This window comes from Frankia sp. QA3, assembly GCF_000262465.1.
Taxonomy (GTDB): domain Bacteria; phylum Actinomycetota; class Actinomycetes; order Frankiales; family Frankiaceae; genus Frankia.
This window is the reverse complement of sequence record NZ_CM001489.1, coordinates 4,815,243-4,871,630: the sequence shown is the minus strand read 5'-3', so window position 1 is coordinate 4,871,630 and position 56,388 is coordinate 4,815,243. Positions and strand designations below refer to the sequence as shown.

The window sequence follows — 56,388 nt, the reverse complement described above, 5'->3', positions numbered from 1 at the left end:
CGAGGCGGTTGGATCGGTAGGCGTCGCACGCCGGCCCAGCCCCGGCGGGCGGCGAGCGTGCTGACACTCACTCCGGCGACCGTGCCTGCGCACTGTTCGACCGCGACGAGCCTTCCACGGGACCGCGTGCAAAGCGGACAGAGCGACCGTATCGTTGCGCAGTGCACCTAGATGACGCTTTGAGCGGTTTGTCGATGCTCCGGAGGGCGTCGGCTCGGGGAGTCTCGCTGCCGCATCAGTCATTGACGCTGCTGTGGGCGGTGGAGCGCATCGGGGATGGAGTACGGCTCCGCCGCTGGTCGGAAGTCCGCGACGAGCTGGCGGCTGCGCTGGTCGGGGGTGGGGTCGAGAACCGCGGACGAGTAGCACCCGAGTACCCGGTGGTGGCGCTGAGGAACTCCCCGCTCTGGGAGATCCGCGCCGGCTCAGCAGCGCCCGCGGCGCACAGCTCGCAGCCACGCCGGTGGCTGGATCGGGAGGATCCTGAGTTTGGACTCTCCGCGCCTGCCTTTGAACTGCTACGAGACGAGCGCAACCGTGAACAGTTCGCGGCGGCGCTGCACCGGCTGCTAGGTCAGGCGGCAGGTCCTGCTGGCCCAGACGCTGTCTTCTGGGAGATCCAGCCGGGGGTTGTGGTAGTCCGTCGCGACGTCCATGCGCGTTATGGCGGTCGACGTCAGGGCGGAATTGGCCCGTCCCGCTCCACTCCCAATGTGCTGCTCTTTACGAACCCGGTACGGGGTCGGTCGCACGGCTACTTTGACGGGTGGGGCGACGACGGATGTTTCCACTACACCGGGGAAGGGCAGCTTGGTGATCAGCGGATGGTGCAGGGGAATCTCGCCATCCTGGCTCACCGGAGGGACGGCCGCACGCTTCGCCTCTTTCGCGTCGTGCCGGATGGCGTTGAGTATCTCGGGGCGTTCGAGATCGATCCTGATCGCCCGTGGTACACGAGTGAGGCGCCAGAAACTAACGGTGGGCCGCTGCGGACAGTCATCATGTTTCGGCTACGTCCGCAGGGGTCGGTGCTGTCGGTCGATGCAGACCTCCCTGAGACTCCCACGACGACCAGCAGGGTCACCTCCATCCCGGTAGAGGCGTCGAACGTCGAAAACTACGCGATATCCTCGCCGGCTGAGCCGACCACGGCCTTCCGGCGCGAGGCTGCCCTCGTCAGCGCCTACCGTGAGCACCTTCTATCCCTTGGCCATGAGGTGTGTAGAAAGCAGATTCTGCCCCCCGATGAGGTTCATCCCCTTTTTACCGATCTTTACGATGACACGACCGGTGAGCTCATCGAGGCTAAAGGTACCGTGACGCGAGATGCCATCCGTATGGCTATCGGACAGCTCATCGATTACCGCCGCTTTTTTGATCCACCGCCAAGAATGGTCCTCCTGGTTCCCCGGAAACCGCGTCCCGACCTACTCGCTTTGTGTTCCGCCGCAGAGGTCTCGGTGGTGTGGGGATCCGATGCCTCGTCGCCCCCCACCTGGTCGAGCAATTAGCCGTCGCCGCTGCTCCCGCGCCCAATGGTAAATCGGCTTCACTTGGCTGCGGCTGTGCCTGCTCTCGCACGGGCGCTTGCCCTGCACGTCCTAGAGTGGGGCGTATGACCGTCCGGGTGGTGCTGGCCGAGGACAATGCGTTGCTCCGGCAGGGTCTGGAGACCATGATCAGGCGGGTGGGCGGGGTCGAGGTGGTAGGCACCGCCACCGATCTGCCGTCCTTGGAGCAGGCGGTGCTGGACAGCGAGCCGGACGTCGTGGTCACCGACATCCGGATGCCGCCGTCGCACACCGACGAGGGGATCCGCATCGCCGGCTGGCTGCGCCGGGAGCGGCCCGGTGTCGGGGTGGTCGTCCTCAGCCAGCACGCCGAGGCGTCCTACGCGATCGCGTTGCTCGATGGGGGCGCGGCGGGGCGGGCGTACCTGCTCAAGGAGCGGGTTGCCGGGGTCGACGACCTCATCCGGGCCATCCGTGCGGTGGCGGCGGGGGAGTCCATGATCGATCCGACGGTCGTCGAGGGGCTCGTCGCCGCCGGCAGCCGGCGTCGCGACAGCGCGCTGGACCGGCTTACGCCGCGGGAACGCGAGGTGCTCGGCCACATGGCGCAAGGCTGGAGCAACGCCGCCATCGCCGCGAGCCTCGTGCTGTCCGAGCGGGCGGTGGAGAAGCACAGTAACTCGATCTTCGCGAAGCTCGGCCTCACCGACGAGCCGGACCTCAACCGCCGGGTCAAGGCCGTCCTGATGTTCCTGCACGCCGGCGGCGCCGCGCCGGCCGGCGACGAGCGTTCCGCCGATGGCGGTGGGCGCAACGGGAGGGTGGCCACACCCCGGGGGTGACGTGGTCGCACCCTGGTCCCGTCCGTGCGCGGCGGGAAGACTCGACGAGTGTCCCAGGTGCCCGATGTACGTGTGCCCGACGTCTGCGTGCTGGTCGTGGATGACCAGCGACCGTTTCGGCTCGCGATGCGTGCGGTGCTGCGCCGGGCGCCCGGCTTCGTCCTCGCGGGTGAGGCGGCCTCCGGCGAGGAGGGGGTCGCCGCGGCGCAGGTGCTCGGTCCGGATCTCGTGTTGATGGACGTCAACCTGCCGGGGCTGGACGGCGTCGCCGCCGGCACGCTCATCCGGACGTCCAGACCGGCCACCCTCGTTGTGCTCTGCTCCACCTACGACCGCGCGGACCTGCCGGCCAACGTCACCGCCAGCGGCCTGCCCTACCTCCACAAGGCCGACCTCGCGGCCGACGTTCTCCGGGAACTCTGGCGCCACTGGCGCGACCCCGCCGCCAGCGTGTAGCCGAGGGGGCACCCGAAGCCGCGAGGTCAATCGTCGCGGCGGCTGGAGGTGGCGGCGCGGGCGGCGCGGCGGGCCGGGATGACGGCGAGGAGCGTGCCGGCGGCGAGGGCGGCCGGGAGCAGCAGGGCCAGGGTCCACGCGGGAACCGCGGGGTCGGGGGCGACGCCGGTCGCGGTGGCGATCTCCCACCAGGCCAGCCGGCCGAGGCCGAACCCCGCCGGGATGCCGATCAGCACCGCCAGCGACGCCAGCACGCAGGACATCGTCAGGGTGACGGCGGCGGTCTGGGCGGCGGTGAAGCCGAGGGCCTGCAGCACGGCGAGCTCGCCGCGGCGGTGGCGGCCGGTCTCCAGGACGGCGTGCGCGACGGCGGCCAGCGCGAGCAGCGCCAGCGCGGCCTCCAGCAGCAGCGGGAGTCGGCCGATCCCGCCGAGGTTCGTCACCTCACCCGGCGGCGTGCGCAGGGCGAGCTCCAGGTCGGCGCCCAACGTGTCCGCCACGGTCCGGGGCGCGACGCCGGGGGCGGTGCGCAGCAGGGCGTTGCGCCAGGGGCTGGTCTGGGCGACGGTGGTCAGCGCCGCCGGATGCAGCAGCAGGCTGGCGCCGAGCTGTTCGTTGCCGAAGACCGGGCCGATGCCCGTGCCGACGACCGTGAACCGCTGCCGGTGGCCGTCCACGGTCGCGACGTCGAGCGCGTCACCGAGGACCAGGGCGAGTTCGCCGGCGATCCTGGGGCCGAGCACGACCTCCCGGGCGGTCCGGGGTTCATGCCCGCTGAACAACGTCCAGCCGATGCCGGTCCCGGCGCGCGGCCCGACGTCCCCGACGAAGCCGTACGCGACGATCTCGCGGCAGGCGCCGTGCCGACTCGGGTCCTGGCGGCTCGGGTCCTGCTGACCCGCGCTGTCCTGGGCGACATCTGCGCGGGTGCCGTAGCCCGGGTTGCCGTCGCCTCCGCCGGCGTCCCCCCGACCGGCTGTGTTCCGGTTGGCGTGCTCCTGGCTGGCGTCCTCCGAACTGGCGGCGTCCTGGTTGGCATGCTCCTGGCTGGTGTCGGCCCCGCCGGCGCAGTCCTGGCCGGTCAGGACGGTCGACTGGGCGAGCGTACGGACCTCGGCGATGCGCGGGTCGGCGCGCAGACTCGCCTCGACGTCGGGACGGGCGTCGACGATCTGCAGGTCGGCGCCCCGCCAACCGTAGCGGTGCGGGCTGGAGACCAGCCGGTCGATGCAGCTCGCGATCGTCGCCGCGGCGACGACCCCGGTCACCGCCACCGCCGCGGCGGCGAGGGCGGGACGCCGCGCGCCGCGGGTACCGCCCTGGCCGCGCCCCAGCGCGAAGGCCGTGCCGACCCACAGCCAGGCCGGGCCGCGCCGGGCGAGCGCGAGCAGCGGGCCCGCGACGGAGCCGGCCTTCACCCGACCCGCGTGGGCCTCGTCGGTCCGGCGGCGCCCGGCCCGGGCGGCGGTCGTCGCGGTCAGCACCAGCACGGCCACCGCCGCCCCGAGTCCGGTGATCACTGTGATGGTGACGTTCGCGGCGTAGCCGGGGTGCGGCTCCAGGGCGGCCAGCGTGCCCAGCGGCCCCAGGAACCCGGCGAGGACCGGCCCGGCCGTCCCGACCAGCCCGGCGAGCAGTGCGGCGGGGCCGGCGGCGAGCACGCGGGCGCCGACCCGACCCGCCGGCGACAGCCCGAGCACCGCCTCGATCCGCTGGGCGTGCGCCGTGGCCGCGTGATGGCGGGCGAACACCTGCGCGGTCGTGACGAGTCCCGCGAGCCCGACGACCAGCCCGAAGACCGTCAGCCCGGTGACGAGGACGCGGCGCGCGGCGGCCGCGCTGGTGTCGGGCTCCGCGGCGGGGCGGGTGACGATGAGCGGCGGGAACTCGTCGGCGTCCGGCTCCGGTGGCACCGTCGCGGCCACGGCGTCCAGCGCCCGGTTCACCGCCGCCCCCACCGCCCCGGGCGGGCCGGGCGGGCGTAGCCGGAGCAGGACGCTGAGGCCGACCGGGTCGAGGTGCGCGGCCGCCGCGGGGGACAGCGACAGCGGGGTCTGCCCGGCGGCCACCCCCGCGATCCGGGTAAGGCCCGTCACGGTGACGGTGACGAGCGCTCCGCCCGGCGTTCCGAGGCCGGTGTCGAAGTGGAGGTAGTCATGCCGGGTGAGCAGGCGCAACGTCAGCCGGTCGCCGGGCGCCACGCCGAGGGACGTCGCGGTGCGCTCGTCGAGTACGGCCTCGTCGGGCGCGGCGGGGCTGGCCGGTCGCCCGCGGACGACCACCGGGGTCGACAGCTGGGTCGCCCCACCCGGCTCCGGGGCGATCATGCCGAGATAGACCACGCCCGGCCGGTTCTCCACCCGGGCGACCATCGCCCGCAGCGTCGACGCCGCGGCGACCCCGGGGACGGCGGCGACGACGCGGCGGGCGAGCGCCGGGTCCGGAGCGAACGAAACCTGCAGGTCCGCCAGCCGGGAGGCCCGCTCCAGCCGGTCGTGCACCGTCGCGGTGCGCCGCAGCAGCCCGGCGGTGCCGCCCACCAGACCGGCGACGATCCCGGTGAGCAGACCCAGCGCGATCAGCGCGGGCAGGCGGCGGCGCAGCTCGGCGCGGGCGACCATCCCCACCGCGCCCATCCCATCGGCGCCCATTCCAGCGGCGCCCATTCCAGCGGCGCCCATCGAGGATGCCATTCAGCTCACCTCGGCGCCGAGGGGCACGATCCCGTGCACGGCCATGCCGGCGCCGGTCGAGCTCGCCCACCGCACCGAGCCGCCGATCGCGCCGATGCGGTCGCGCATGTTCGTCACGCCGTGACCCGGACGCATCGCGGCGGGCTCCATGCCGACCCCGTCGTCGGCGACCGTGAACTCCAGCGTGTCCCCGCGCTCGGCGAGGGCCACGACCACCTCGACCCCGCGGTCGGACGTGGCTCCCGGGGCGTGCTTGGCCGCGTTCTGCAACGCCTCCAGGCAGCAGAAGTAGACGGCCGCCTCGATCTCCGGCCGGTACCGGCCGACCCCGGCGGCGCGCACGGTGACGCCGAGCGGCGAGCGTTGCCCGGCGGCGCGCAGGGCCTCGACGAGGCCCACGGAGCGCAGCAGCGGCGGGTAGATGCCGTGGGCGAGGTCGCGGACCTCGCCGATGGTCTCGGTGATCTGGTCGCCCAGGGTGGCGAGCAGCTCCGTGGCGGCGGTGATGTCCTCGGTGACCAGGTCGCGGACCAGCCGGACGCCGACGGCGAGGGAGACCAGATGCTGCTGCGCCCCGTCGTGCAGGTCCCGTTCGATCCGGCGGCGCTCGGCGTCGGCGGCGGCGACCAGCCGGGCCCGGGACAGGCGTAGCTCGTCGTTGGCCCGGTGCAGGTCCTCGAGGGCGTCGCGTAGGTTCGCGTCGAGCTCGCGGTTGTGCAGGACGGTACCCAACCGGGTGCCGAGCTCGGCGAACAGGCGGTCCTCGGCCTCCGTGAACCCGCCGGCACTCGCGGGCCGTTCGGCGACGAGCAGGCCGAGCAGCGCCCCGCCGGCCCGGACCGGCACCAGCCGCAGCGGGACGTCACCGGGCTCGAGCGCACCGCCGGCAGGACCGGCCCCGCCGGCCGGCTCGCCGAGCAGCCGGGGTATCCACAGCGCCAGCCAGCCCGGCCCGGCCACCCGGGTCCGGGAGAGCGCGAGGACCTCGGCGTCGGCGAGCGTCATCGCCGTCGGCGACGGCGGGTGGACGCCGAACGCCGCGGTCAGCCGGCCGCCGGTCCCCGTCCAGATCTCCAGCCGGCGCAGTGAGAGCTGGCGCCGCAGGGCATCGGCGAGGCCGGCCAGTGCCTCGTGGAGGTCCACGCCGCGGCTCGTCTGCTCACCGAACATCCGCAGCACGTCGTCCGCCGCGTGCCGGGGGCCGCGCAGCGCGTGCCGCACCGCCGCCCGCACCGCGCGGCGCGTCGGGCCGGCACCGGCCACCGCCAACCCGGCACCGGCGAACAGCGGGCCGACCATCCGCGTCTGCTCCGAGCGCGGCAGGTGCCCGAGCAGCAGTACGGCGATTGCCAGCGCGAGGACCGCGAGCCCGGCGACGCAGGTGACGTCAGCCGCGGTCAGCAGGACCCGCTCGGCCTGCCGCCGCGTGCGCGCGGCCGCGCCCGCGGCGAGCGCGGCGAGGATCACCGCGGCCTCCCCGGCCAGCAGGGCTGGCCAGGACGGCGTGGCCTGGCCGAGCACCCGCGCGGCCACCCACACCAGGGCGATCGCCGCGCCGGTGAGCAGTCCCGCGGCGAGCAGCGGTCCCGCGTTGCCCGGTGATCCGCCGACGTGGAGTGCTCGCCCCAACGATCGGCCGCTCACGCGGGCCGGGCCGGACGGGCCGCCGCGGTGCCGGTGCCGGGGGATGCGAGCCTGTCGAGCCGGCCGTCGCCGAGGCCGGCATGCAGTGCTGAGCCAGACGGCGAGCCGGGGGCCTGCCCGTCGAGCTGGCCGTCGCGGAGCAGGACGATCCGCTGCGCGCCGGCGGCGACCTGCCGATCGTGGGTGACCAGCAGGATCGTCTGGCCACGGGCATGCAACCGGCGGAACAGCTCGAGGATCTCCGCGGCTCCGGCCGAGTCCAGCGCGCCCGTCGGCTCGTCGGCGAGCAGCACCGTCGGCTCGTTCGCGAGGGCGCGGGCGATCGCGAGGCGTTGGCGTTCGCCGCCGGAGAGCATGGCGGGCATCGCCTCGGCCCGTTCCAGCAGCCCCAGCACGTCGAGCAGGTCGTGGGCCCGCCGGGTCGCCGCCCGCCGCGGCAGTCCCGACAGCCGGGCCGCCAGCAGCACGTTCTCGGTCACGGTCATGGCGTCGAGCAGGTGGAAGAACTGGAAGACCATGCCGACGTGCCGGCGGCGCAGGCGGGCGAGCGCCGCTTCCGACAGCTCGGACAGCGACGCGCCGGCCAGCGTCACCGCGCCGTCGTCGAGCCGTTCCAGTCCGGCGATGACGTTGAGCAGGGTGGACTTGCCGCTTCCGGACGGGCCCATCACGGCGACGAACTCCCCGCGGCGCACCGCGAGGCTCGCCCCGCGCAGCGCGTGCACGGCGGCTCGCTCGGCGTCGAAGACGCGGTGCCCGGCAACGAGGCGGATCACCACGTCCTGCTGATCCGTGGCCGCCGGCAGGTCGGCGTCCGTCATAGTCGCGATTCCATTCCGATCCTCTGGTCCCGCCCACCCGGCTACCAGGCGTCCGGTCGTGGTGGTGGCCTCCCCTCGGAGGCGCAGGTTGCCACCGTCGCCGATCGGACGTCTCGGGCCGCATCGTTACCGATGCCGCCAGTCGGGGGCCATCAGCGCGACGAATGAGGACATCACCATGGAAGAGCTCACCACGTCCGGCCGGTTCGGCGAGGGGCCGGCCGCCGGTGCCTGGTATGCCGGCGGCTCCGGCCTGCGGGGCGGTGCCGGGGATCCCGCGCGCCGGGAGACCCAGTCGAGTCCGGTCGCGAGCGGTGCACGGTTCGCGGGACGCGAGCGGTTCGCGAACGGGGGTGGAGACCCGGTCGGCGAGAGGCTCGCGGTCCGTGGCGATCTCGACGCGGCCGGCCCGCAGCGTGACCGGCCTGACGGTCGGGACGGGCCTGACGGTCGGGACGGGTGGGACAGGCCTGACGGGTGGGATGGTCGGGACGGGTGGGACGGGCCTGATGGGCGGGACAGGCGTGGCCGGCGGGCCCACGGCAGCCACCGCGCCCGCTGGCCGCTGGCGGGGGTGGCGGCGGCGGTCCTCGGCGCGCTCGGCTCAGTGGTCCTGGGCTGGGACCCGAGCGAGGAGGCGACCCGGGCGGGCAGCGCTGTCCTGGTCGCTGAGGCCGGCGAGCACCGTCGGACCATCATGATCGGCGCCTCCGTCGGCTTCGTCAGTGTGCTGGCCCTGCTCGTCTTCGCGGCCGGGTTCACCCGGCTGGCCGCCCGGCGGGCCCCGGACAGCCTCGCTGTGCCGGCGATGCGGCTGTCGTTCGCGGGGGCGGTCGGCTGCCTGCTGTTCGGCTTCGGGCTCAAGCATGCCCTCGCCGGCGGTGCTCCGGGCGGCATCGACGCCGGTTTCTACACGAACACCGACGTCGAGGTCCTGGGCCTGATCGTCAGCCAGATGCAGTACGCGGCCTGGTGGGGGGTGATCGCCGCGGCCGCCTGCGCGGCCGTGCTGGTTTTCGCGCACCGGGTTCTGCCGACCTGGTTCGGCGTTGTGAGCGTGGTGCTCGCCACGGTATCGATCGGCGCGACGCTCGGCGTCGGCCTGCCGTACTCGGCCGGGCTGCTGGCCCCCGTCTGGCTGCTGGCCGCCAGCGTTGCGGTCCTCCGTGCCAGGGACAGTCAGTAACCCTCCGAGGCTGTGCGCAAGGTACGCGCGTATCCCCCGATCGTCCTAGGCCAAGCGGACCTGAGCGGCGACGCCGCCGGACGGTCGCGGCTGCCCTGGAGCGTCGGCGCGCCCCGATCGCTGGCGGGGGCCGCGTCGGCTCGGGACGACAGCGGCATCGGCGTGGACGCCGGCCGGGGATCGACGGCGTTGCCCTGACCGGTATCGACAGCGCTGCTCCGACCGATGTCGACAGGCCTGGCGCTGACGGGCTCGGCGGCGGCGGGTCCGGGCGGTGGCGGGCCTGACGGTGGCGGCGGGGCCAGGCCGCGGAGCCCGGCCGCCCTACCCCTTTCGGCGTGGTCACCGACGGCGTCGGCGGCGTCCCACGGTGACGATGCCGACGTCACACGGCTGTCACCCAGGTGACAGCGGGTACCCCTGGGGAGCACGCTGTGATCTGTCGCGAGGACGACCAGGGAACTGCACCCCAAGGGGGGGTTCACCCGCGCAAACTGGGTACGTGCTCCGCATGGCTCGACACCGTCGTCCTCAGTCCGCCCGCCACGGCGTGCGCCCTCGCGTGGCGCGTCGGGTGGTACTGCCCACAGCCACTCTGGTCACCGCGGGAGTCGTCACGGTGGGAACTGCCTTCGCCTGTACCGGGTCCACGGCCGCCACCGCGAGCACCGGCGTGGTCGTGGCGCCCGTCCGCGACGCCGCCGCCGAAACCGTCGTCCCCTCCGCGCGCGATGCCGACGCCATCGACAAGGCGGTGCGCACCAGCCCGTACACGGCGCAGGTCCCGGCGAAGGACTACGAGCTCGCCGGCACCCGTCTCGCGAGCAGCGACCCGAGCTGGGCATACACCGAGCTGCACCCGACGGTTGCGGACCTCGACCGGGCGGAGGGCGTGCTGCACCGTACCGACGGCGGCTGGAAGCTCGTCCAGCTCGGCACCTACGAGGTGGGCTGCGGCGTCGCGCCGACGGCCGTGCTCGACGACTTCGGGCTGGAGTGCCCGCCCGCGGACGCGACGGATCCCGCCGCCGCCGACCCTGCCGCCGCGGACGCTGCGCGTCCCGCCTGAGCCTTCCGGACGGCGCCGAAACGGATCCCGCCGCCGCCGACCCTGCCGGCGCGGACGCCGCGCGTCCCGCCTGAGCCTTCCGGACGGCGCCGAATCGGTCGCCTGGCGTGGCGCTACGGGCGCCCACCGCAGCCGCGGAGGCGGTCTGTACCGCCGCGGGCGCGACATGGAGGATGCTGCTTGCCGCATGGCTGCGCCCGGCACGGGGCCGGGACGGTACCAGCGGGAGGCGAACCGAGTGCCCGTCACCGAAATAGATGTACGCACGGCCGACGGTGTGATGGACGTGTACCTGCACACCCCCGACGACGGCGGCGGCACGACGCCGCCGGTCGTGATCTTCTACCCGGACGCCGGTGGCGTCCGCCCGGTCATGCACGACATGGCCGCCCAGCTCACCACGCGCGGCTACGCGGTGGCGGTGGTGAACTACTTCTACCGCTCCGGCAAGATCTCGTTCGACGTCGGCAAGGTGTGGTCCGATCCCGATCTCCGCGCCGAGCTGATGGCCGTGATGGGCAAGGCGGCCCCGGCGCTGGTCGTGCAGGACACCGCGGCGCTGCTCGACGTCCTGGCCGCGCGGTCCGACGTGCGGGCCGACAAGGTCGCCACCGTCGGCTACTGCCGGGGCGGGCTGCTGTCCTTCACCGTGGCCGGCGCGATCCCGGACCGGGTCGCGGCCGCCGCATCCATCCACGGCGGCGGCATCGCCACGGAGGAGCCGACCAGCCCGCACCTGCGGGCGGACGACATCAGCGCGGCGCTCTACTTCGGCGTCGCGGCGAACGACCAGTCCTGCACGCCGGAGCAGCAGGAGCTGCTCACCACGGCGCTGGACAAGGCCGGCACCCGCTACGAGCTGGAGCACTACACCGCCGCCCACGGCTTCGCCGTCGCCGACAACCCCAGCCACGACGCCGCCGCCGAGCAGCGGCACTGGGAGAAGGTCACGGCGCTGTTCGCCCGGGAACTGCCCACCGACTGACGCCGGACGCCCACCGTCCCGGCCCGGCCCACGCCGCCACCCGATCGCGCGGGCCGGGCCGGGGAGGAGCACCGGTCAGGGCGTGTAGATGATCTCCCAGAGGCGGGCGGTCAGGTCCGTGCTCGTCGTGGCGAGCAGCAGGCCGAACGGCGCGAAGGCGCAGCTCATCACGGTGCTGCTGTGGCCGGTGAGGGTGGCGATCGCCGCCCCGGTCGAGACGTCCCACAGCAGGGCCGTGTCGTCGGTGCTCGCCGTCGCCAGCAGCCGGCCGTCGGGGGAGAACGCGCAGCTCTGGGCCGAGCCGGGCAGGGTCGCGACGGTGCTGCCGCTGCCCGCGTCGGTCAGCCGGGTGCCCTCGTTGCCGGCGGTCGCCAACAGGCTGCCGTCGGGGGAGAACGCGCAGCCGCCGGCGAAGTTCGTGTGCCCCGGCAGGCTCATGATGGCCTCCCCGACGGAGACGTCCCACAGCAGCGTGGACTCGGCGCCCGCGGAGACCAGTAGCCGGCCGTCCGGGGAGAAGGCACAGCCGTAGACCGTGCCGCGGTGCCCGTTGAGGGTGGCGATGTTCTTGCCGGTCGACGAGCCCCACAGCCGCACGGTGCGGTCGGTGCCGGTGGTCGCCAGCAGGCTGCCGTCGGGGGAGAACGCGCAGCCGTAGACGGGTCCGCGGTGCCCGCTCAGCGTCACCGTCTGCCGGCCGGTGGCCACGTCCCAGATCCGGGCGGTCTTGTCGCTGCCGGTGGTGGCCAGCAGCTTGCCGTCGGGGGAGAACGCGCAGCCGTGCACGACCAGGCTCTTGCGCCCGCTCAGCGTCAGCGACGTGCGGCCGGTCGCCACGTCCCACAGCCGGGTGCCGTCCTTGCTGGTGGTGGCGAGCAGCGCGCCGTCGGGGGAGAAGGCGGCGGAGGTGACGTCGCGTTCGTGGCCCTTGAGCGTGGCCCGCGCGGTGACCTCCACGCGCAGCGACGGGCGGCTGCTGCGCTCGAAGCCGCGCAGGTCCGCGGCGCCCGCCGACCCCAGCGGCGCCGGTCCCGAGGGCAGGGTGGTCGCGAGCCAGTCGGCGTCGCGGACCGGCGTGCCCGGCTCGGCGTGGGTGTGGATGAGGCTGCCCGGCGCCTCGACGGCCAGGTCGAACAGGGAACCGTCGGTGAGCCGGACGCGGGCCAGCACGGCGCCCGCGTCGAAGCGTCCGCCCGGTTCGACCAGCCAGCGGACCATCGTCGCCCGCCCGCCGGGAATGTCCCAGCGAGCCGGCTGCAGCACGGGGTTCGGCCGCGCGGCGGTGGTCCGCCGGGTCGACACCGACGACGCCCAGGCCGCCGCGCCGAGCACCACGGCGAGCTCCGGGTCGACCGGGGTGAACAGCTGCTGCCCGGGCCAGTCGGTGCCGACCCCGAGCCGCCCTTCCAGGACGTCGGTGACCACCGGGATGCGCGAGCTGCCGCCGACGAGGAGCACCCCGCCGAGCTTCTCCGGCCCGTACCCGGCGGTCTCCAGTAGATGCTGGCAGCAGGCCATCGTGCGGGCCAGGGTCGGCGAGGCGAGCTGGGTGAGCCGGTCGCGCTGCATGCTGACCAGCAGGCCGGCCGGGCTGAACACGTCCTCGACGACGGCGATGTCGGTCAGCTGGTGCTTGACCGCGCGGGCGAAGTCGAGCAGCTCGTGGCGGGTGCGGCTGGCCGTCGTCTGGTAGATGTCGCCGATCCCCGGCGGGTTGAGCAGCGGCTCCAGCCCCGGACCGTAGAGGCCCAGGATCTCGTCGAACAGAATCTGGTCGAGGTCGCGCCCGCCGCAGTCGTGCAGCGCCGCGTGCGCGATCATCTCGTGCCGGCCGTTGTCGCCGACCGAGACCAGCGCCCCCTCGAACGTCCCGCCCCCGAGGTCATAGACGAGCATCAGCGACCCGGGCTCGGGCTCGGCGCCGACGAGCGGCGACCAGGCCGCGGCGACCGGCTCGGCGAGCAGGTCCACGTCGACGAAGCCGGCGGCCTCCGCCGCCGAGATCATGATCCGGCGCAGCGGGCCGGCCGGGTCGTAGCTCGCCGGCACGGTGACGACGGCCCGTGACAGCGACTGCTCGCCGAGCTGCTGCTCCGCCTCCGCCTTCAGGGCGCCCAGCACAGCGGTGACCAGCGCGTGCGCCGGGTAGCCGCGGCCATCGAGCGACACGGCGCCCTCGCGGGCCAGGTCCCGTTTGATCTCGCCGCGGTAGGCGGCGGGCCAGATCCGCTTGCGGCGTTCGGCGAGGGTGCCGACGATCAGGTTGCCCCCGTCGGCGAACACCGACGCCGGCCAGCTCACCGAGCCGCTGGCGGGTTCCCGAACCGGTTCGATGCGGCCTTCGACGGCCAAAGCCGCCCGGGCACTGCAGGTACCGTAGTCGATCGCGAGGATCGGCTCGCCCACGGCACCCCCTGTCCACGATTCCGGTGGGCAGATCGTAGCGGCGCCGACCGGGGTAGGCGTCGACACCCTCGCCAAACGGCAGGATAACGGGACCGAACGTCCGTATCTGGTAGCCGCCCGTGGTTGCGCTCCGCGGTGGGCCGTCGTGCGCACGGTGCCTCGGCCGTGGCGGTGGGGTGCCTGCGGTGGCAGGGTGCCCGTGGCGGCGCGGCGGCGCGGCGGCGTGGCGGCGTGGCGGCGGAGCAGTAGAGCGGCGGGGCGGTGCCCGGAAGGTGCGTCGGACTGCCGGTCTCCCCCGAAAGACCGGCAGTCCGCGGAACCACGCCGGTGCGCCCCCGATTCGGCACCTGGCCGTCTCGTCCCCCGGCGAACTGGCCTGACCCGTCGCACCGGCGTGGTCCCTGGACTCATCCTGTGGGATTCCGGTGGCGCAGACCATCCCCGATTCATCGGGGGAAAACAGTCGGCACAGGCCGTCGGAGGATGGTTTCCCGCGGTCCCTCACCCGCTCCTCACCCGCCTGGCCGGCGGATCCAGCGGGCGGGATGCCAACCGGGCCGGCGCAGCCCGGCGGCCGCGCCGGCCAGCTCCGCGATCCGCTGCGCGACGAGCCGGCCGAGGTTCGCGTCGAGGCCGTCGGGCAGCGCCGAATCCTCGCCGGGAACGGCCTGCAGCCGCGCTACCACCGGACCGAGCTGGATGACCTGCAGGTAGCCGGCGGTCGGGGTGCCGCGGACGACCTGCAGCCGGGCCGGACCGGGGGCTGCCCCACCGGCACTCGGCGGGATGGCCTGTGGCCCCAGCAGCTCGCGGGCGAGCCCGGCGGCCCGGCGTGGGCTGGGCAGCAGCCAGCGCGCGTCGTCCAGCCGGTACAGCTCCGCGTCGGGCGAGCCCAGCCAGACGGCATGGTCCTGGTGCACCGCGTGGCCGGCGGGCCCCCTGCCGGGCTGTGGGGCTGGCGGGTCGGGGGCGGTGATGCCGGGCGGCCTGATGCGGCACATGCCGGGGGGCAGCTCCGCCACGGTGAGAAAGGAGCCGAGGAAGGCCGCGCGCAGTCGGTCCGCCCGCGTCGGATCTCCCTCCCCGCCGACGCCCCCCATCCTGACGAGGGTGTGGGCGCAGGGGACGCCCGGCAATCCCACGAAAACACGGGGGTGCCCCGGGGAGCGCCAAGCCGCGGGGCCGGGTGCGGGGCTCAGCCGAAGCCGAGCTCACGGGCCCAGATCGCGGCGGCGGTGCTCGGCGGGATCGTCGGCGGGGCGTCGGGATGGCTCGCGATGTACTTGGCCCGCACCGTGCGCAGGTAGTCGGCGACGACGCTGGCCTTGACGTTCATCGCCCGGGCCGCCTCCTTGTGGGACAGCCCCTGGCAGCCGACGAGGACCATCACCTCGGCCTCCCGCGGCGAGGGTCGGTGCAGCCGGCGCCGGCGGCGGGCGGCGTCGAAGATCCGGGCGAGGAAGCCGTGCGCGTCGGGCGGCGCGAGCCCCCACTCGGCGCACAGCTCGTCGAGATGATCCCCTTGGGCGAGGCCGCGCAGCAGGTTGCGTTCGTCGGCGTCGATCTCGCCGCGGGACAGCGGCCGCCGCTGTGCGTCCTCCAGCAGGAATCCGGCGAGGCGGGCGGAGACGTGGTAGCTGCCGGCGGCCACGGCGGTCACCGCGGCCACGAACTGCTGCGCCGGCGCCGTCTTCTCGACGAACCCGCGGGCCTGCGCGGCGATCGCGTCGAGCACCTCGTCGGGGGTCGCCACCCCGGACGTCGTCAGGACCGGCAGGCCGCGGGCGTGCAGGTCGGCCACGGCCGCGGCGCCGGAGATCCCGGGCAGGTGCAGGTCGCAGACGACGACGCCGGGCGTGGCGCTGCGGTCGAACGCCTCCAGGCTCGGGGCCGGCGCGAGGACCGAGAACCCGGCGCCGGCGAAGCGGGCGGCCAGCGACTCGGTGGCGATCGGATGGTCGTCGATGATCGCCACCGAGACCGGCCGACGCTCGGTGCTCACCACGGGCCTTCCTGCTCGGGCAGGGGGGACGGTGCCCCGCCATCGGGCGGGGTGGGCGGCGCCGGCCAGCGCAGCGTCACCTTGACCCCGCCGCCGGGCCGGCCGGTGACGAGCGCCTGCCCGCCGTGCCGGCGCAGGGCCTGGTAGCTGCCGCTCATCCCGCCGCCCGGGCGGACCGTCGCCGGGTCGAACCCGACGCCCCGGTCGCGGACGACCACGAGCATCCCGCTCGCGTCACCCTCGACGAACAGGCTGACCTCGTCGACCCCGCCGGCGTGCCGCACGACGTTGCGCAGCGCCTCCCGGGTCGCGGCGACCAGCGCCTCGCGCACCGGCGCGGGCGGCTCGCCCTGGATCGCCACGAAGGGGACGAGCGCGAGGCCCTCGTCGGCGAACGCGTCGACGACCGCCGACATCATCGCCTCGAACCCCGTCTCGCCCGGCTCGGGCGTCCCGCCGCCGTCGCCGTCGAGGACCCGCGGGTCCAGCCCGCGCGGGTCCATGATGATCCGCCGGGCCCGTTGCGCCCCGCGCCGGGCCTCCCGGACCAGCGCGGCCGACGGCATGCCGCCGGCCGCGACGTGATCGACGATGGGCAGCAGGTAGTCGTGGATCTCCCGGTGGGTGATCTCGCGCTGGCGCAGGCTCTCGGCCTCCCGTTCCTGCTCCACGGCGAGCCGCCCGGCGACCCTGGCCGCGTCCTGGGCGGCCGCGGTCGCCGCGGACAGCGTCCGCAGCTCCCGGGCGATGAGCATCGCGACGACGTACCACAGAGCGAAGCCCAGCAGGTCCGAGCCGAGCTTGAGGGAGACGTCCGGCAGGACGGCCAGGCTCCACGCCGTCATCAGGATCGTCACCGCGGCGATGGCCAGCAGCCCGAGCCCCAGGCCGAACCCGACGCCGGCCGAGGCCACTAGGCTGAACGGCACCAGCTCGGTCATCAGCTTGTTGCGGTCGTGCGGCTGGGCCGCGCGGGAGCCGACCAGCATCAGCAGCACGCAGAACGAGACGTCGGTCAACACCAGCCGCCGGGACAGCCGGTCCGGCCCGTGCCAGGCCCGCCAGGCGAACCAGCTCGCCTCGGCGGCGGCGGCGACCACGATCAGCACGGCGAGCCAGGGATGGCGCAGCCGGTCCCACCCGAACAGCGGGATGACCACGAACGTCGCGCAGGCGGCCCGCGCGTACCCGACCATCCGGGACATGCGCTGCTCGGTGCGGTGGACGACGGCCCAGGTAGGACCCGCGGATCCGCCCAACCCGGTCATAGGTCACAACGGTAATGATCGAGCGGTGGCACGACCACCCCTCGCGTCCGATCCGGTCGTTGCGGTGTGCGCCGGGCGTCGCGTGGGCACCGCCACAAGATGGACAGCATCTGCCTCACCCCTGTTCCGGCGCCGCGCAAGTACGCGGGATTCGGGGCCGTGGCGGTCCTGCCGCCGCCCGGCCCGGGCCCGCTTCCGACGCCTCCGGACCCCGTCCCGCCGACGCCCGTCCCCGATCCGGTGCCGCCGGGCCCGGGGCCCGATCCCGTGCCGCCCGGCCCCGGCCCGGACCCCGTCCCGCCCGGCCCGGGGCCCGATCCCGTGCCGCCCGGCCCCGGCCCGGACCCCATCCCGCAGCCCGGCCCCCTGCCGGTCCCGCCCCCGCTGTGACCATGGGCCGGCTGTCGCCATGGGTGGGCTGTGACCATGGGTCGGCTGTGCCTGCGGGCCGGGAGTGACTCCGGGCTGGGCTGGGAGGCCGCGCTGGTGGGGCCGATCGCCGGCTGCGACCAGGGCCGGGATCGGCGCGAAATCTGCCGGCGGAGCGGGTAGACCCAGGTCATGACGCACCGACCCGCGGGCATCCCCGCCCCCAACCTGACCGACGACGACCTCGTCCGAGAGCTGCGGCACCTGCACCGCACCCGGCACGACGCGTTCATCGCAGGCAGCGAGGACGCGTTCGAGACCCACACCGCGCGCATGATGGAGCTCGAACGCGAGTACCTGCGCCGCTTCCCGGACGCCGCCAGCCCCGATCCGCGCCGCACCCGGGCCGGCCGACGCCGCGCCGCTGGCGTCGCGGGCTGAGCCGTCGGTGTCGCGGGCTGACCGGCCAGCGGGCCGGGCTGAGTAGCTGGCTGCGGTTTCCTTCCGTTACCGGTGGTGTGCGTAGTCGTGCCGAGGTCTGGGCACGGTTTTTCGGCTCAGAACCGTGATTAGGCCTCGGCACGATGTGGCCGCGATCTGGCCGGAATGACGAAGGGCGGCTGGTTGGCGGTGCCGGGCGGGGAGAGTGGCGGCATGAGGACGGCCCCGGACGAGCTGTCGGCCCGCCCGGCCCGGCCCGCCCGGCCCGCGTGGTCGGCGGGAAGGCTGCCGGCCTGCCCGGCGTGGTCAGTGGTAAGGCGTCGCGGGCCGGCTCGGGTCAGCCGCCGGCGCCGGTCAGCGTGTCGACGTAGATGTCGAACAGGCCGTCCGAGTCGGGGGTGAGGTAGGCGTGGCCGCCGGTGGCGCCGGCCAGGCGTTGTAGCGCGGCGAGATCCGCGCCGGGATCGCAGGCGATGACGATGAGCTGGACGGGCCGGCGCGGATCGGCGGCGGCCCGCAGCGCGGAGACCGCCTGGTCGAGCGCCGGTTCGCGGCTCGCCGCCGCCTGCCGCCCCGGCTGCTCGCCGCCGGCATGGTCGTCGCCGCCCGCGTCGTCGTCGCCGTCGGTGAACAGAACGACCCGGTTGAGCCGGTCGGGGGTGAATCTGCCGGTCAGCTCGCGCACGGCCGCGACCGCGGTCGAGTACAGGTCGGTGCTGCCGGCGGGTTTCAGGTCCGCCTGCGCCGCGGTCAGGTCGTTGAGCTGGGTGCCGGTGCGGCCCGGCGCGTCCAGCCGGGCCAGTGGGGCGAGCTCCCGGTGGCCCCCGGGCAGCTCGGCGGAGGACTGCCAGAGCCCGACCTCGCTGTCCGGCGCGAACAGCCGCAGGCCGGCCAGCGCCGCGGCCGTGGCCGCCTGGAGGCGTGTGCGACCGGCGTCGCCCGTCAACGGCAGCGCCATCGAACCGGAGGTGTCGAGCACGGCGAGGGTGGTTCCGCGCTCACGGCTGTGCCGGAAGAACCGGCGCGCGGTCCCGAGCACGCTGTCCGAGGCGTCCGTGCTGGCGAGTTTCGGCGGGGTGGAGCGCACGCCGTCGGTGGCGTTGAGACTTGCCGACAGCCCGCCCGGGTCGTCGCGGCCCTGCAGTTCCGCCGGGGTGCGGAAGCCGGCCGCGGTCAGTGCCCGCCGCCCGGCGTCGCCGTGCAGGTAGGCGGCGAAGGCGTCCGCCGCGGCGCGCTTGGGCGCCGAGCCCGACGTCCGCTTCAGGACGATGTAGGGCACCGTTGCCGTGAACACGCCGTCGGCGGGATAGGAGGCGACCAGGGTCGTCGCCGGCAGCGGTCCCGTCCGGGCCGCCAGCGCCCGGTTGTAGGCGATGACGTCGGACTCCAGGGCGGGGAACGCGGACGGCGCGCTGCCGGCGGCGCCGTTCTCCGTCCCGCTGTTGCGGACCGAGTCGAACAGCTGGTGGTCGTACTGCGGCAGCCAGTCGATCGAGCGTTCCAGGTGCAGCACCGTGGCCTGGGCCGCCCGATCCTGGTCGAAGGTACCCGGTGTCATGTCCGCGGGAGCCAGCCCGCGCACCGCGCCGACCGTGCCGATGACCGTGCGCAGCGCCGCCGCCGAGGTCTCGGGGTTGGCCATGGCGAGCCGGAACTCGCCCCAGCGGGGCTCCCCGCGGTTCGGCCAGAATGCGGCCTCGTCCGCGTTGGCCGCGAGATCGGCCCAGGTCAGGTGATGTTCGGGCCAGCCGAGCCGCTGCGCCATCAGCCGGGGCATCGCGATGACGACGGGGGAGCCGGCGATCGTCGTCGCCCGCGCCGGTAGCTGCTGCGCCGCGGTGTTCGACTCCTGCCCAAGCTCCAGCCAGTCCGCCGACTCGGGGATCCACACGTCGGGAACGGCCGAACCGGGCGCGTTCGCCCGCGACAGCGTGTCGAGCGCCCGGTCGGACGGCGAGGCGGACACCTCGAAGGTCACGCAGGGTCCGTCCCGGTCGGAGTGCGTCCGGCTGAACTCTGCTGCCAGCCGGCTGATCGGCGCGTTGAGGGTCGGCGCGGTGGTGATGGTCAGCGTGGTCCGGGTGGTGCCGTCCGCGCACTCGTCGGGCGAACCGCCGTGCCAGACGGACGCCGCCGCGAACCCGAGGCCGGTGATCGTGAGACCGCCGAGGACGAGTAGGGCGGCACTGCTGACCGCGCCGAGACCGATCCCGCGGGCCCGCCAGCCCCGGCGCCGGCCGTCCGAGCCGAACCGTCCGGGCCGCGCGAACCGTCCGGGCCGCGCGAACCGTCCGGGCCGCGCGAACCGTCCGGGCCGCGCGAGCCGCCCGCGCGGCGACCTGCCGACACGGCGGCCAGGCCCGCGCGGCCCGGCGCCGCGAGAGCCTCCACCTGGGGACCGATGACGGGCGCCGGACACACAGACGTCCTTTCACGGGAGGCGCCGCGCCTGTTCCGGACCCGTCGCCACCACGATGATGTGACTACTTCTCCCGCCGAGCCCACCGCGCAACGGTCGACCGCACTCCTCGCCGTCCCCCGCCGATCCGGGAATCGGGAGCGTTGTGCCTCGCATCGGTTTTCGTGCCGCCGATACTGCCCAGCCGCGGGCCGGTCGTCAGCTCATCTTGGAATGCCGGGGCTCGGCGTTGTTCTTCCGTTTCCTGCGTCGTCGACATGGTGGCCTACCAGGCCAGACGTTCGCTCGGCGTCAGTGGGACCGGGGCTCACGCGTCGGCGGCGACGAGATCGGAGTAGGCCGGATGGCGTTCGATGAACGCGCGGATGTAGGGGCACTGCGGGACCACGGCGAGGCCCTGCGCGCGCGCATCGTCCAACGCCCCGGCGGCGAGAGCGGAGCCCACTCCCTGACCGGAGAACTCCGGACTCACCTCGGTGTGGATGAAGATGATCCGATCTGCCCGCTTCTGGTACTGCACGAAACCGGCGACCTCGCCGGTCGGCGTGAGCGCCTCGTAGCGGATGCGTTCGGGATTGTCGGTGACAGACAGGTCCATGGGGGCATCTTCCTCGATGCCGGCGAGGTCGGCAGGGGTGTCGACGTCCGCGGGGGTGCCGAGGCCGTCGCAGGCGACCCGGCCGACCGAGCCGGGATGGGCGCGCAGCCAGGCCCGCGCGCCGACCTCCCCGCGGGCGAGGCCGGTGACGTCGGCCCAGACTGCCCGGCGCAGCAGAACGGGATGGCCCGGCCGCCCGTGGTAGGTGGCGGTCAGCGCCGGATACCGCTGGTACGCGCCGGCCGGCGCGGCGGCGTCGACCAGGCGGCGGACCGCGGCCGCGGTCAGGCCGGGCTGGTCCACCAGCGTGACGACCGCCGCGTCCGCGCCGGTGCCGGCGAGGGCTTCGAGCCCGGTCCGCAGGGAGGCACCGATCCCCTCGGCCCATCCAGCCGCCCGCACCAGGCGCACATCCACCCGCACGGGACGGTCCGCCCTGCCGGGAGGAAGACGTGCTGGGGCGGGAAGAGTGTCCGACTTGCGGTCCTCGGAGGCGAGGGCGGCCAGGGCCGCGCCGACCTCGTCCGCGGCGGCGCCGACGACGACGACGACCGGCGCGCACCCACTGGCGACGAGCATGCGGACCCCTCGCGCGGCGAGGGTCTCACCGCCGAGCTCCACCAGCGCCTTGGCGCGCCCCATCCGCCGCCCCGCCCCGGCCGCGAGCAGTAGACCGGCGACCGCGGGTGGGGCGGAGTCCGCGGGTGGAGCGAAGTCCGCGGGTGGGGCGGCGTCCGCGGGTGGGGCGGCGTCCAGCTCGGCGTCCATCGCACTCAGGCATACCCCACCGGGCGGGGCGGCGGGGTCAGCCGGCGGGGCCCAGGACGAGGCGAGGCCGGATCCGGCGTTCGAGGAAGTCGAGGATCCGCACGTCGAAGACGGCGTTGTCATCGCCGGCCACCATGTGGTGCGCCCCGGCGACGTCGCAGTACTCCGCGTGCGGGGCGAGGTCGAGGAACTGGCGGGCGTCGTCCTCGCTGAGCACGTCCGACTGGCCGCCCCGCACGAGCATGGTCGGGATCCGCAGCCTCGTCACTATGGTGGACAGCTCCTCCAGCGGCGTGCGTAGCCGCAGCCGCGGGTCGTGGCCCTCCGGCGGGAAGACGAAGGCCGGATCCCAGTGCCAGTACCAGCGTCCGTCGGTGAAGCGGAGGTTCTTGCGCAGCCCGTCCGGGTCGCGTGGGCGCTCCCGGTGCGGCAGGTAGGCGGCCACCGCGTCGGCGGCGTCCTGCACGGAGGCGAAGCCGTCCGGCGCCGCCCGCATGAATTCCATGATCCTTCCGGTGCCCCGGGGCTGCAGGAACGGCGACACGTCGACGAGGACCAGGCCACGTGCGACGTCGGGGTCGCGGCCGACGGCGGCGAGCGAGGCGATCCCGCCGAGCGACGCGCCGATGAGCACCGGCGGCCGGCCGAGGGCGCGGCACAGGGCGAGCACGTCGTCGGCGAAGGCGTCGAGGGCGTAGTCACCGTCGGGGGACCAGCCGGAGTCGCCGTGGCCGCGCAGGTCGACCGTGAGGGTGTACCAGCCGTCCGTACCGAGCCGGCGGGCGGTGCGCCGCCAGGAGTGACGGGTCTGGCCACCGCCGTGGAGTAACACCACCGCAGGATCGGTGTCGTCGCCGTAGGCGTCCGCGGCGAGGGTCAGCCCGCCGTTCGGGATGCGCAGGGACGGGCCGGAAGTCGTCGAAGCCAGCTGTTCGCTGTCGGAGTTCGTAGGCACGTAGGTCAGTATGAGCACACTCTTCGTCCGGGCGCCCCGCCGCCGTGCCGTGCTCGGCGGCGGGGACCGGGCGGCTCGCTCAGGCCTTGGCCGGCTCGCTCAGGCCTTGGCCGACGCGGCCGGCTTGCGCTCCGGTCGCCAGGCGGTCACCAGCAGCAGCGCGGCCCCGCCGACGCCGAGCAGGATCGCGATCAGGCCGCCGGCCCAGCCGTCGAGCTCGATGCCGATCGCGTGGTCCAGCGACGCCTTGCCGGGGCCGAGGATGCCGATCGCCGCGCAGACGACCGCGATCATCAGGACGTACTCGTAACCCTGCCCCGGCTTGAAGATGAAGAAGCCGTTGTTGCGGTGTGCCGTGATGCCCGCGACGACCATCGTGCCGATGATGCCACCGGCGCTGAACGGGGTGAGGAAGCCGAAGACCAGCCCGAATCCCGCGGCGAGCTCGACGAGACCGGAGGCCCAGGCGTGCACGATGCCCGGGCGCAGGCCCATGCTCTGGAACCAGCCGGCCGTCCCCTTGATCCCGCCCGGCCCCCAGACGTGGTTGTAGCCGTGGGCGACCAGAGTGAGACCCACGATGACCCGGAGCACCAGGGCCGCGGTGTCAGGCGATGTCACGTGTCTCCTCCTCGGAACGGCTACCCGGGTGTACGGCGTGGCGTCACGCCGCTGCCGCAGCGCCGACAGTATCGGGTTGACGGGGAGGACACGCTAATTGCACTAAGTTTGATCTATTTTCGGCCGTTCGCTCAGGCGGAGGGGACGCGCGGTAATCCACGGGTGGGCAGAGGTTTCGTGGGCGGCCGGGCCGACGGCCGACGCGATCTTTGGGGGTCCGTGGCCGCCGGTGGCTCATCCGGCCGGATCCGCGCCGTCCGCCTGGCTGGGCTTGGCCGGCCGGGCAGGCCCGCCAGGGCGGTCCGGGGGCGGATCGCGGGGAACCCGGTCGACCCGGACCCCGTCGGTCGAGCCGAGCGCCCCGACAGCCGCGACGGTGCGCTGCCAGGAGGCGTTCAACAGCGCCCGCCCCGGCGCGGGCGCGCCGCGGTCGTCCAGCCTGTCGGCGATCGGCCAGCCGGCGGCACCGGAAGGATCCGCCCAGGTCGGCGCGTACGTGAGTCCGGCCACCGTCCAGCCCAGGGCCGTGCGCCGGACCTGGATGGACAGCAGCACGCCGTCGCGGCCCGGCGCCGGGGACTCCCCGCCGCCCGTCGACCTGTCCGCGGTGCCGCCCGCGCGGTCGCCGGAGGCCTGAGCGCCGATCAGGGTGCCCAGGTCGTAGGCGACGTAGCGCCCGGCGACACGCTCGATCGGCAGCGGGCTCCCGCCGCCGGTGCCGAGGATCAGGTCCACGTCGGACGAGGTGAGCAGCGCGTGGGCCAGGTCGCGCTGGCGCGACGTCACGGCCGCCTGGCCGGGCCGACCCCAGGCGGGCTGTGCGACGACGAGATCGGCGCCGTCGGCGCGGGCACGGGCGGCGTCCTGGCCGATCCGCTCGGCGGTGAGGGTGGCCTCGGCAGTCATGGTGGCGGAGCCGAGGTAGGTCAGCAGGGCGATCCGCACTCCCCGGACCGTCTCGGTGCCGATCGGTGCCCGGCCGCCTCCGTCCGCCGGGACGGACGCCGCGATGCCGGCGCGGTCGAGGGCCGTGCGGGTGCGCCGTGCAGCCGCGCTGCCCGGCGGATCGCCGTCGGCGGTGTCGCACCGGTCGAAACCGGCGCCTGCAAGCGCGGCGGCGGCGGTATCTTCGCCGTCGGGCCCGCCGCCCGGGGCGTTCGGGGCATTCGACGCGTCGGTGGCGTTCGCGGCGTGGGGGGATGCGGGCAGGGACGCCGCCAGCCGGCAGAGGGCGAGATCGGCCGCGGTGCCGTAGCCGCGCAGGGCCACCAGGGCCGCCCGCGGGTCGACGGCCCGGGACAGATCGATCTCGCCCCCCGCGACGAGGGTGATGGACGTGGCCTCGGGACCGAACGAGGCGCTGGCACCATTCGGCCGGGTCTGGCCCGGCCGAAGGCCGTGCGGCTGGACCCCGCCGTGCAGGTCGCGATCGCCGTGCAGGTCGCGATCGCCAGAGCGCGCACCGCCGTCGGGCTCACCGCGGTCGGGACGGCCCGCCGGGAAGGAACTGGCGGGCCGGGCGGCCTCGCGCCCGTGGAGCGGGGACGAGGCGGTGATGCCGACGGTGCCGACCGCGAGACCGGCGAGCCCGACGACAGCGAGTCGCCGAAGTGCGGACAGGCCCAGGAGCGGGGCGCCAGAGGTTCGGGGGCGACGCCGCGCGTCGGGCCGACGGAGTCGCTGCATCGTCCTCGGTGCCGGTCGGATCGAATCGACGTCCTAGCGTTACCGAATGTAAACGATGGGTAGCGCTCGTGCTAGCGCGGGCCGCCCTGGTCGACGATCCGCGTCAGCATGGAGAGCAGTGTGCCCTGTTCCTCCCTCGACAGGGGAGCCAATAGCTTGTCGTTCATCTGTTCGATGCGGTCCGCCACCTGGCCGTGGGTCGACTCGCCTCGCTTGGTCAGCCGTAGCACGTTGCGGCGGCCGTCGCGCGGGTCGCGGACCCGGCGGATGAGTCCTCGCTGGACGAGCCTCGCCACCACATCGGCGACCGTGGACCGATCGAGCGACGCCCGTTCGCCGAGCGTGCGCTGATCGATGTCGGGATCGGCGAGGAGGCTGTTGAGGACCACGAACTGCGGTGGAGTGGTCTCGGTGGAGACGGTCGTGGTCCATAGCTGGTAGGTCACCTGCTGCAGCCGGCGGGCCAGCTGGCCTGGGTGGCTGGACATGTCCACCACACCGCTGGTGCTGGGCAGGTCGGCCGGTTGCGGGGACAGGGTGGCCGGCCCGTTGGCGCGTTGCCCGGGTAGGCGCTCGCCGGAATGTTCCAGCACGCCGGTGTCTTCACTGACACCCCTGGGCAACTGGTCGGATCGTGTGCGCGCGTTCAGGGTTCGCTTCCAATCCGGTGTCGAAGTGGGCGGCCGACGAGTTCGCCGCAAAGGTCATCATCGCTCATGCCGACGCTCGTTGTCGCCAGGGTGTGAGAATCGGGTGGCGCTCCGACGTCGAAGCCGTAACTCCTGTGGCATGTAGTGAAATTATAACTACGGATAGCCGGACATCCCGGCACTTGCGTAGTACTCTTGTCACCGCTTTGGGGTAGCCATTCGGGGATGTCGCGATCGTGACAGCGGTACCTGCGACTACTCGGCGCCGCGCGCGAGGTGCATCACAGGGCACAGGCGGGTACGGGCTGCGGTATGGAGGATGCGCCCAGAGGTCTGCGGGAGAGTCTGAAACGGGTTGCCGTGACCCTGAAGGAGGCGGACATCCCGTTCGCCCTCGGGGGTAGCTACGCGTGCTGGGCTCGTGGCGGCCCCGAACCCGTACACGACGTTGATTTCATGCTGCGGGAAGAGGATGTGCCGCGGGCGGTCGAGGTGCTGGCCGCGGCCGGGCTGCGTCCCGTGGATCCGCCGGAGGACTGGCTCACCAAGGTGTTCGACGGCGAGGTACTCGTCGATCTCATCCACCATCCGGTCGGTCGCGCGGTCACCCAGCAGACGCTGGAACGGTCCAGCGAGATGTCGGTGGACTCGGTTCGGATGCCCGTCCTGGATGCCACGGACTGGTTTGAGATGACCCTGCTGGCCCTGGAGGAGCGCTACTGCGATCTGGCCCGGGTCCTGCCGATGATCCGGGCGATGCGTGAGCAGGTCGACTGGGACCAGGTTCGCCGATCCACCGCCGCCTCGCCCTTCGCCGAGGCCGCGTTGCTGGTCGCGACCCGGCTCAATCTCATTCCGCCGGCAGACCCCGCCCCGGCCGCCGCGCGACCCGGCGGGATTGCGCTTGCCGGGGCGGAACTCGGCGACGCGGCGGAAGGCGACGCGGCGAAAGGCAGCAAGATAGAAGGTAGTGCGCCCGAAGTCCGCGTGCCGGAACGCAATGGTCCGACAGGCAGCAGGGCAGAAGGTAGCCGCGGGGAAGGCACGGGCCCGCAGGGCAGTGAGGCGCCGGGCTGGGGCGCGCAGGGCAGTGAGGCGCCGGGCTGGGGCGCGCAGGGCAGTGAGGCGCCGGGCTGGGGCGCGCAGGACAGGGGTGCGCAGGACAGGGGAACCGCGGCGGCGCAACGCCGTGGTGCGCAGGACGGGCGGAATTCGGCCGCGCCGGGCGCCCGCCCCGGGTGGCCCGACGCCGCCACCGCGGTGGCGCCGCCGCCTGGCGCCCAGGGCGAGCTGGACCTGGCCGAGGCCGACGAGTACCTGGCGGGGGAGCTCCACGAACGGCTCGCCGAGGACCCACGGGTCGCGGAGCTCGGGCTCGAGGTGGTGGTCGCCGACGGGCGCATCCTCGTCGAGGGCGAGGTCGCCACCGACGCCCGCCGCAGGGCGGTCGCGGACGTGCTGGCCGAGGCCGCCCCCGGCCGGCCGGTCCGCAACGAGGTCACCATCACCGGCCACGCCACAGCGGCCGACGAACCCGCGAACGTGGAGACCATTTCATGATGCGCATCGCCGCCGTCGGCGACATCCATCTGGGAACGGACAGCGGCGGGACCTTCGCGCCGGTCATCCGCGGTCTGGCCGGGCGCGCGGACGTGCTGCTGCTGGCCGGCGACCTCACCCAGCACGGGCTGCCGGCCGAGGCCGAGGTCGTCGCGGCGGAGGTGGCGGGGGCGCAGCTGCCCGTCGTCGCCGTGCTGGGCAACCACGACTATCACGGCAATGCCGAGCGCGAGATCGCCGGCATACTCACCGACGCCGGCGTGACGGTGCTCGAAGGCACCGGAACGGTCCTGGACATCGACGGTGCACGGCTCGGGGTCGCCGGAGTCAAGGGATTCGGGGGCGGCTTTGCCGGGGCCAGCGGAACGGACTTCGGCGAACCGCTGATGAAGGCCTTCGTCCGGCATACGAAGGAGACCGCCGCCCGGCTTCGGCACGCTCTGGAGGCGCTGGATTGCGATATTCGTGTCGCTTTGACCCATTACGCCCCGATACCTGACACTCTGATCGGTGAGCGAGCCGAGATCTATCCCTTTCTCGGCAGCTACCATCTCGCCGAGGCGATGGATGCCGGCGGCGCCAGCCTTGCCCTGCACGGGCATGCCCACGCCGGGTCGGAACGCGGGTCGACGGCGGGCGGAGTGCCGGTCCGCAATGTCGCCCGTCCGGTGATCGGAAAGCCCTGCGCGTTCTATGCCGTCGGCGCGGGGGCGGCCGTCGAGGGGGCGCGGATGGCGGCGCCATCGCCGGCGCCGGCGGTCGATCTCGCGGCCCCGACGGCGCGGTGACCGCCGTCCGAAGGCCGCGCGCGGCGGCCGTCCGAAGGCCACGCGCGGCGGCCGGTCCTCCGTCGCCCGATCATCGCTCCGCCGGCCCGCTGCAACGGTCATCGGTGTGCCGGCAGACCTGAATAGTCCGAGTGGGGGGTGCCCCCATGGCCCAGGTGGGGGATGCACTCCCGGGTTGCCTGAGCGGGTGTAGACGGGGAGCACCCGCCCGAAGGGGCCCGTCGCCACCCGCGTGGGCCGCCCGTGGGGAGGTGGTCCGTCCGGGCGCGCGACCTGCGCCGCCGAGGTCCGATCCGGGGTGTTTTCCCCTTCCCGGGTGTGCACGGCCGGGCCATCCGATCTCTGCGCAGGGGACGCCGCCCACCGTCGCGGGCCACCGGGCGTCTGATCCGGCCGGACCATTCCCCGGCCGCACGGCTGGCCCGCACGGGGTGGCCCCCGGATCATCCATACGGGGCATGCGGTCCGTTCGCCCGACGCGTCCGGATCGTCCAGTGCTCCCGCCGGGCGTCATGGGGCTCCGGCATCGGACAGCCGCACCTCGACGTCGCCGTGGGAGACCGCCACCTCCAGCCGGGGCTGCCCGGCGGTCGCCGGGCCATGCGCGACCGCCCCGTCGGCCAGCCGGAACGTGCTGCCGTGCCATGGACAGCGCACGCAGGTGGCACCGTCGTGCACCACGATCTCCCCCTCGTGCAACGGCCCCGCCAGGTGGCTGCACCGGTCCGCGAGGACATCGACATGATCCCCCTGCCGGAGCAGCAGCAGCGGCACCTGACCTAGCAGCCGGACCTCCGGGCGGCCCGAGGCGAGCTCGTCCAGCCGGGCGACCCGGTGCCAGCCGGGCGGCAGCAGATAGGCGACCTCCTCGGCGTGGTTGACCCCCGACGCCTGCCGGTAGGCCAGATGACCCCCCAGATAGGCCGACGCCCCGGCCACGGCGAACCCGGCCAGGCCCAGCCGGCGGCCCAGCCGGTCGCGCCCACCCCAGCGGGCCAGCAGCGACGCGAGGTAGCAGCCGGCCGCCAGGGTGTTGGCACCGGCATGCGCCACGCCGACACGCAGTTGGCGTTGGTGCAGCTCGGAATAGTCCGCGAGGCCGGCCGCCGCCGCTGCCCCCGCGGCGAGCAGGCCCGTGCCGATCAGCACCCGCACCGCCCGTTCGGACCGTTCATCGCGCCCGCCAAGCAGATCCACGATCCCCGCCGACAACCAGGTGCCCAGCGGGAGCTGGGCCAGCGCGGGGTGCAGCGGATGCCCGAGCGGCACCCCGTTGAGGATGTCGCGTGCCGCCCCGGGGCCCAGGGTGTGCCGGACACGGTCGCGGACCTTCGCGGCCACCGGATCGAGGGCTTCGGCCCGCTCCAGGCGCTCGGCCGGCCAGACGAGGACATCGTGCGGTGTCCGCCTCATGCCTTCGGGTGTTCCCGCTCGGGCCCGCCGGCGAACCGCGACACCCGGCCGAGGGTTTGTTTCGTGTCCCAGGGTGTACATCCCCTGCGCGACACGGATCCGGCGGGACGAATGGGTGACCTCACATCCCCATGCGCCGTCCGCCGCGCGGGTCGTCGGATTCTCGACCACCTGTCGCCGTCCGCGGGCGGCGACGGAGGGAAGGAACGAGACATGGCAGTGGATCGGGGAAGCTCCAAGCACGGCCCGTGGCGAGACGACGCCATGGCGCACGAGGTCTCCGGGTTCGTGCGCAGCGGCCGGGACACCCGGGCGGAGGAGTGGCGTTCCGTCGAACCGGCGGACGAGCTGCCCGGTGACGCGCAGTTCCCGGATCCCGCCCAGTTCCGGGCCGGGGCGTCGGCCGGCATGACGCCGACCGACGTCGAGGAGCGTTCCGAACTTGCCCGCTGGCTCGGCCGGGCGGTCTTTCCCGCGGAGCGGGAGGAAATCATGGACCATCTCCGCCATCAGCACGCTCCGGACCGGGTCGTCGAGGCAGTGGCCGCGGCGCCGCCCGGCGTCCAGTTCACCTCCGTCGGCGAGCTGTGGCGGATGCTGCGGTCCAGGAGCGACGCCGAGTTGCCGCGGCGCTGACCGACCGCGGCCGACCACAAACCGGGCTTCGGGCGATGAGCGGCGCCGGCTGCGATCCGTGTCGACGGGGCGACGGTGCGGTCGCCGACCCTGCGCCGTGCGCCGGTTGTCCGATATCCGACGTCGTCGGCGGCGGACCGCCGTCAGGTGGGAAAACCGCTGGGCGGCAGGGGAATGTGGCGGTCGTCATGAGGACGATTGCATGACGCTGGCACCACCGGGGCACAGAGCAGCCATGGGACGCACCGTGCTGGATCGACGGCCGCGCACAGCCACCACACGCGGCTCCGCATCCCGGGCGCCCGCGCCGGCCCGGGCTGCTAGGCCCGCTTCGGCCCGGGCGGTCGGTCCGGCCTCGGGCCGGGCCGTGGGACCCGTCCCGACCCGGGCGGCTCGCCCGGCGCCGGCCCGGGTGGCCGGATCCGCATCGGTCCGCCCGTCCGCCGCCCGGCGGGGACCGGCAGAGCCGATCGGCCTGGGCCGCTTGATCAGCTTGGGGCTGGGTGCGAGCGTCGCGTTCCTCGTGATTTTCGCACTCATGGGTGCCTTCGGGGCTCTGGCCTTCGGGGCCCTCGCCGGCCTGTGGGCGCTCGGGGTCGCGTGGATCATGATTTTCGGGCCGCCTGCCTTCGACCGGCGCGTCGTGCACACCTACGGCCGGGCGGCGCGGGCCTCGCTGGGCGACGCGGGTTCCGCCGCGCTGGCGTCCCTGCGCTCGTCGCGCCGCTCGCTCGGCTCGTCCATCCGCTCGCGCCGCAGGCCCACGCAGACACGGGCGGGGCGGGCCACGCGGCTGCGGTGGACGCCGGGCGCGACACCCTGGGGATTCGGCGCGGCGAGCGTGTTCCGGGCGACCCGGCGTCGGCCGTCCGCCGGCACCACGTCGGCGGCCGGCACCACGTCGGCGCGTGGCACCACTCCGGCGCGTGGCACCACTCCGGCGCGTGGCACCACTCCGGCGGGCCGTTCCAGTCCTGCGGCCGGCATCAGCCCGGCTGGACCGTCCTCTCGAGCGGGCGGTCCCACCACGGCCGATCGTCCGGAGCGGACCGCTGTTTCGGGCGGGCGGGCCGACCGGCCGGGGGCGGCGGAGTGATCCGGCGGCCCCGGGCGCGGGCCCCGGCCGGCACCGGGCCCGACCGGGCGAATTCCAGGTTCCGGGCCGGCGTGCTCGGCCCGTCGCCTCACGGGTTCCGGGCCGGCGGCGCCGCGTGACGCACCTCACCCGTGGGTAGGAGTGAATTCATGGGTACCCGTGGGCTCGGCAACCGTGACCAACAACCCGGATCGGGCGGTCTGTTGCAGACCCTCGTCTCCGGCCTGGATCAGACCGAGCGGGACGAGACGCTGCGGCTGCTGCACCGCCGCCTGGTCGAGGACCGGGCGGCGGCATCCGGCGGCCAGCGGGACCGCCAGGTGGACGTCGGTCCCCGCAGCCGGGCGGCCCGCGGGCCGGCGAAGAGCCGCGGGGCGGGCAGCCGCCAGCGGTGAGGCCGCGGCCCCGGCCCCGGCCGCAGATACAGCCCGGTCCGCAGCAACAGCGTCAGCCGCAGCAACCGCCGCCGCAGCACGCTCCGCCGCCGCCCGTCGGCGCCGCCATCGCCGGGGCGGCCGCGCCGCGGCTGACGGCCACCGCGGAGAAGACCCGAGAGGTCTCGGCGTGCCCGGAGGGGCAGGTCACCCCGTCGGTCGGGGCGGACTCGGTGATGCTTCGACGGACCTCGAAGGAGGCGTCGCACACCCGGCAGCGGTAGTCGTAAGCAGGCACATCATCAGGGTATGCGGCCCGGCCGCCCTCGGGTGGCCGTCCGGCCCCGCTCGGCTGGCGGCGCGGGCAGGGCCGGACGCGAGGAGAGACCGAGCCGGCGCCGGGAGCGGGCGTTTTCGTCGGATGTGAGGATGTGGCATGGCGCCCCACCAGGGGGACGGCCGTCGTACCCTGACAGCCATGGAGCCGCCGGAGGGTCCGCAGGTGGTCGCCGAGGTCGTCCGGGGGTTGCGCAGCGGCGCACCGTTCATCGAAAGCCTGCATCACGGCACTGTCGTCGGTCTCGGCCGCGATGGTGCGGTCGCCCTGCGGGTGGGCGCGCCCGACGTGCCGGTGTTTCCCCGCTCGGCGGTCAAGCCCTTTCAGGCGGCCGCGATGCTTCGCGCCGGTCTCGACGGGGTCTTCCTGAGCCGGAACATCCCGAGCGACCTGCTCGCCGTGGTCGCCAGCTCGCACAGTGGCGAACCGGCCCACCTGGCCCGGGTGCTGGAGATCCTCTCCGTGGCCGGGTTCTCCGCGGACGCCCTGCGATGCCCCGCCGACCTGCCACTGGGCGCCACCGCGGCCGAGGCCCACCTGCGCGCCGGCGGGCGGGCGGAGCCGGTCCTGATGAACTGCTCAGGCAAGCACGCCGGGATGATCGCCTGCTGCGTGGCCGCCGGCTGGCCGGTGGCGAACTACACCGAGCCGGACCATCCGTTGCAGCAGGCGATCAGGCGCACGGTCGAGGACCTGGCCGGTGAGGAGATCGCCGGCACGGCGGTGGACGGCTGCGGTGCGCCGCTGTTCGCGTTCTCGCTCACCGGGCTCGCCCGCGGGCTGCGGGCGATGGTGCAGGCGGCGCCGGGCAGCCCCGAGCGGCGGGTCGTCGAGGCCATGCGGGCTCACCCGGAGCTGGTCGGCGGGGTCGGGCGCCCCGACACCGACCTGATGCGGGCCGCGCCCGGCGTGCTGGCGAAGAACGGCGCCGAGGGCGTCACCCTGGTCGCGACGCTCGACGGTCACACCGTCGCGATCAAAATCGCGGACGGGAGCGGGCGGGCAGGCATCCCGGTCGCGCTGGCCGCGCTGAACCGCCTGGGCGCGCTGCCCGGGGTGGACACCCCGGGGCACCTGGATCTCGACCTGGCGCGGCTCGCCATGCTTGGGGCGCCGACGGTGCTCGGTGGCGGGCGCCCGGTCGGCTCGCTGCGGGTGCGCCTGCCCGGCTGACCCGCCGCAGGGAGCTGGTGCCGTGACCGCGAACGCTCCCGGCTGCCCGCCGTCGCGACGCGGTGTTGCTAGCCTCGCCGTCCGCGGCGGGCATGGTCCTTCGCGGCGGGCGCAGGGCGGGGACGGCTCGCGACGGTGACGGCCACCGGCGGGATGATCGCCGCGATCGCCATCATGATCAGGGCGGCCGGGACGGAGTACAGCCGGACCACCGTGCCGCCCGCGATGAACAGGGTGAGCGCGATCGACATCAGGATCAGGTAGCGCCGCCGCACGACCGGGTCGGCTCCGGGCCGCGGCGTGGGCGGGCCCTGCTGCCCGCCGGAGGGGTACGGCCCGCCGGAGGGAGATGGCCCGCCGGAGGGAGATGGCCCGGCCCGGGGATGGGGCGAGCCGGCCCGGGGATGGCTCGGTCCGGCGGTGCGTGGTTGGCCCGGGTCGGCGAGGCGCAGGTCGTAGCGGCGGCGCAGGCCGGGGTCGCGCAGGACCCGGTAGGCGACGTTGACCCGGGCGAAGGCCGGCGACGAGCCGCCGGCATCGGGATGGGTACGCCGCGCGGCGGCCCGGTAGGCGTGGCGGATCTGGTCCGCGGTGGCATCGGGCGGCACGCCCAGAACCTCATACAGCGAGAGTTTCACACCCACGGGCGCCTCCCCGGCCGCCGATGACCACCCGATCGGGCGGTACGGCGACACCGTGTCATGGCGAAAGTACGGGCACGTGACCAGAATGAGTGCCGAACCACCCGAAGGCGAGTCTGAGACCCGCCACCTCCCCGATAAAAAAAGTACATTCTGCGCACTCTGTGACTTGATTGATCGTTTTGTGCTCGCGACCGGCCTCCTGGGTGTGGGGCGGGTCATGCCCTCGGTCGACGGCCGGAGGCGCGCCGCCGGAGCCGATGTGGAGCGTGCGCACGGGTGACCATGAGACGTAGCGTGCAGGCCCCGCCCTTCAGCTTCAGGGCGGGGTTGGTGCATCGACAACAGCGCCGGCCGATCGAACAGGTGTGCTATTCTGTGGGGTGCGGGAAGCCGGGTGGCGAAGCGGGCGTACCGCTACCGGTTCTACCCGGATCCGGAGCAGTCCGCGCAGCTTGCCGCGACGTTCGGCTGTGTCCGCTACGTGTACAACCGGGCGCTCGCCGAGCGGTCCCGGGCGTGGGCGGAGGAACGGCGCCGGGTCACCCCTGCCGAGACCGACAGGATGCTTACCGGGTGGAAGCGGGACCCGGAGACGCTCTGGTGGGCCGAACCATCGAAAGGCCCGTTGCAGGCCACGCTTCGTCATCTCCAGGGCGCCTTGGTGAACTTCTGGGCGACACGGGCCGGCTATCCGTCTTTCAGGAAGAAGGGCCGGACCGTCGACGCGGCGGCCTACTTCCGGAACTGCTTCACCTACTGGAATGGTCGGATCACGCTGGCGAGGCAGGGTCGGCCGTGGGACGTCGTCTGGTCGAGGCCGTTGCCCGACGGTGTGGTGCCGTCGCAGGTGACGGTGTCCCGCAAGCAGAAGGGCTCGAAGAACCGGGCGAAGGTGCGGGTGAGGGTCGCCCGGATCCACGGCCGGATCGCCGACCGGTGCCGGGACCATCTGCACCAGCTGTCCACGAGGATCCTCCGCGCGAACCAAACGGTGGCCATCGAGGACCTGCCCGTCCGCAACCACACCCTCGCGCGGGCGATCTCCGACGCCTCCTGGCCGCAGCTGCGGCGGATGGTGGCGTACAAGGCCGGCTGGTACGGCCGGACGGTCATCGCGATCGACCGGTTCTACCCGTCGTCGAAGACGTGTTCGTCCTGCGGGACGATCGTCGCACAGCTGCCGTTGAACAGCCGGGAATGGGAATGTGCCTGCGGGGCGGCCCACGATCGGGACATGAACACGGCGAAGAACATTCTGACCGCAGGGCTTTCGGTGACTGCCTGTGGAGAGGGAGTGAGACCACCTTGCTCCTGAAACGAGGAGGCGTCCGTCGATGAAGCAGGAACCCGCACCGCGAGATGCGGGAATCACCTCCCTTCAGGGAGGTGAGGATGTCAAACGGGATGGGGACATGGCGCAGGTCGCGAAGATCGTCGATGAGGTCGCGTCACTGGTGGGGGAGCCTGGCATCGCGGACCGATTGACCATTACCGGCCCGGCCGACGTCCTGCCCAGCCTCTACCGGGTGACGACGGTCGCGACCGCCTCGGTGGCGGCCGCGGCGGTCGGAGCCGGGCGGCTGCTGGCCGCCCGGACCGGCGGCGGCTCCCCGGACATCACCCTGGACACCCGCCACGCCGGCGCCGCCTTCTGCAGCGAGCGCCATCTGCGTATCGACGGCAAGGAGCCGCCCGGGCCGTGGGACCCGATCTCGGGCTACTACCCCACGGCCGACGGCCGCTGGCTCCAGCTGCACTGCAACTTCCCGCATCACCGAAACGGGGTGCTGGACCTGCTCGGGGCGCCGAACGACCGGGCCGCCGTGGAGCGGGTGATCCGGCGGGTCGAGGCCGCGTCGCTGGAGCTGGAGCTGCAGGCCATGGGGCTGTGCGCCAGCATGGCGCGGTCGGAGCCCGAGTGGGCCGAGCACCGGCAGGCCGGTGCGCTGGCCGAGCTGCCGCTGATCGAGGTGAGCCAGCTCGGTGACGCCCCACCGGCGCGGTTCGCGTCGACGGAGACGCCAGCGGCCGGCCTGCGGGTGCTGGACCTGACCCGGGTCATCGCCGGCCCCATCGCCGGGCGCACGCTCGCCGCCTACGGCGCGGACGTGCTGCGGGTCGGCGCCGCCCACCTGCCGGAGGTGCACAGCCTGCTGGTCGACACGGGGTTCGGCAAGCGCAACGCGTTCCTCAATCTGCGGGTCGCCGCCGACGCCCGCCGGCTGCGAGAGCTGATCGCGTCGGCGGACGTGGTCCTGCAGGCCTACCGGCCGAGCGCGCTGGACCGGCTCGGGTTCGGCCCGGACGCCGTCGCCCGGATGCGACCGGGCATCGTCTACGCCAGCATCAGCGCCTACGGGCGGCAGGGGCCGTGGAGCGGGCTGCGCGGTTTCGACAGCCTGGTCCAGACCGCCTCGGGGATCGTCCTCGCCACGGCCGAGGCGGCCGGCTCGCCGCGCCCGGTGCCGCTGCCCGCGCAGGCGCTCGACCACGCCACCGGCTACCTCGCCGCGTTCGGGGTGCTCGACGCGCTCGCCCGGCGGGTGACCGAGGGCGGGAGCTGGCACGTGCGGGTCTCCCTGGCCCGGACCGGACGGTGGCTGCAGGACCTCGGCCACCACGACACCCTTGCCCGGCCCGATCCGACGGCGGATGATGTCGCCCCCTACCGCGCCTGCCTGAGCAGCGAGTTCGGCGAGCTTTCGTACATCCGGCCCGCGGCGACCGTCGCCGGGGTCGCCCCGCGTTGGCTCTCGCCGCCCGCCCCCCTCGGCACCAGCCAGGCGGTCTGGGCGGCGCCGCGCCGACCGGCGGCGTAAACAGTTTCAGTCCGGCGCTCGCGACGTTGCGGCGCGGCGGCGATCGCCGAGGATTGTTAACACTGGGCGCGCCTGGACACCACTTTTGTGTCATCGGTGTAACGACCTGATATGAGTACTTTCGGCGGATCTGCTCAGGGGACTAGGTTTCCGCCATCTCAGCGGAGAGCGCGTGGCGGTCGGCCGGTCATCCGCCGGTCCGGGCGCGTTTTCCGGGGGGCGGTCGGGGCTGGCGCCGAGGGGCGCGTCATCCTCTATGCGGTGGCGCGCCGGCCCCACGTCGGTGGCGCCGGGGGTTGCTCGTAGCAGGGTCGGTCGTGGCATCGGGCTCGCGATCGGCGGACCGGAGGAGGAAATGCATGCGTAGGCGCCCGCTCCTGGGAGCGATAGCCCTCGCCACGGCCGTGACGTTGACCGCCGCGGCCTGTGGGAGCGACAGCGATGGTGGGTCTTCCGCGGACGGAAAGAAAACGATCACCATCGGCTTCCAGGGCGTTCTGTCGGGCGACAGCCAGCAGCTCGGACTGAACGCCCTTTACGGCGTACGGACCGCGATCGCGGAGGTGAACGCGGACGCGAGCTCGCCGTTCCAGCTCAAGCTCGTCGAGTCCGACGACGGCGGCTCCGCGGACCAGGGCCCCACGGCCGCGCAGAAGCTGATCGACGATTCCAAGGTCGTCGCGGTCGTCGGCCCGATGTTCTCCGGCGCCACCAAGGCCAGCGAGCCCGCCTACACCCAGGCCGGCCTGCTGTCCGTGAGCCCGTCCGCGACGGCTCCCGCGCTGACCACCCTGGGCTTCAAGACCTTCTACCGGGTCATCGCGCCGGACACCGTGCAGGGCAAGGCCGCCGCCGACTACGTGGCCGCCGTCCTGCAGGCGAAGAAGGTCTACTCGCTGGACGACAAGACCGAGTACGGCACCGGCCTGTCCGGCGTCCTGGAGGCCGAGCTCAAGGCCAAGGGCGTCGCCGTCACCCACGACGGCATCAACCCGACCAAGGACTACACCTCCGAGGCCACGAAGATCATCGCCGCGGCGCCGGACGTCCTGTACTACTCCGGGTACTACCCCGAGCTCGCCCTGCTGTCCAAGGCGCTCAAGGACAAGGGCTTCACCGGCAAGATCGCCAGCGGGGACGGCTCGCTCGACCCGCAGTACGTCGCGCAGGCCGGCGCCGCCGCGGCCGAGGGCACCTACCTCACCTGCCCCTGCGGCGACGCGAACACCGACCCGAAGGCCGCCGCGTTCGTCGCCTCCTTCAAGAAGGTCAACAAGGGCGCGAAGCCCGGAACTTACTCCGGTGAGGCGTACGACGCCACGCTCGCGCTCGCGAACGTGTTCAAGAAGCTTGGCACCGACGTCAGCCGGGAGTCGGTCGCGAGCGCCTTCGGCGCCGTGAACTTCCAGGGCATCACGAAGACCGTCGCCTTCGAGTCCACCGGCGAGGTCAAGGGTTCCAACGTGTTCATCTACCAGGTCAAGAACGGTGCGATCACCGTTCTCGGCAACACCTCGGATCTGATCAAGTCCTGATGTAGGCGCGGGCGGTGGCCGGATGAGCGAACGTCCGGCCACCGCCTCGCCGCGTCCGGCGAACATCTGCGCCGCAACCCGTCATTCTGCTTACAGAACCAACATCCGCCACCAGAACGAGCATCCGCCACGAGAACGAGCATCTGCCACGCGGACGAACTTCTGCCAGGCGAACGAGCCACGCGACGAACGAGGCACACGTATGGGTTTCCTCGACCAGTTCTGGCAGCTGACCATCGACGGCCTGATGGTCGGCTCGCTGTACGCGGTCATAGCACTCGGGTACACGCTCGTGTACGGGGTTCTCCAGCTCATCAACTTCGCCCACAGCGAGGTGTTCATGCTGGGATCCTTCGGCGGCCTGTTCGCCGCCCGAGCCCTGCTGCCCGACGACGGGTCGGTGCCCGGGGGGCTGGCGTCCGTGGGGCTGGTGGCCGTCGGCCTCGGGGTCGGCGCGATCTGCGGGGGGCTCGCCGCGTTCACCCTCGAACGGGTGGCCTACCGGCCGCTGCGGCGCCGCTCCGCGCCCCGGCTGGCCTACCTGATCAGCGCGATCGGGGCGTCGCTGTTCGCCGTCAACCTGGCCGGCAAGGAGTTCGGCCGGCAGAACGTGGACCTGCCCGACCTGTTCCACAACGGCACGGTCTTCACGGTCTTCGGCGCGGACGTCTCCACCCAGTCGCTGGTCATCTTCGCCGTCGCCGTCGCGATGCTCATCGGCCTGGACCGCCTCGTCGCCGGCACCCGCCTCGGCCAGGGCATCCGGGCCGTCGCCCAGGACGCCGACACCGCCGTCCTCATGGGGGTCAACGTCGAGCGGATCATCATCGTCACGTTCGTCGTCGGCGGCCTGCTCGCCGGCGCCGGCGGCTTCCTCTACGCGATGACGTTCAACGCCTCGTACAGCATGGGGTTCGTCCCCGGGGTGAAGGCGTTCACCGCCGCGGTCCTCGGCGGCATCGGCAACGTGCGCGGCGCGATGCTCGGCGGCCTGCTGCTCGGCCTGGTCGAGAGTTATGGTGGCTACCTGTTCCAGGCGTCCTACAAGGACGTCATCGCCTTCCTCGTCCTGGTGGCGATCCTGATGATCCGACCCTCCGGCCTGCTCGGCGAGCGTCTGGGGCGGGCGGCATGAGCACGCCTCCCGCCGGCCCGCCCGGCACCGGCGGCGGTGCCGCCACCGTGCCGCTGCGAATCGCCGGGAGCCCTGCCGGTCCCGCCGGTTCTTCCGGTTCCGCCGGTTCTTCCGGCTCCGCCGGTTCTTCCGGTCCCGCCGGCGGCCCGGCCCGGCCCGCCTGGCACCCTTCGGTGCTGTTCGCCCCGGCCCGGCTGCGCCAGCTCGGGGCGCTCCTGCTGGTCGGCGTGCTCGCCGCGATCGTCACCGGCCCGACGGGCAACTCCGACAAGCCGCTGCAAGCGGCGAAGGACTCGATCGTCGACGTCCGGATCGTGCTCTACCTGGGGCTCGCCGTCGCGCTGTGGGTGCTGCTGGTGCTCGGCGCGCAGCTGCGCGGCGCCCTGGAGCGGGTGAGCGCCCCGGTGCGCGCGCCGGTCGGTGCGGCCTACGGTCGCCGCGGCGGCCCGATCGTGCTGAACCTGGTGCTGCTCGCCATCGCGATCGTCGCGCCCATGGTGGTCTCGACGGCCGCCCAGCAGTCGATGGTCAACGACATCGGCATCTACGCGCTGCTCGCCCTCGGCCTCAACGTCGTCGTCGGCTACGCCGGCCTGCTCGACCTCGGCTACATCGCGTTCTTCGCCATCGGCGCCTACGCGACGGCCTACTTCACCTCGCAGACCGCCATGCCGTGGCACGCGCCGTTCGTGCTCAACCCGTTCTTCGTCTTCCCGATCGCGCTTATCCTCGCCGCGCTCGCCGGGGTCATCCTCGGCGCGCCGACGCTGCGGCTGCGCGGGGACTACCTGGCGATCGTCACCCTCGGCTTCGGCGAGATCATCCACCTGGTGGCCAACAACGCCGACAACATCACCAACGGCGCCCGCGGCGCCTTCGGGGTGCCGCACCTGTCGATCGACCTGCTCGGCATCGACTACAAGTGGGGCATCGACCCACTGCCGTACTACTACCTGCTGCTCGTCATCATCGTCGTGGTGATGATCGCCTTCGGCCGGCTGGAACGGTCCCGGATCGGCCGGTCCTGGGCCGCCATCCGGGAGGACGAGATCGCCGCCGAGGCGACCGGGGTGGCGACGCTGCGGATGAAGCTGCTCGCCTTCGCGATCGGCGCGTCGGTGTCGGGCTTCGCCGGCGTGCTGTTCGCCTCCAAGCAGTTCTTCAACCCGCAGAGCTTCAGCCTGCAGGCGTCGTTCTTCGTCGTCGCGGTGGTCATCTTCGGCGGGATGGGGTCCCGGCTCGGCGTCGTGGTCGGCGCCGTCGTGCTGCAGGGACTCGCCTTCTACCTGCGGGACAAGGTGCCGCCCGCGGACCGTTACATCTACTTCGGGGCCATCATCGTGATCATGATGATCTTCCGCCCGCAGGGACTCGTGCCGTCGCGCCGCCGCCGTCGGGAGATCCAGCTCGTGGAGGAGGGCATCGGCGCCGCCGACTCCCTCGGTGTCGCGCCGACGGGAGGACAGCGGTGAGCCGGGTCGGTGCCCACCGGTCCGGGGTACCCGGCGCCCGCAACCCGCGCGCCGACGAGACCGCGCCCGGCGACCTGGTCGTCGAGGCCCGCGACCTGGCGCTGCGCTTCGGCGGGGTGACCAGCCTCGACGGCGTCTCGCTGCGCCAGCGCCGCGGGGAGATCCTCGCGGTGATCGGCCCGAACGGGGCCGGCAAGACGTCGCTGTTCAACTGCCTGACCGGGGCGTACCGGCCGCAGCAGGGCTCGGTCACCTTCTGGCCGCAGGCCGACCGCCCGACCGAGCTCGTCGGCCGCCGCCCGCACGCGATCACCCGGCTCGGGGTGGCCCGCACCTTCCAGAACATCCGGCTCTTCCCCGCCCTGTCGGCCCTGGAGAACGTGCAGATCGGCACCGAGGTGCGGCAGCGGTACGGGCCGGTCGGCGCGATCCTGGGCCTGCCGCACGCCCGGCGCGCCGAGCGCGACGGGGTGCGCCACGCGCTGAGCCTGCTCGACCTGGTCGGGCTGTCTCACCGCACGCACGAGCTGGCTGCCTCACTGCCGTACGGTGAGCAGCGCCGGCTGGAGATCGCCCGGGCCCTGGGCACCGAGCCCAGCCTGCTGCTGCTCGACGAGCCGGCAGCCGGGACCAACCCGGCGGAGAAGCAGGACCTCGCCGGTCTCATCACCCGCATCGCCGGCACCGGGGTGTCGGTGCTGCTCATCGAGCACGACATGCGGTTGGTGATGTCCGTGGCCACCGCGGTGGTGGTGCTCAACTTCGGCCGGGTGATCGCCCACGGCACGCCGGGGGAGGTCCAGCGCGATCCGGCGGTCATCGAGGCGTACCTCGGCGTGACCGATGCCGAGGACACCGGTGGCGCTGCCGGTGGCGCCGACGTCCCCGCCGGGCGCGGCGCCGCCGCGCGGAAGGACGTGCGCTGATGCTGCTGACACTGAGCGACGTCGAGGTCGCCTACGGCGCGGTGACCGCCCTGCGCGGGGTCAGCCTGGAGGTCGGCGAGGGCGAGATCGTCACCCTGCTCGGCGCCAACGGCGCCGGCAAGACGACGACCCTGCGGACCATCTCCGGCCTGCTGCGGCCTCGGTCCGGCGAGGTGCGCCTCGACGGCCGGCCGCTGTCGTCCATCCCCGCGCACGGCCTCGTCGGCGCCGGGGTCAGCCACGTGCCCGAGGGCCGGCGGGTCTTCCCCAGCATGAGTGTCCGCGAGAACCTGCTGATGGGCGCCTACCATGATCGTCGGCATGCGCGGGCGGACCTGGACCGGGTCGTCGCGTTGTTCCCGCGGCTGGCCGAGCGGATCGGCCAGCCGGGCGGCACGCTGTCGGGTGGTGAGCAGCAGATGCTCGCGATCGGCCGGGCGCTGATGAGCCGGCCGCGGCTGATCCTGCTCGACGAGCCGTCGATGGGGCTGGCCCCGATGATCGTCCAGACCATCTTCGAGGTGATCGCCGAGATCAACCAGGCGGGGGTCGCGGTGCTGCTCGTCGAGCAGAACGCGGCCTCGGCGCTGCGGATCGCCGGGCGCGGGTACGTGCTGGAGACCGGCCGGGTCGTCCTCGCGGGCACGGCCGCCGGCCTGCTCGCCGACGACCGGGTCCGCCAGGCGTACCTGGGCGAGGACGTCGCCGACGGGGCGGATGGGCCCGCGCCGGCCGGGGGCGGTGCGGCGGCGGGCCCGGCTCACGGCGCCGCGGTCCCCGCCGACTCCGCCTGAGCCGCCCACTCGGCGGTACCTGGGCCCGGCCGGCCGTCACCACCCGGGCCGGAGCCACCCCCGCGGCCGGTCCCCCCTCGCGGCCCGAAACCGCTGCCCGGCCCGAAGCCGCTGCCCGGCCCGAAGCCGCTGCCCGGCCCGAAGCTGATATCAGGGCTGATCCCGGCGTCCCGGCGGGCCCAGTCCAGCCCGTCGCGGGTGTCGGGTCCCCACAGCCAGACGGCGAGGCCCAGCAGCACGGCCCCGCCGGTCACGATCGTGTACATCATGATCCCCAGGATCAGGGCAAGCGCTCTTGCAGTCCATCTAATTTTTCTGCATGCCACAGCTAAGATTTCCTACATGATCGATGTGCGTCGCCTGCGCGTCCTGCGGGAGCTCGACAGCCGGGGAACGGTCGTGGCCACGGCCGCGGCGCTGCACCTGACGCCGTCGGCGGTCAGCCAGCAGCTCGCCGCCCTCGCGAAGGAGACCGGCGTGCGGCTGCTCGACCCGGCCGGCCGCCGGGTCCGGCTCACCCCGGCCGCCCGGGTGCTGCTGGGGCACGCCGACGTTCTGTTCGCCCAGCTGGAACGGGCCGAGGCGGATCTCGCCGCCTTCGACGAGGGCCGGGTCGGGTCGGTGGCCGTGGCGGCCTTCACCACGGCGATCTCCGGCATCGTCGTGCCGGCGCTGGCGGCGTTGCGGGAGAGCCGGCCGCGGCTGCGGATGTCGGTGTCCGACGTGGCCGAGCCCGAGTGCTTCGACCTGCTGCTGGCCGGCGACCTGGATCTCGCGGTCTGTATCACCCACCCGGGTGCCCGGCCCCTCGACGAGCGGCTACTACAGATCCCGCTGCTCGACGACCCGCTCGACGTCGCGTTGCCCGCCGACCATCCTTACGCTGCCGCCGCGGCCGTGCCGCTGGAGGTGCTCGGCGGGGAGGACTTCATCTCCAGCCGCCCCGGCACCCCCTGTCACGAGGTCACCCACGCGGCGTGCGCCGCGGCCGGGTTCGTTCCCCGGGTGCGCCACCGCTGCGACGACTACACCGCGGTCCTCGGCCTGATCGCCGCGGGCTGCGGGGTCGGCCTCATCCCGAGGCTGGCGAAGCTGTCCAGCACCCCGCAGGTCGCCCTCCGGCCGATCGCGGGCGTCCTGCCGATCCGGCCGATCTTCGCCGCCGTCCGCCGTGGCTCCCAGCAGGCCCCGCACCTGTCCGCCACCCTCGCCGCCATCGTCGCCGCCGCCCGATCCCCCGACCTCTACTGCGCGTGATCCCGCCGTACCTTCACGGCGGTCCCCGCTTGCCTTCTCCCAGGGGCGAATCGGGCGCAGAGGGCTGTGGAAGGGCAAGGGAGGTGGCGGGTCAGCCTGCGGGTGCGAGGCGGTCGGAGGCCGGCGAGGGCGGGCCGAGGACGCGGTCGAGGTGGGCGTTGGCGAACACGCCGGCCGGGTCGACGGCGCCGCGAACGGCCAGGAACTCGTCGAAGCGGGGGTACCGCTCGCGTAGCTGCGCCGCGGCCAACGTGTGCAGGGTGCCCCACTGGGGCCGCCCGCCGGCCGCCAGCATGATCTGTTCGGCGAGGCCGAAATGGTCCTCGTGCGCGCCGCGGCGGTCGGTCCGAACGGCGATGTAGGCGGTGTCGCGGCCGAAGGCGGGAGACAGCGGGATCTCGTCCGCGGCCGCGCAGCGCACCTCGACGGGGAAGGCGGTGCGCACCCTGGATCGGGCTACGGCGGCGGCGAGCTCGCCCATGGCGGCGGCCAGCTCGGCGCGGGGGACGGCGTACTCGACCTCCTTGTACCGGATCGCCGGGTGGCCCGCGGCGAACACCCGGTAGGACAGATCGCGCGACGGTCGACCGCCCGTCAGCGCAGCGCCGACGCCGCCGACGCGGCCACCGACGTGGGCGGCGAACTGGGCGGCGGGCCGGTCCGCCGCCGGCAGCCGCCGGGCGGCCACCATCAGTGCCCCGAAGACGCCGCCGGCCACCGGCCCGCCATCCAGCCGGTTGCGCTGCTGGGCCGGCGGGTCCAGTCCGTCGTCGACCGGGTGACGGTCATCCCGGCGTACCAGCACGGTCGAGGTGTGCGGGAACCAGGCGAAGCGGACGTGGTCGGCCTGCTCGACGAGCGCGTCGTAGCCGTCGAGCACCTCGGCCAACGGCAGCCGGCTCGCCCGCACGTGCAGGGCGAACAGCGGCACGGCCTGCAGCGTCACCGACGTCACGACGCCCAGGGCGCCGAGGCCGAGGCGCGCGGCCGCGAACAGCTCGGGGCGCTCCCCGCGCGAGCAGGTGACCACCTCGCCGTCGGCGAGCACCACCTCCAGCGCCCGCACCTGCGTGGACAGCCCGCCGTAGCGGGCGCCCGTGCCGTGGGTTCCCGTGGCGATCGCCCCGGCGATCGTCGCCTCCTCACCGTGCCCCTGGTTGGTCAGGGCCAGCCCGGCCTCGGCGAGCAGCCGGTTCAGTCGGCGCAGGGTCATGCCGCCGCGCACCGTCACCAGCCCGCTGCCACCGTCGAGCGCGACCAGATCGGCGCAGCGGTCCAGGGCGACCTGCACGCCGCCGTCGTCCGGCCGGCCGATCGCGTTCATCGCGTGGCCGGCGCCGACGGCCCGGACCCGCCGGCCGTCCCGCACGGCGGCGATCACCACCGCCGACGCCTCCTCGGCGGTGCGGGGGCGGGCGAGCCGGACCGCCTGGGCGGTCTCGTTGCCCGCCCAGTTCCGCCACGCCGCGGGTTCACCAAGGGGCAAGCCCATGAGCACCTCCGTCCGGGGCCGACGACTGGCGGCGCCGGTGGGCGACCCACCGGCGGAGCCGGTCCCCATCGTGGACCGCCTGGCCGGCGTCCCGCCCGGCGGGTCTGTCCGACGGACCGCGAGGGACCACGCGCCGACCCGGTGACTGGACGTGTGCGTTGCGCCGTCGGTTCCTTCATCTGTGTCCCCGGAGTGTTCCCTGAGGTGTTTCCGGGGTGCGGCGAGCGGACTGTCGATCACCCGGTGAGGTGAGATGCTGCTCATGCGCGAGCGGGCCGGAGCCGCCGGCTCGCCGACGCGCCGGCGGAAGGCGACGTGGGAGATGGTGAGCACAGCCGGCTCCCGGCCGACCGGGATCAGCCTGGGCAGGCTCGCGGAGCTCGCCGTGGAACGCACGGGCGGCACCGAGGAGCTGCTCTTCGAGGGGCGGGCCGAGTCCGGGGCGGCCCGGTTCGCCCAGGCCTGCCGGTTCAGCGCCGGCCTGCGCGGCGCGGGGCTGGTCCCCGGTGACCGGGTGGTCGTCCACATGGCCAACTGCCCGGAGGTCGGCATCGCCTACCACGGGGTGTGGCGGGCCGGCGGGGTCGTGACGCCGGTGCTGTTCCTGCTCGACGAGGCCGAGCTGCACCACGTGCTCGTCGACAGCGGCGCCCGGTTCATCGTCACGACCCCCGACTTCCTGGCCAAGGTCCGCGCGGTGGCGCGCGGCTGCCCGCAGGTGCGGGCGCTGGTCGTCACGGACGACTCGCCCGATCGGCCGGGGACCGGTCCGGCAGGTCCGGCAGGTTTGGCAGGTCTGGGCGGGTCGCAGCCGCCGGTGCTGCGCTTCGCCGACCTCGCGGCGGGCGACGGCGGTCCCCTCGAACCGACCGATCCGGACGCCATGGCCGCGCTGCTCTACACCGGCGGCACCACCGGGCGGGCGCGGGGGGTCGTGCTGTCCCACGACGCGCTGTCCGCCGGGGGCTTCGCGGCCGCGTCGGGGAACGGGGACGAGGAGCTCGTCGGCCTGCTGCCGCTGCCGTTGTCGCATGTCTACGGCCTGACGATCAGCGTGATGACGCTGCATGCGCGCAAGCCGGGCCCCGCGATCCTGATGCGCTGGTTCGATCCCCGCCAGTGGCTGGACCTGGTGGCCGAACACCGGGTGGCGGTCAGCGCGCTGGTACCGTCCATGATCGACCAGCTGCTCGCGGAGCCGTTGCACCTGGCCGACACGTCGTCGCTGCGTCGGATCACCAGCGGCGGTGCGCCGCTGCCGAGGGAGACTGCGCTCGAATGGCAGCGGCGCCTGCCCGGCATCGAGCTGGTCGAGGGTTACGGCTGTACGGAAAGCGCGGGGATCATCACCACCTCGCCGAGGGGCGGGGCGCGGCTGGGCAGCGTGGGTCGGCCCGCGCCCGGGGTCGAGGTGCGCGTCGAGCTGCCCGACGGCTCGCCGGCCAATCCCGGGCAGGACGGGGAGATCTGCGTGCGGGGCCCGATGCTGATGACGCGGTACTGGCAGGAGCCGCGAGCCACCGCCGACGTGCTGCGCGGCGGCTGGCTGCACACCGGCGATGTGGGGCGCCGCGACAGCGACGGCTACCTGTACGTCGTCGACCGGATCAAGGATCTGATCATCCGCGGTGGGGTCAACGTCTACCCGCGCGACGTCGAGGACGGCCTGCTCGGCCATCCCGACGTCGCCTCGTGCGGGGTCGTCGGACGGGCTGACCACCGCCAGGGCGAGGAGGTGATCGCCTACGTGCAGCTCGTCGCCGGCGGCACGGTCTCCCCGGAGGAACTGGTGCGCTGGGGCCGGGCCCGGCTCGGGCCCCTGCGCTACCCGCGCGAGGTGCACATCATCGAGTCGTTGCCGCTCACCAGCTCGCTGAAGACCGACCGCCGGGCCCTGCGGTCGCTGACCGCCGCCTCCTCGCGGTCCCGGCGCCCCACGCCCGGCGGTGAGGTTCAGAGCGTCGAGTGAACCCCGTGGCTCTGGATCGCGCCCCGGGCCAGGGTCAGCGCCGCCGGTGAGGCGAGGTTGGCCGCGTCCATGAAACTGAACGCGAACAGGCCGTCCTGGCTGAGCTGGCGCACCGCGTCCCCGGACAGCAGCGCGTGCATGTCCGCCTCCCAGGTGGCCTGCGACTCGGACTTGAAGTGGGCCAGCATGACCGGGCCGTACTGGCCGAGCGCCTTCGTCATGTCCCGCACGTCCGCGGCGTTCGGGTCCGTGCCCATCGCCTGGAAGCTCTCGAAGTCCGAGGCGCGCAGCACGTCCGCGAAATGGGTGATCAGCGACCGGCCGCCGCCGGCGACCGGGTCGTCCCAGCGGCTCTGCCAACCGCCCCAGCCGAGCGACACCCGCGCGTTCGGCGCGCCGGAATGGAAGATGTTCAACGCCGCCAGGTACTGGTCCTGCAGCGTGAGGTAGTAGTTGGTGGTGTCCGGTGTGGTGGCCCACGCGTTCGGGTGGCACGGGTACGTCTGGAACTCGGTGAACAGCGTGACGTAGAGCGCCGGGCCGTCGGCGGGACCGGAGAAGATCGAGGCGAGCTCGCGCGCGTCGTCGAGGAAGCCGCTCGACAGCGGGTACTCGCGGCCGCACGCCGGGCCGTGCGCCGTCTGGACGGTGCCGACCTCGCCGGTGCCGTCGAGCCAGACGATGAGGTGGATGCCGTGCCCCGAGCGGTAGACCTCGGGAATCAGATCGGCCTTCCACTTGCGCAGGAAGCTCAGATCGTTCGGCCCGTTGTACCAGGTGCTGAGGAAGTCCAGGTCGGGCGCCAGCGGGGAGGCGTGGGCACTGTCGAGCCCGGGGCCCAGCCCGAAGCGCAGTTTGCCTGCCGGGGTGGCCGGGACGGCCCGGGTCCCGGCGGCCAGCGGCCGGCGTGGCGGCTCAGCGCGCCCGGACCGCCCGATCGGACCGTCCGCCACCTCGCCATCGACTACCGGATCTGCCGCCGCGGCGACGCCGTCCCCGCCGGTGGTGGCGTCGCCCCCGCCGCGCCCGAGGAGCGGGACCGCGACGGCGGTCGCGGCTAGCAGAGCGATGAGGGGAACCGTCGCATGTCGGAACCTCCGGCTACGCATCGATACATTCCTCCTGCGGCGACCATCCGGTAGGAGCAAAACTGTAGTCGATCGAATACTTTTCGGAGTCATGTTTGCCGTGTGAGTCGGCCGGCGCGGCGGACCCGCTCGCGGGCGGAGGTCCGGCGGGCGGAGGAGTTTGTCAGCCGGTGCCGGACTGGTGGATACCGGTCTGGCGAAGGTTGTCCCCTTCGTGGTTGTTCGAGGGTGGGAGCCGCTGGTGAGTGGGTACGCCCAGCGGCACCATGAACCGCCGTGATCAGACAACGAGACTGCTGAGTGCCTGGATCCGAGGCCGGCGCCGGCCCGCGCCCGCCGTCGGGACCACCGAGGCGAGGGCGCGGACTCCGTCCGAGTCGGGTCGGCGCCGGGAGTCGGCCCCGGAGCCGGATCTTCCCCGCCAGTCGGGGGCGATCCCGCAACCGGGTATGCCGCTGGAACCGGGAAAGCCGCGGCAACCGGGAAAGCCGGGGCAACCAGGGCGACCGGGGCAACCAGGGGAGTCGGGGCAACCAGGGGAGTCAGGGGAGTCGGGGGCGGCCGGGCCGGGTGCCGGGGTCGACGACGAGCTGGGCGACCTGATCCGGCTGGTCGCCCAGGAGGGGTTCGGCTTCACGGAGCTGCGGGACGGTCAGCTTGACGCCATGCGGGCCGTCGTCGAGGGCCGGGACACGCTGTGCGTGCTGCCGACCGGCCGTGGCAAGTCGGCGGTCTACCAGATCCCGGCGCTGGTGCTGGCCGGTCCGACCGTCGTGGTCTCGCCGTTGATCGCCCTGCAGCGCGACCAGGTGCGCGGGCTGACCGAGCGGCTGTCGGGCCTGCTGGGCGACGACGCGGCGGCCGCCGCGGCGAACTCGGATGCCGGGCGGGCGGCCCGGCAGGCAGCCTTCGACGCGGTCCGGCAGGGGCGCACCGAGTTCCTCTTCCTGGCGCCGGAGCAGCTGGCGCGCGACGACGTCCGCGCGGCGCTGCGTGAGGCGCGTCCGTCCCTGTTCGTCGTGGACGAGGCCCATTGCATCGCGTCCTGGGGGCACGACTTCCGGCCCGACTACGCCCAGCTCGGGCAGGTCATCGAGGACCTGGGGCATCCGGTGGTCGTGGCGCTGACGGCCACCGCGGCCCCGCCGGTGCGCCGGGAGATCCGCGAGCGGCTGCGGCTGCGGGACCCGGTCGAGGTCGTACGGGGGTTCGACCGGCCCGAGATCTTCCTGTCCGTGGCGCCGTTCACCGACGAGGAGGCCAAGCGGGCGGGTCTGATCGAACGCATCGCCGGGGAGGCCAAACCGGCGCTGGTCTACGCGGCCACCCGGCGGGCCACGGAGGAGCTGGCCGACGAGCTCGCCGGACTGGGGCTGACGGTGCATCCGTACCATGCCGGCCTGAAGGCCGGGCGGCGACGCGAGATCGAGGCGGACTTCATGGCCGACCGGTGCGATGTGGTGGTCGCCACGACCGCGTTCGGCATGGGCATCGACAAGCCCAACGTCCGCACCGTCATCCACGCCGAGGTGGCGGACTCCCTCGACTCCTACTACCAGGAGATCGGCCGCTCGGGGCGGGACGGTGAGCCCGCGGTGGCCTGCCTGTTCTACCGGCCGGAGGACCTCGGGCTGCGGCGGTTCTTCGCCTCCGGCCGGGTCGACGAGACGGCCTTACGGCGCGTCGCGGTGCTGCTGGGTCACGCCGACGGACCGGTGACGGCGCGGGAGCTGGCCAAGGCGGCCGGGCTGCGGGACACGGCGCTGACCCGGCTGGTGGACCTGCTGGTCAGCGCGGACGTGGTGGCGGTGCACGACGACGGGCACATCGCCGCGCGCGCGGACGCCCCGGACCCGCAGGAGGCGGCGCGTCGCGCGCTCGGGGTGGCCGAGGCGCGGGTCGAGGTCGAACGTTCCCGCGTCGAGATGATGCGCGGCTACGCCGAGACGCGGGACTGCCGCCGGTCGTTCCTGCTGGCCTACTTCGGCGAGACGGCGGACGGGCCGTGTGGGCGCTGCGACAATTGCCTGGCCGGCCTGCCGGCCCAGCGGCGGGCCGAACCGGAGGACGGCGAGGCGCCGTTCCCCGCGGGTGCCGCGGTGCGCCACGTCTCGTGGGGTCGGGGGCAGGTCGTCAAGGAGGATGGCGATCGCATCACCGTGCTGTTCGACGATGTCGGCTACCGCACTCTGTCGGTGGGTGCGGTCCGGGAACGTCACCTGCTCGACCGGACGTGAAAGACCTGCGCCGCAGGGCATCCCCCACCGAAGGGCCCGCACCTACAGGTACGACTGACGTTACAGCGACTGCCCGGTCCGTCCCGAGATGTCCGATGATGTCGTTTCCTGACATCGTCGCGTGCCGTGCGCTGGACCCAAGCATGGTCACGCGCCCGGCAGAGCAGGGAGGACCATGACCGCGCAAGCGGATCTTCAGACGAGCACCGCCCTGGTCACAGGGGCGTCGTCAGGCATCGGCGCGGCGTTCGCCCAGGCGTACGCGGCGCGGGGCGCCAGGCTCGTCCTCGTGGCGCTGGCGGAGCCCAGGCTGCGGGAGGTCGCCGAGCGGCTGGGCACCCGCTACGGGGTCGAGGTGCACGCCGTGCCCATCGACCTCGCCGAGGAGAGCGGCCCCGACCAGCTCGCCAAGGCGGTCGCCGAGATCGGCCTGGAGATCGACATCCTCGTCAACAACGCCGGCTTCGGCACCCGTGGGCCGTACCACGAGCTGTCCGCGGACCGGGACCATCGCGAGGTGATGCTGAACGTCGTGGCGATGGAGCGGGTCGCGCACCTGTTCCTGCCGGCCATGGTGGCCCGGGGTTCCGGCACCGTCATCAACGTGTCGTCGACCTCGGGTTTCCAGGCCGTCCCCTACATGGCGGTCTACGGGGCCTCCAAGGCCTTCGTCCTGTCGTTGTCCATCGGCCTGTGGGCCGAGTGCCGCCCCCGCGGGGTGCACGTGCTCGCCCTGTGCCCCGGCCCGACCGACACCAACTTCTTCGAGGTGCTCGGCTCGCGGATGTCCGCCGGCGGCCGGTTGCGGACCACCGACGAGGTGGTGGCGGCGGCCTTCCGCGCCCTCGACCGGGGCCAGGCTTACGTCATCGACGGCCGGTTGAACTACCTGACGTCCAACGCCTCCCGGCTGCTGCCCCGCGGCCTGGTCGCGCGGATCACCGAGCGGGTGCTGCGGTCCGGGTCGCTGGCCGCGTTGCCGGGCGCGGCGCCCACGAACCGCCGCGCCGCCTGATCGGGCTACTCCGGCCGGCCGTTCCGTGCGGTCCGATCGGACCACCCCGGCCGCCCGCCGCCGTGAGGGTTCGCGGCGCGGCGCGGCCGTCCGGCAGCCGATCAACCCATCCCCCGACCGGGCGACCCCGCAGTCGCCCGGTCGGGGGCGGCGGGCGGTGGCCGGGCCACCGCCGCCGGGCGCGGTCAGCGCTGTCGGGCACAGTCAGCGTGGGTGGGCACAGTCAGCGTGGGTGAGCGCGGTCAGCGCGGGCGGGCCGCTCCCACCGGGGTGGCCGCCGGCGCGACCGGGCCGGCCGGTGCCAGGTCGCCGAGCTCGGCGACCAGCTCGTAGGAGCGGATCCGGTCCGCCAGCCGGTGGACGTTCGTGGTGATCATGATCTCGTCGGCGCCGGTCACGTCGAGCAGGGCGTCGAGCCCGGCGCGGACGGTCGTCGGGGAGCCGACGATGTGCGACGCCGTCGCGTTCTCGGCCGCGGCCCGCTCCTGGGGGGTCCAGGAGTGAGCGGCGGCCTCCTCGGGGGAGGGGAAGACGCCGGGTCGGCCGCCGCGTAGCCGCAACATCGCCAGCCGGACGGGCGCGGCGAGCCATTCGGCGCGCTCGTCGTCCTCGGCGCAGACCACGGCGGCGGCCACGATCGCGTACGGGCGCTCCCGGCCGGGCGAGGGGCGGAACGATCGGCGGTACAGATCGAGCGCCGGCACCGTGTTGGCCGAGCTGAAGTGGTGCGCGAAGGCGAACGGCAGGCCCAGCATCCCGGCCACCTGGGCGCTGTAGCCGCTGGACCCCAGCAGCCAGATCGGCGGCACCTGCGCCTGCGGGAACGCGTGGACGCCGTGCATCGCGTGGTCGGCGGCGAACTCGCCGCCGGCGAGGAAGGTGGTCAGCTCGGAGAGCTGCTCGGGGAAGTCGTCGACGGCGAGCAGCCCGGCGGTGCGTCGCAACGCCCGGGCGGTGGCGGGATCCGTGCCGGGGGCGCGGCCGATCCCGAGGTCGATCCGGCCGGGGAACAGGGCGCCGAGCGTGCCGAACTGCTCGGCGACGGCCAGCGGCGCGTGGTTGGGCAGCATCACGCCGCCGGAACCCACCCGGATCGTGCTGGTGGCCGCGGCGACCTGGCCGATGAGGACCGACGTCGCCGAACTGGCGATGCCGGGCATGCCGTGGTGCTCCGCCAGCCAGTATCGGGTGAAGCCGAGCCGTTCGGCGTGCCGGGCGAGTTCGAGCGACCCGCGGACCGCGTCGGTGGGGGTCGTTCCGGTGCCGACCGGCACGAGGTCCAGCACGGACAGGGGGACGCTTCGGGTCGGTTTCACGACGTGGTGCAACGACGTGGCGGGGCCGCTGTCTTCCCCGCCCGCCACGTCGGAGCCCGAGCCGGTCCCGGTCAAGCCTCAGCCACCCACGGTCTCCATGTAGTCCTCGGCGACCTCGTCGAGGGCGTCGCTGGGATGGCCGAGCGCCACGCGCACCCGGCGACGCCCGACGAGCAGAAGGTCGAGCAGGAAGTCCGGCACCGGGGCCCGCTCGCAGCGGTGGTAGCCCATCGTGAACCAGGTGTGGGCGTCGTCGAGCAGGCCGGCCGCCTCCAGGCTCTCGGCCACGGCCTCGTACACGCCCGGATCGGCCGATCTCGCCGCCTTCAGCTCCGTCCGCAGCGAGCCGGCCTCCTCGGCCTGCCCGTCGCGCAGCAGGCCGTCGTGCAGCCAGACCCGGGGGTCGACGGGGCAGGTGCTGCCGTCGGCCACGGCGGCGCGGTAGCAGCGGACCGCCTCGCTCCAGTCCTGGGCGAGCCCGTACTGGCTGCCCGCGTCGACCAGCAGGGAGGCCCGGGTGATCGTCTCGCTGTGGGTGTCGGGCCGCTCGGCCAGCGTCTCCAGGGTGGCCGCCGCGCCACGGTGATCGCCGTTGCCCGCCGCCCTGAAGACGATCTCATCCACGTCGTCGTCGGAAAGCATGCCGCTCATTCTCCCCGTCCGGGGGCGTGCCCCGGCGGACGGGGACCGGTGGCGGGGGTCGCGGGGTCGCGGGGTCGCGCCTGGGGCGGCTGGGGCGGCCGGGGCGGCCGGGGCGGCTGGCGGCGATCCGGGACGGGACGGGACGGGTCGGCCGGCCCGGATCGGGGAAGGAGGTGATCGATCGCCGCCACGGACCGCGAGCGGTCGGCGCAGGACGGGCGATCCGCACAACGGCGGGCGGTTCGGCGGATGGTGGGCGATCCGGCGGATGGCAGGCGGTCCAGCAAATGACGGGCGGATCGGCGGATGGGGTGTGGGTGGACGCGAAGTCGGCGGGTCGGGATGAGCAGCCGGGGCCCCGGCCCAGGCGGGCGGTGGACGAGCAGGCGATCGCCGGGGCGGGGGTGGCGTTCGTCCTCGGCGGGGGCGGCATCCTCGGCGCGAGCGAGGTCGGCATGCTCGCCGCCCTGTTCGACGCCGACATCCTGCCCGACCTGGTGGTCGGCACGTCCGTCGGCGCGATCAACGGCGCCGCGGTGGCGGCCGAACCCGCGCCCGCCACGATCGACCGGCTGACCGAGCTGTGGTCGCAGCTCGGCGTCTCCGACGTGTTCGCGGGGGGCCCGGCCCGGCGGCTGGCCACCGTCGTCCAGCATGGCCACCTGCACTCCAACGTCCCCCTGCGGGCGCTGCTGCGCACGCACCTGCCGGCCGAGCCGATCGAGGACCTGCCGGTGCGGTTCCAGTGCGTCGCGGCGAGCATCGAACGGGCCGCCGCGCACTGGTTCGACCGCGGGCCGCTCGTCGAGGCGGTGCTGGCCTCCTGCGCGGTCCCGGCGCTGCTGCCCCCGGTGCGCATCGGCGGGGAGCACTTCATCGACGGCGGGATCGTCGACAGCAACCCGGTCGGGCGGGCGGTGGAGCTCGGTGCCCACACCGTCTACGTCCTGCACGTCGGCCGGATCGAACGGCCGCTGCGGCCGCCGCGCTGGCCGTGGGAGGCCGGTCTGGTCGCCTTCGAGATCGCCCGCCGGCGCGGTTTCACCGAGGCGATGGCCCGGCTGCCCAGCGGCGTCGCCGTCCACGTGCTACCGGTCGGGGAGCGCGGTGCCCCGCTGGTGCCGCTGCGCTACCGCTCCACCTCGGGCCTGAACCGGCGCATCCAGCAGGCCCGCCAGGCCACCGCGGCCTACCTCGACCTCACCGCCGGCGGCCGGACCCGGTCGCTGGACGTGTCCTGACCGGGAAGGGTGACACCGTGGGCGTTCCACCGTGGGCGGTCCGCCGGTTCCTCCTCGACCCTTTGTTCGTGCCGCTGGCGGCGGCGCTGGCCCTGGTCGGGGTGGCCGTCGCCGCGCTCGGCCTGCTGGGCGCGCCGGTCGACCGCCGGCTGCGGCTGTCGCGGGCGGCCCTGCTCGCCGCGGCCTACCTGACCGTAGAGGTGATCCTGATCGTCGCCGCGTTCGGCCTGTGGCTGGCCCGGCCGGCCCTGCGCCGGCGGTGGGAGGCGGCGCACGTGTGGCTGGTGCGCCGGGCGCTCGAGCGGCTGGTCGCGGCCGCCCGGCTGCTGGTCGGGCTGCGCGTGGAGATCACCGAGCCCCCCAGGGACGGGGCCGGCGCCGGGGGGCGCCCCGTGCTCGTGCTCAGCCGGCACGCCGGCCCGGGGGACTCGTTCGTGCTCATCCACCTGCTGCTCAGCCGCTACCGACTGCTGCCGAGGGTGGTGCTCGTCCACCAGCTCCAGCTCGACCCGGCGATCGACATCCTGCTCGGCCGGCTCGGCGCCTGCTTCCTGCGCAACGACGGGTCGGACGACCACGCCGCCGCCCGGATCGGCGAGCTCGCCCGCGGCCTGGGCGCCGGCGAGGCATTGGTGATCTTTCCAGAGGGGGCGAACTTCACCCCGTCGCGCCGGCTGCGGCTGATCGCTCGGCTGCGGGCCGGCGGCCAGTGGGACCGGGCGGCCGTCGCCGAGGATCTCGACGCCGTCCTGCCGCCGCGGCCGGCCGGAGTGCTCGCCGCGCTCGCCACCGGCCGGATCGCCGCCACGATGATCGTCGCGCATGCCGGCCTGGACGAGTTCAGCGCGCCGGGCGAGGTCTGGCGGGCGCTGCCGTTCGCGGCACCACTGCTGCTGCGCTGGTGGTGGGTGCCGGCCGCGGAGATCCCGGACCCCGAGCGGGCCCGGCGGCAGTGGCTGACGATGCACTGGGCGGTGGTGAACGCCTGGATCGGCGCCCAGCGCGCCCTCGGCACGAGCCAGCCACCGGCAGGCGGCTCGGTTCCGCCGACCGACCCGGTCAATCCGGTGGTGTAGACGCCCCCGGGGCGTCGTGTTCTGTCCGGGTTTGGCCTTGGGTCTGTCTGGACCGCGGGGTCCGAGTTGGTTCCCGTGTCGTCTCCGCTCACAGCATACGAACATGTGTTCGACATTCGGTGTGGGTTGTTCTACCGTTGACCCATGGTTTTCGACGACCTCGGGGACGGCCCTGACCCGCCAGCCCGCCTCGCCACGATCTCCCGCCAGCTCGACGGGCTGCTGGCCGCACAGGCCTGGCAGCTGTCCGACGGAGAGCTGGACGGACTGATCGCGAGGGTGTGCCGGCTGACCGGCCGGGTCGCCGCCGTGCGAAGCGCCTTGTTCGTGGAGGCCCAGGACCGCGGGTTCGCCGTGCGCCACGGCGCCACCGACCTCGCCGGCTGGCTGCGCGACCGGCTGCGCCTGACCACCCGCGACGCCCGCCGCCAGGTCACCCTCGCCCGCGACACCACCACCGTCTGCACCGCCACCGGCGCCGCCCTCACCCAGGGAACGATCACGGTCGAGCAGGCGATCGTCATCGGCGACGCGAGACGCTCCCTCCCCGCCGGGGTCACCCCCGACCAGCACACCGCCGCCGAACAGGCACTGCTGCGCTTCGCCGACCAGTTCGACCCCATCCACCTCACCAGGATCGCCGCCCGCCTGCGCGAAACGTTGACCACGGTGGACACCTCACCCGGTGGCGACGACCCCCACGCCGACAGCCACACCGGCGAACACACCAAACCCCACAGCGGCAGTGGCAGTGGCAGGACGGACAGTGGCACCGGTGGTGGCGGTGCTGATGGTGGCAGCGACGGTACCGGCGGCGAGGGCGGGAGGGAGAAACCGAGCCCGGACCCGGCGGACATCCGCCGGCTCACCCTCACCGACACCCCGACCGGCACCACCCTGATCAACGGCGAACTCGACGCCGAAGGCGCCGCCCTGCTGCGCACCGCGTTGGACAGCCTCGCC

Annotated in this window: 48 protein-coding genes; 26 read left to right on the top strand and 22 right to left on the bottom strand. The window is 73.9% G+C overall.

Annotated elements, in window-relative coordinates; all coding sequences use genetic code 11:
- The first annotated feature begins 242 nt into the window (after positions 1–242).
- From FRAQA3DRAFT_RS20000 to FRAQA3DRAFT_RS19990, 3 genes are all read left to right on the top strand, one after another.
- Entirely contained in the window at positions 243–1,511 is a 1,269-nt protein-coding gene (locus FRAQA3DRAFT_RS20000; protein WP_232291675.1) for a hypothetical protein, read from the top strand.
- A 104-nt stretch (positions 1,512–1,615) separates the two neighbouring features.
- Positions 1,616–2,353 carry a response regulator transcription factor gene (locus FRAQA3DRAFT_RS19995; protein ID WP_009740869.1) on the top strand — a complete coding sequence of 246 codons (738 nt, stop codon included), beginning with the start codon at positions 1,616–1,618 and terminating at the stop codon, positions 2,351–2,353.
- Positions 2,354–2,410: 57 nt separating this feature from the next.
- Entirely contained in the window at positions 2,411–2,809 is a 399-nt protein-coding gene (locus FRAQA3DRAFT_RS19990; protein WP_009740868.1) for a response regulator transcription factor, read from the top strand.
- A gap of 26 nt (positions 2,810–2,835) precedes the next feature.
- Here the strand turns inward: FRAQA3DRAFT_RS19990 and FRAQA3DRAFT_RS19985 are convergent, their stop codons facing one another.
- From FRAQA3DRAFT_RS19985 to FRAQA3DRAFT_RS19975, 3 genes are read right to left on the bottom strand one after another with little or no spacing between them, the layout of a single operon-like run.
- Positions 2,836–5,502 (bottom strand): FtsX-like permease family protein, encoded by a 2,667-nt coding sequence (locus FRAQA3DRAFT_RS19985; RefSeq protein WP_009740867.1) that lies wholly within the window; start codon positions 5,500–5,502, stop codon positions 2,836–2,838.
- Positions 5,503–7,131, bottom strand: a complete 1,629-nt coding sequence (locus FRAQA3DRAFT_RS19980; protein ID WP_051054412.1) for a histidine kinase — start codon at positions 7,129–7,131, stop codon at positions 5,503–5,505.
- An 11-nt stretch (positions 7,132–7,142) separates the two neighbouring features.
- Positions 7,143–7,967: an ABC transporter ATP-binding protein gene (locus FRAQA3DRAFT_RS19975; protein WP_009740865.1), complete on the bottom strand. Its 825-nt coding sequence runs from the start codon at positions 7,965–7,967 to the stop codon at positions 7,143–7,145.
- Positions 7,968–8,145: 178 nt separating this feature from the next.
- On the opposite strand from FRAQA3DRAFT_RS19975, the gene FRAQA3DRAFT_RS19970 reads away from it, so the two are divergent.
- From FRAQA3DRAFT_RS19970 to FRAQA3DRAFT_RS19955, 3 genes are all read left to right on the top strand, one after another.
- Complete coding sequence (locus tag FRAQA3DRAFT_RS19970) at positions 8,146–9,153, top strand: hypothetical protein (RefSeq protein WP_009740864.1); 1,008 nt, start codon at positions 8,146–8,148, stop codon at positions 9,151–9,153.
- Positions 9,154–9,772: 619 nt separating this feature from the next.
- A complete protein-coding gene (locus FRAQA3DRAFT_RS19960; RefSeq protein ID WP_009740863.1) occupies positions 9,773–10,222 on the top strand; it encodes a hypothetical protein in 450 nt (149 codons plus the stop codon).
- A 187-nt stretch (positions 10,223–10,409) separates the two neighbouring features.
- On the top strand, positions 10,410–11,207 hold the full coding sequence (locus FRAQA3DRAFT_RS19955) for a dienelactone hydrolase family protein (protein ID WP_232291674.1): 798 nt from the start codon (positions 10,410–10,412) through the stop codon (positions 11,205–11,207).
- A 75-nt stretch (positions 11,208–11,282) separates the two neighbouring features.
- Here FRAQA3DRAFT_RS19955 and FRAQA3DRAFT_RS19950 read toward each other — a convergent pair whose 3' ends face one another.
- The 4 genes from FRAQA3DRAFT_RS19950 to FRAQA3DRAFT_RS19935 all read right to left on the bottom strand — a co-directional run bounded on the left by FRAQA3DRAFT_RS19950 (position 11,283) and on the right by FRAQA3DRAFT_RS19935 (position 16,883).
- On the bottom strand, positions 11,283–13,613 hold the full coding sequence (locus tag FRAQA3DRAFT_RS19950; protein ID WP_009740861.1) for an Hsp70 family protein: 2,331 nt from the start codon (positions 13,611–13,613) through the stop codon (positions 11,283–11,285).
- Positions 13,614–14,125: 512 nt separating this feature from the next.
- Positions 14,126–14,755, bottom strand: a complete 630-nt coding sequence (locus tag FRAQA3DRAFT_RS19945; RefSeq protein WP_035921226.1) for a hypothetical protein — start codon at positions 14,753–14,755, stop codon at positions 14,126–14,128.
- A gap of 53 nt (positions 14,756–14,808) precedes the next feature.
- On the bottom strand, positions 14,809–15,615 hold the full coding sequence (locus tag FRAQA3DRAFT_RS19940; RefSeq protein WP_035923142.1) for a response regulator: 807 nt from the start codon (positions 15,613–15,615) through the stop codon (positions 14,809–14,811).
- Positions 15,612–16,883, bottom strand: a complete 1,272-nt coding sequence (locus FRAQA3DRAFT_RS19935; protein WP_232291673.1) for a sensor histidine kinase — start codon at positions 16,881–16,883, stop codon at positions 15,612–15,614. Before FRAQA3DRAFT_RS19935 ends, FRAQA3DRAFT_RS19940 begins: the two co-directional genes overlap by 4 nt.
- A gap of 561 nt (positions 16,884–17,444) precedes the next feature.
- On the opposite strand from FRAQA3DRAFT_RS19935, the gene FRAQA3DRAFT_RS19925 reads away from it, so the two are divergent.
- Positions 17,445–17,693 (top strand): DUF6158 family protein, encoded by a 249-nt coding sequence (locus FRAQA3DRAFT_RS19925; protein ID WP_009740855.1) that lies wholly within the window; start codon positions 17,445–17,447, stop codon positions 17,691–17,693.
- A 337-nt stretch (positions 17,694–18,030) separates the two neighbouring features.
- Here the strand turns inward: FRAQA3DRAFT_RS19925 and FRAQA3DRAFT_RS19920 are convergent, their stop codons facing one another.
- The 6 genes from FRAQA3DRAFT_RS19920 to FRAQA3DRAFT_RS19895 all read right to left on the bottom strand — a co-directional run bounded on the left by FRAQA3DRAFT_RS19920 (position 18,031) and on the right by FRAQA3DRAFT_RS19895 (position 25,333).
- Positions 18,031–20,112 (bottom strand): substrate-binding and VWA domain-containing protein, encoded by a 2,082-nt coding sequence (locus FRAQA3DRAFT_RS19920; protein WP_009740854.1) that lies wholly within the window; start codon positions 20,110–20,112, stop codon positions 18,031–18,033.
- 307 nt (positions 20,113–20,419) lie between these two features.
- Positions 20,420–21,478, bottom strand: a complete 1,059-nt coding sequence (locus FRAQA3DRAFT_RS19915) for a GNAT family N-acetyltransferase (RefSeq protein WP_009740853.1) — start codon at positions 21,476–21,478, stop codon at positions 20,420–20,422.
- Positions 21,479–21,515: 37 nt separating this feature from the next.
- Positions 21,516–22,451, bottom strand: coding sequence for an alpha/beta fold hydrolase (locus tag FRAQA3DRAFT_RS19910; RefSeq protein ID WP_009740852.1), 936 nt, complete (start codon positions 22,449–22,451; stop codon positions 21,516–21,518).
- Between the two features lie 81 nt (positions 22,452–22,532).
- Positions 22,533–23,054, bottom strand: coding sequence for a DoxX family protein (locus FRAQA3DRAFT_RS19905; protein ID WP_009740851.1), 522 nt, complete (start codon positions 23,052–23,054; stop codon positions 22,533–22,535).
- A gap of 234 nt (positions 23,055–23,288) precedes the next feature.
- Positions 23,289–24,740, bottom strand: a complete 1,452-nt coding sequence (locus FRAQA3DRAFT_RS19900) for a CapA family protein (RefSeq protein ID WP_009740850.1) — start codon at positions 24,738–24,740, stop codon at positions 23,289–23,291.
- A gap of 71 nt (positions 24,741–24,811) precedes the next feature.
- The gene (locus FRAQA3DRAFT_RS19895) at positions 24,812–25,333 is read right to left on the bottom strand and encodes a MarR family winged helix-turn-helix transcriptional regulator (RefSeq protein ID WP_009740849.1); all 522 of its coding nucleotides are present in this window, start codon (positions 25,331–25,333) and stop codon (positions 24,812–24,814) included.
- A gap of 417 nt (positions 25,334–25,750) precedes the next feature.
- Between FRAQA3DRAFT_RS19895 and FRAQA3DRAFT_RS19890 the strand changes: the two genes are divergently transcribed.
- On the top strand, positions 25,751–26,950 hold the full coding sequence (locus tag FRAQA3DRAFT_RS19890) for a BON domain-containing protein (protein ID WP_232291672.1): 1,200 nt from the start codon (positions 25,751–25,753) through the stop codon (positions 26,948–26,950).
- Complete coding sequence (locus FRAQA3DRAFT_RS19885; protein ID WP_009740847.1) at positions 26,947–27,738, top strand: metallophosphoesterase; 792 nt, start codon at positions 26,947–26,949, stop codon at positions 27,736–27,738. Before FRAQA3DRAFT_RS19890 ends, FRAQA3DRAFT_RS19885 begins: the two co-directional genes overlap by 4 nt.
- Positions 27,739–28,248: 510 nt before the next feature.
- Here the strand turns inward: FRAQA3DRAFT_RS19885 and FRAQA3DRAFT_RS19880 are convergent.
- Entirely contained in the window at positions 28,249–29,151 is a 903-nt protein-coding gene (locus FRAQA3DRAFT_RS19880) for a Rieske (2Fe-2S) protein (RefSeq protein ID WP_009740846.1), read from the bottom strand.
- A gap of 213 nt (positions 29,152–29,364) precedes the next feature.
- On the opposite strand from FRAQA3DRAFT_RS19880, the gene FRAQA3DRAFT_RS19875 reads away from it, so the two are divergent.
- Positions 29,365–29,787, top strand: coding sequence for a DUF2795 domain-containing protein (locus FRAQA3DRAFT_RS19875; RefSeq protein WP_009740845.1), 423 nt, complete (start codon positions 29,365–29,367; stop codon positions 29,785–29,787).
- A gap of 651 nt (positions 29,788–30,438) precedes the next feature.
- Here FRAQA3DRAFT_RS19875 and FRAQA3DRAFT_RS35250 read toward each other — a convergent pair.
- On the bottom strand, positions 30,439–30,774 hold the full coding sequence (locus FRAQA3DRAFT_RS35250) for a hypothetical protein (protein WP_157467509.1): 336 nt from the start codon (positions 30,772–30,774) through the stop codon (positions 30,439–30,441).
- Between the two features lie 258 nt (positions 30,775–31,032).
- Here FRAQA3DRAFT_RS35250 and FRAQA3DRAFT_RS19865 point away from each other — a divergent pair, with 258 nt between their 5' ends.
- Positions 31,033–31,278, top strand: a complete 246-nt coding sequence (locus FRAQA3DRAFT_RS19865; protein WP_009740844.1) for a hypothetical protein — start codon at positions 31,033–31,035, stop codon at positions 31,276–31,278.
- Between the two features lie 52 nt (positions 31,279–31,330).
- Here FRAQA3DRAFT_RS19865 and FRAQA3DRAFT_RS19860 read toward each other — a convergent pair whose 3' ends face one another.
- Entirely contained in the window at positions 31,331–31,555 is a 225-nt protein-coding gene (locus FRAQA3DRAFT_RS19860) for a zinc ribbon domain-containing protein (RefSeq protein ID WP_009740843.1), read from the bottom strand.
- Between the two features lie 138 nt (positions 31,556–31,693).
- Here FRAQA3DRAFT_RS19860 and FRAQA3DRAFT_RS19855 point away from each other — a divergent pair, with 138 nt between their 5' ends.
- Positions 31,694–32,767 (top strand): asparaginase, encoded by a 1,074-nt coding sequence (locus tag FRAQA3DRAFT_RS19855; RefSeq protein WP_009740842.1) that lies wholly within the window; start codon positions 31,694–31,696, stop codon positions 32,765–32,767.
- A gap of 68 nt (positions 32,768–32,835) precedes the next feature.
- On the opposite strand, the gene FRAQA3DRAFT_RS19850 is transcribed toward FRAQA3DRAFT_RS19855, so the two are convergent.
- Entirely contained in the window at positions 32,836–33,411 is a 576-nt protein-coding gene (locus FRAQA3DRAFT_RS19850; RefSeq protein WP_009740841.1) for a DnaJ domain-containing protein, read from the bottom strand.
- A gap of 394 nt (positions 33,412–33,805) precedes the next feature.
- Here FRAQA3DRAFT_RS19850 and FRAQA3DRAFT_RS19845 point away from each other — a divergent pair, with 394 nt between their 5' ends.
- The 7 genes from FRAQA3DRAFT_RS19845 (at position 33,806) to FRAQA3DRAFT_RS19815 (ending at position 42,092) form a co-directional block, all read left to right on the top strand.
- Positions 33,806–34,726 (top strand): RNA-guided endonuclease TnpB family protein, encoded by a 921-nt coding sequence (locus tag FRAQA3DRAFT_RS19845; RefSeq protein WP_009740840.1) that lies wholly within the window; start codon positions 33,806–33,808, stop codon positions 34,724–34,726.
- A gap of 97 nt (positions 34,727–34,823) precedes the next feature.
- Positions 34,824–36,230 carry a CoA transferase gene (locus FRAQA3DRAFT_RS19840; RefSeq protein ID WP_035921220.1) on the top strand — a complete coding sequence of 469 codons (1,407 nt, stop codon included), beginning with the start codon at positions 34,824–34,826 and terminating at the stop codon, positions 36,228–36,230.
- A 359-nt stretch (positions 36,231–36,589) separates the two neighbouring features.
- On the top strand, positions 36,590–37,765 hold the full coding sequence (locus tag FRAQA3DRAFT_RS19835; RefSeq protein WP_009740838.1) for a branched-chain amino acid ABC transporter substrate-binding protein: 1,176 nt from the start codon (positions 36,590–36,592) through the stop codon (positions 37,763–37,765).
- Positions 37,766–37,967: 202 nt separating this feature from the next.
- The gene (locus tag FRAQA3DRAFT_RS19830; RefSeq protein ID WP_009740837.1) at positions 37,968–38,900 is read left to right on the top strand and encodes a branched-chain amino acid ABC transporter permease; all 933 of its coding nucleotides are present in this window, start codon (positions 37,968–37,970) and stop codon (positions 38,898–38,900) included.
- On the top strand, positions 38,897–40,372 hold the full coding sequence (locus FRAQA3DRAFT_RS19825; protein WP_009740836.1) for a branched-chain amino acid ABC transporter permease: 1,476 nt from the start codon (positions 38,897–38,899) through the stop codon (positions 40,370–40,372). The genes FRAQA3DRAFT_RS19830 and FRAQA3DRAFT_RS19825 overlap by 4 nt, the downstream gene beginning before the upstream one ends.
- Positions 40,369–41,298: an ABC transporter ATP-binding protein gene (locus tag FRAQA3DRAFT_RS19820; RefSeq protein ID WP_009740835.1), complete on the top strand. Its 930-nt coding sequence runs from the start codon at positions 40,369–40,371 to the stop codon at positions 41,296–41,298. Before FRAQA3DRAFT_RS19825 ends, FRAQA3DRAFT_RS19820 begins: the two co-directional genes overlap by 4 nt.
- Positions 41,298–42,092 carry an ABC transporter ATP-binding protein gene (locus FRAQA3DRAFT_RS19815; protein ID WP_009740834.1) on the top strand — a complete coding sequence of 265 codons (795 nt, stop codon included), beginning with the start codon at positions 41,298–41,300 and terminating at the stop codon, positions 42,090–42,092. Before FRAQA3DRAFT_RS19820 ends, FRAQA3DRAFT_RS19815 begins: the two co-directional genes overlap by 1 nt.
- On the opposite strand, the gene FRAQA3DRAFT_RS19810 is transcribed toward FRAQA3DRAFT_RS19815, so the two are convergent.
- The gene (locus FRAQA3DRAFT_RS19810) at positions 42,059–42,361 is read right to left on the bottom strand and encodes a hypothetical protein (protein WP_157467502.1); all 303 of its coding nucleotides are present in this window, start codon (positions 42,359–42,361) and stop codon (positions 42,059–42,061) included. The genes FRAQA3DRAFT_RS19815 and FRAQA3DRAFT_RS19810 overlap by 34 nt on opposite strands.
- A 73-nt stretch (positions 42,362–42,434) precedes the next feature.
- On the opposite strand from FRAQA3DRAFT_RS19810, the gene FRAQA3DRAFT_RS19805 reads away from it, so the two are divergent.
- On the top strand, positions 42,435–43,349 hold the full coding sequence (locus tag FRAQA3DRAFT_RS19805; RefSeq protein ID WP_009740832.1) for a LysR family transcriptional regulator: 915 nt from the start codon (positions 42,435–42,437) through the stop codon (positions 43,347–43,349).
- Between the two features lie 91 nt (positions 43,350–43,440).
- Here the strand turns inward: FRAQA3DRAFT_RS19805 and FRAQA3DRAFT_RS19800 are convergent, their stop codons facing one another.
- On the bottom strand, positions 43,441–44,841 hold the full coding sequence (locus FRAQA3DRAFT_RS19800) for a D-arabinono-1,4-lactone oxidase (protein WP_009740831.1): 1,401 nt from the start codon (positions 44,839–44,841) through the stop codon (positions 43,441–43,443).
- Positions 44,842–45,163: 322 nt separating this feature from the next.
- On the opposite strand from FRAQA3DRAFT_RS19800, the gene FRAQA3DRAFT_RS19795 reads away from it, so the two are divergent.
- Positions 45,164–46,810: a class I adenylate-forming enzyme family protein gene (locus tag FRAQA3DRAFT_RS19795; protein WP_157468561.1), complete on the top strand. Its 1,647-nt coding sequence runs from the start codon at positions 45,164–45,166 to the stop codon at positions 46,808–46,810.
- Here the strand turns inward: FRAQA3DRAFT_RS19795 and FRAQA3DRAFT_RS19790 are convergent.
- Positions 46,795–47,919 carry a hypothetical protein gene (locus FRAQA3DRAFT_RS19790; protein WP_009740829.1) on the bottom strand — a complete coding sequence of 375 codons (1,125 nt, stop codon included), beginning with the start codon at positions 47,917–47,919 and terminating at the stop codon, positions 46,795–46,797. The genes FRAQA3DRAFT_RS19795 and FRAQA3DRAFT_RS19790 overlap by 16 nt on opposite strands.
- Positions 47,920–48,143: 224 nt before the next feature.
- Here FRAQA3DRAFT_RS19790 and FRAQA3DRAFT_RS19785 point away from each other — a divergent pair, with 224 nt between their 5' ends.
- Together FRAQA3DRAFT_RS19785 and FRAQA3DRAFT_RS19780 are read left to right on the top strand one after the other, a co-directional pair.
- Complete coding sequence (locus FRAQA3DRAFT_RS19785) at positions 48,144–50,135, top strand: RecQ family ATP-dependent DNA helicase (RefSeq protein WP_009740828.1); 1,992 nt, start codon at positions 48,144–48,146, stop codon at positions 50,133–50,135.
- A 175-nt stretch (positions 50,136–50,310) separates the two neighbouring features.
- The gene (locus tag FRAQA3DRAFT_RS19780) at positions 50,311–51,150 is read left to right on the top strand and encodes an SDR family oxidoreductase (RefSeq protein WP_009740827.1); all 840 of its coding nucleotides are present in this window, start codon (positions 50,311–50,313) and stop codon (positions 51,148–51,150) included.
- A gap of 242 nt (positions 51,151–51,392) precedes the next feature.
- On the opposite strand, the gene FRAQA3DRAFT_RS19775 is transcribed toward FRAQA3DRAFT_RS19780, so the two are convergent.
- Both FRAQA3DRAFT_RS19775 and FRAQA3DRAFT_RS19770 read right to left on the bottom strand, forming a co-directional pair.
- The gene (locus FRAQA3DRAFT_RS19775) at positions 51,393–52,541 is read right to left on the bottom strand and encodes an LLM class flavin-dependent oxidoreductase (protein WP_009740826.1); all 1,149 of its coding nucleotides are present in this window, start codon (positions 52,539–52,541) and stop codon (positions 51,393–51,395) included.
- A gap of 3 nt (positions 52,542–52,544) precedes the next feature.
- A complete protein-coding gene (locus FRAQA3DRAFT_RS19770) occupies positions 52,545–53,108 on the bottom strand; it encodes a hypothetical protein (RefSeq protein ID WP_009740825.1) in 564 nt (187 codons plus the stop codon).
- Between the two features lie 404 nt (positions 53,109–53,512).
- Between FRAQA3DRAFT_RS19770 and FRAQA3DRAFT_RS19765 the strand changes: the two genes are divergently transcribed.
- From FRAQA3DRAFT_RS19765 to FRAQA3DRAFT_RS19755, 3 genes are all read left to right on the top strand, one after another.
- Positions 53,513–54,349, top strand: coding sequence for a patatin-like phospholipase family protein (locus tag FRAQA3DRAFT_RS19765; RefSeq protein ID WP_051054609.1), 837 nt, complete (start codon positions 53,513–53,515; stop codon positions 54,347–54,349).
- Between the two features lie 17 nt (positions 54,350–54,366).
- The gene (locus tag FRAQA3DRAFT_RS19760) at positions 54,367–55,425 is read left to right on the top strand and encodes a 1-acyl-sn-glycerol-3-phosphate acyltransferase (RefSeq protein ID WP_009740823.1); all 1,059 of its coding nucleotides are present in this window, start codon (positions 54,367–54,369) and stop codon (positions 55,423–55,425) included.
- A gap of 144 nt (positions 55,426–55,569) precedes the next feature.
- Positions 55,570–56,388 (top strand): DUF222 domain-containing protein (locus FRAQA3DRAFT_RS19755; RefSeq protein ID WP_009740822.1); only part of this gene is annotated, 819 nt, incomplete at its 3' end.

What these genes read in the sequence shown, in the direction of transcription:
- FRAQA3DRAFT_RS19995 (WP_009740869.1), top strand. Translation starts at nt 1,616, where the DNA reads ATGACCGTCCGGGTGGTGCTGGCCGAGGACAATGCGTTGCTCCGGCAG.
- FRAQA3DRAFT_RS19985 (WP_009740867.1), bottom strand. Translation starts at nt 5,502, where the DNA reads ATGGCATCCTCGATGGGCGCCGCTGGAATGGGCGCCGCTGGAATGGGC.
- FRAQA3DRAFT_RS19975 (WP_009740865.1), bottom strand. Translation starts at nt 7,967, where the DNA reads ATGACGGACGCCGACCTGCCGGCGGCCACGGATCAGCAGGACGTGGTG.
- FRAQA3DRAFT_RS19970 (WP_009740864.1), top strand. Translation starts at nt 8,146, where the DNA reads ATGGAAGAGCTCACCACGTCCGGCCGGTTCGGCGAGGGGCCGGCCGCC.
- FRAQA3DRAFT_RS19955 (WP_232291674.1), top strand. Translation starts at nt 10,410, where the DNA reads ATGGCTGCGCCCGGCACGGGGCCGGGACGGTACCAGCGGGAGGCGAAC.
- FRAQA3DRAFT_RS19935 (WP_232291673.1), bottom strand. Translation starts at nt 16,883, where the DNA reads ATGACCGGGTTGGGCGGATCCGCGGGTCCTACCTGGGCCGTCGTCCAC.
- FRAQA3DRAFT_RS19925 (WP_009740855.1), top strand. Translation starts at nt 17,445, where the DNA reads ATGACGCACCGACCCGCGGGCATCCCCGCCCCCAACCTGACCGACGAC.
- FRAQA3DRAFT_RS19915 (WP_009740853.1), bottom strand. Translation starts at nt 21,478, where the DNA reads ATGGACGCCGAGCTGGACGCCGCCCCACCCGCGGACGCCGCCCCACCC.
- FRAQA3DRAFT_RS19900 (WP_009740850.1), bottom strand. Translation starts at nt 24,740, where the DNA reads ATGCAGCGACTCCGTCGGCCCGACGCGCGGCGTCGCCCCCGAACCTCT.
- FRAQA3DRAFT_RS19885 (WP_009740847.1), top strand. Translation starts at nt 26,947, where the DNA reads ATGATGCGCATCGCCGCCGTCGGCGACATCCATCTGGGAACGGACAGC.
- FRAQA3DRAFT_RS19880 (WP_009740846.1), bottom strand. Translation starts at nt 29,151, where the DNA reads ATGAGGCGGACACCGCACGATGTCCTCGTCTGGCCGGCCGAGCGCCTG.
- FRAQA3DRAFT_RS19875 (WP_009740845.1), top strand. Translation starts at nt 29,365, where the DNA reads ATGGCAGTGGATCGGGGAAGCTCCAAGCACGGCCCGTGGCGAGACGAC.
- FRAQA3DRAFT_RS35250 (WP_157467509.1), bottom strand. Translation starts at nt 30,774, where the DNA reads ATGCCGGCCGCAGGACTGGAACGGCCCGCCGGAGTGGTGCCACGCGCC.
- FRAQA3DRAFT_RS19865 (WP_009740844.1), top strand. Translation starts at nt 31,033, where the DNA reads ATGGGTACCCGTGGGCTCGGCAACCGTGACCAACAACCCGGATCGGGC.
- FRAQA3DRAFT_RS19855 (WP_009740842.1), top strand. Translation starts at nt 31,694, where the DNA reads ATGGCGCCCCACCAGGGGGACGGCCGTCGTACCCTGACAGCCATGGAG.
- FRAQA3DRAFT_RS19840 (WP_035921220.1), top strand. Translation starts at nt 34,824, where the DNA reads ATGGCGCAGGTCGCGAAGATCGTCGATGAGGTCGCGTCACTGGTGGGG.
- FRAQA3DRAFT_RS19835 (WP_009740838.1), top strand. Translation starts at nt 36,590, where the DNA reads ATGCGTAGGCGCCCGCTCCTGGGAGCGATAGCCCTCGCCACGGCCGTG.
- FRAQA3DRAFT_RS19830 (WP_009740837.1), top strand. Translation starts at nt 37,968, where the DNA reads ATGGGTTTCCTCGACCAGTTCTGGCAGCTGACCATCGACGGCCTGATG.
- FRAQA3DRAFT_RS19825 (WP_009740836.1), top strand. Translation starts at nt 38,897, where the DNA reads ATGAGCACGCCTCCCGCCGGCCCGCCCGGCACCGGCGGCGGTGCCGCC.
- FRAQA3DRAFT_RS19815 (WP_009740834.1), top strand. Translation starts at nt 41,298, where the DNA reads ATGCTGCTGACACTGAGCGACGTCGAGGTCGCCTACGGCGCGGTGACC.
- FRAQA3DRAFT_RS19810 (WP_157467502.1), bottom strand. Translation starts at nt 42,361, where the DNA reads ATGATGTACACGATCGTGACCGGCGGGGCCGTGCTGCTGGGCCTCGCC.
- FRAQA3DRAFT_RS19805 (WP_009740832.1), top strand. Translation starts at nt 42,435, where the DNA reads ATGATCGATGTGCGTCGCCTGCGCGTCCTGCGGGAGCTCGACAGCCGG.
- FRAQA3DRAFT_RS19800 (WP_009740831.1), bottom strand. Translation starts at nt 44,841, where the DNA reads ATGGGCTTGCCCCTTGGTGAACCCGCGGCGTGGCGGAACTGGGCGGGC.
- FRAQA3DRAFT_RS19795 (WP_157468561.1), top strand. Translation starts at nt 45,164, where the DNA reads ATGGTGAGCACAGCCGGCTCCCGGCCGACCGGGATCAGCCTGGGCAGG.
- FRAQA3DRAFT_RS19790 (WP_009740829.1), bottom strand. Translation starts at nt 47,919, where the DNA reads ATGCGTAGCCGGAGGTTCCGACATGCGACGGTTCCCCTCATCGCTCTG.
- FRAQA3DRAFT_RS19780 (WP_009740827.1), top strand. Translation starts at nt 50,311, where the DNA reads ATGACCGCGCAAGCGGATCTTCAGACGAGCACCGCCCTGGTCACAGGG.
- FRAQA3DRAFT_RS19770 (WP_009740825.1), bottom strand. Translation starts at nt 53,108, where the DNA reads ATGCTTTCCGACGACGACGTGGATGAGATCGTCTTCAGGGCGGCGGGC.